At 64.0% G+C, this 57,671-nt stretch carries 52 protein-coding genes (2 of these 52 cut by a window edge); 26 read left to right on the top strand and 26 right to left on the bottom strand.

Annotated elements, in window-relative coordinates; all coding sequences use genetic code 11:
- A protein-coding gene (locus tag M1248_RS17510) for a PP2C family protein-serine/threonine phosphatase (RefSeq protein ID WP_317149198.1) crosses the window boundary here: on the top strand, positions 1–541 show its 3' portion. 620 nt of this gene lie to the left of the window's left edge; the window shows 541 of its 1,161 coding nt (coding positions 621–1,161); the start codon falls outside the window, past its left edge; it ends in the stop codon at positions 539–541.
- A 120-nt stretch (positions 542–661) separates the two neighbouring features.
- Complete coding sequence (locus M1248_RS17505) at positions 662–835, top strand: CsbD family protein (protein ID WP_163724865.1); 174 nt, start codon at positions 662–664, stop codon at positions 833–835.
- Positions 836–896: 61 nt separating this feature from the next.
- Here M1248_RS17505 and M1248_RS17500 read toward each other — a convergent pair whose 3' ends face one another.
- The 3 genes from M1248_RS17500 to M1248_RS17490 form a co-directional block, all read right to left on the bottom strand.
- Positions 897–1,424: a hypothetical protein gene (locus M1248_RS17500; RefSeq protein ID WP_317149197.1), complete on the bottom strand. Its 528-nt coding sequence runs from the start codon at positions 1,422–1,424 to the stop codon at positions 897–899.
- Positions 1,421–2,002: a hypothetical protein gene (locus M1248_RS17495; RefSeq protein WP_163724859.1), complete on the bottom strand. Its 582-nt coding sequence runs from the start codon at positions 2,000–2,002 to the stop codon at positions 1,421–1,423. The genes M1248_RS17500 and M1248_RS17495 overlap by 4 nt, the downstream gene beginning before the upstream one ends.
- Before the next feature lie 82 nt (positions 2,003–2,084).
- Positions 2,085–2,546, bottom strand: a complete 462-nt coding sequence (locus M1248_RS17490; RefSeq protein WP_317149196.1) for an OsmC family protein — start codon at positions 2,544–2,546, stop codon at positions 2,085–2,087.
- 97 nt (positions 2,547–2,643) lie between these two features.
- On the opposite strand from M1248_RS17490, the gene M1248_RS17485 reads away from it, so the two are divergent.
- From M1248_RS17485 to M1248_RS17450, 8 genes are all read left to right on the top strand, one after another.
- The gene (locus M1248_RS17485) at positions 2,644–3,801 is read left to right on the top strand and encodes an LLM class flavin-dependent oxidoreductase (RefSeq protein WP_317149195.1); all 1,158 of its coding nucleotides are present in this window, start codon (positions 2,644–2,646) and stop codon (positions 3,799–3,801) included.
- A gap of 284 nt (positions 3,802–4,085) precedes the next feature.
- A complete protein-coding gene (locus M1248_RS17480) occupies positions 4,086–4,484 on the top strand; it encodes a hypothetical protein (protein WP_317149194.1) in 399 nt (132 codons plus the stop codon).
- Positions 4,481–4,810 (top strand): hypothetical protein, encoded by a 330-nt coding sequence (locus M1248_RS17475; RefSeq protein ID WP_317149193.1) that lies wholly within the window; start codon positions 4,481–4,483, stop codon positions 4,808–4,810. The genes M1248_RS17480 and M1248_RS17475 overlap by 4 nt, the downstream gene beginning before the upstream one ends.
- A gap of 1 nt (position 4,811) precedes the next feature.
- On the top strand, positions 4,812–5,732 hold the full coding sequence (locus M1248_RS17470) for a phosphatidate cytidylyltransferase (RefSeq protein WP_317149192.1): 921 nt from the start codon (positions 4,812–4,814) through the stop codon (positions 5,730–5,732).
- Positions 5,733–5,740: 8 nt separating this feature from the next.
- On the top strand, positions 5,741–8,032 hold the full coding sequence (locus M1248_RS17465) for an ATP-binding cassette domain-containing protein (RefSeq protein WP_317149191.1): 2,292 nt from the start codon (positions 5,741–5,743) through the stop codon (positions 8,030–8,032).
- A 51-nt stretch (positions 8,033–8,083) separates the two neighbouring features.
- A complete protein-coding gene (locus M1248_RS17460; protein WP_163724843.1) occupies positions 8,084–8,389 on the top strand; it encodes a VOC family protein in 306 nt (101 codons plus the stop codon).
- Positions 8,390–8,435: 46 nt separating this feature from the next.
- Positions 8,436–9,353, top strand: coding sequence for an acyl-CoA thioesterase (locus tag M1248_RS17455; RefSeq protein WP_317149190.1), 918 nt, complete (start codon positions 8,436–8,438; stop codon positions 9,351–9,353).
- A gap of 64 nt (positions 9,354–9,417) precedes the next feature.
- Positions 9,418–10,263: a mycofactocin-coupled SDR family oxidoreductase gene (locus M1248_RS17450; RefSeq protein WP_317149189.1), complete on the top strand. Its 846-nt coding sequence runs from the start codon at positions 9,418–9,420 to the stop codon at positions 10,261–10,263.
- Positions 10,264–10,266: 3 nt separating this feature from the next.
- Here the strand turns inward: M1248_RS17450 and M1248_RS17445 are convergent, their stop codons facing one another.
- Positions 10,267–12,027 (bottom strand): N-acyl-D-amino-acid deacylase family protein, encoded by a 1,761-nt coding sequence (locus M1248_RS17445; RefSeq protein ID WP_317149188.1) that lies wholly within the window; start codon positions 12,025–12,027, stop codon positions 10,267–10,269.
- Positions 12,028–12,114: 87 nt separating this feature from the next.
- Between M1248_RS17445 and M1248_RS17440 the strand changes: the two genes are divergently transcribed.
- From M1248_RS17440 to M1248_RS17425, 4 genes are read left to right on the top strand one after another with little or no spacing between them, the layout of a single operon-like run.
- On the top strand, positions 12,115–13,470 hold the full coding sequence (locus M1248_RS17440) for an aromatic ring-hydroxylating dioxygenase subunit alpha (RefSeq protein WP_317149187.1): 1,356 nt from the start codon (positions 12,115–12,117) through the stop codon (positions 13,468–13,470).
- Positions 13,454–14,080: a TetR/AcrR family transcriptional regulator gene (locus M1248_RS17435; protein ID WP_317149186.1), complete on the top strand. Its 627-nt coding sequence runs from the start codon at positions 13,454–13,456 to the stop codon at positions 14,078–14,080. Before M1248_RS17440 ends, M1248_RS17435 begins: the two co-directional genes overlap by 17 nt.
- On the top strand, positions 14,073–15,239 hold the full coding sequence (locus tag M1248_RS17430; protein WP_317149185.1) for a sulfotransferase: 1,167 nt from the start codon (positions 14,073–14,075) through the stop codon (positions 15,237–15,239). The genes M1248_RS17435 and M1248_RS17430 overlap by 8 nt, the downstream gene beginning before the upstream one ends.
- 5 nt (positions 15,240–15,244) lie before the next feature.
- Positions 15,245–15,781, top strand: a complete 537-nt coding sequence (locus M1248_RS17425; protein WP_317149184.1) for a nuclear transport factor 2 family protein — start codon at positions 15,245–15,247, stop codon at positions 15,779–15,781.
- Between the two features lie 92 nt (positions 15,782–15,873).
- Here the strand turns inward: M1248_RS17425 and M1248_RS17420 are convergent, their stop codons facing one another.
- The 3 genes from M1248_RS17420 to M1248_RS17410 all read right to left on the bottom strand — a co-directional run bounded on the left by M1248_RS17420 (position 15,874) and on the right by M1248_RS17410 (position 19,966).
- Complete coding sequence (locus tag M1248_RS17420; protein ID WP_317149183.1) at positions 15,874–18,783, bottom strand: MMPL family transporter; 2,910 nt, start codon at positions 18,781–18,783, stop codon at positions 15,874–15,876.
- Positions 18,780–19,211, bottom strand: a complete 432-nt coding sequence (locus tag M1248_RS17415) for an MmpS family transport accessory protein (RefSeq protein WP_317149182.1) — start codon at positions 19,209–19,211, stop codon at positions 18,780–18,782. The genes M1248_RS17420 and M1248_RS17415 overlap by 4 nt, the downstream gene beginning before the upstream one ends.
- 158 nt (positions 19,212–19,369) lie before the next feature.
- On the bottom strand, positions 19,370–19,966 hold the full coding sequence (locus tag M1248_RS17410; protein WP_317149181.1) for a TetR/AcrR family transcriptional regulator: 597 nt from the start codon (positions 19,964–19,966) through the stop codon (positions 19,370–19,372).
- A gap of 116 nt (positions 19,967–20,082) precedes the next feature.
- Here M1248_RS17410 and M1248_RS17405 point away from each other — a divergent pair, with 116 nt between their 5' ends.
- On the top strand, positions 20,083–21,774 hold the full coding sequence (locus tag M1248_RS17405) for a SulP family inorganic anion transporter (RefSeq protein ID WP_317149216.1): 1,692 nt from the start codon (positions 20,083–20,085) through the stop codon (positions 21,772–21,774).
- Positions 21,775–21,808: 34 nt separating this feature from the next.
- Here M1248_RS17405 and M1248_RS17400 read toward each other — a convergent pair whose 3' ends face one another.
- From M1248_RS17400 to M1248_RS17390, 3 genes are all read right to left on the bottom strand, one after another.
- A complete protein-coding gene (locus tag M1248_RS17400) occupies positions 21,809–23,431 on the bottom strand; it encodes a GAF domain-containing sensor histidine kinase (RefSeq protein WP_317149180.1) in 1,623 nt (540 codons plus the stop codon).
- Positions 23,432–23,603: 172 nt separating this feature from the next.
- Positions 23,604–24,302, bottom strand: a complete 699-nt coding sequence (locus M1248_RS17395; RefSeq protein WP_317149179.1) for a hypothetical protein — start codon at positions 24,300–24,302, stop codon at positions 23,604–23,606.
- Positions 24,303–24,383: 81 nt separating this feature from the next.
- Positions 24,384–25,259: a potassium channel family protein gene (locus M1248_RS17390; protein WP_232076045.1), complete on the bottom strand. Its 876-nt coding sequence runs from the start codon at positions 25,257–25,259 to the stop codon at positions 24,384–24,386.
- A gap of 145 nt (positions 25,260–25,404) precedes the next feature.
- Here M1248_RS17390 and M1248_RS17385 point away from each other — a divergent pair, with 145 nt between their 5' ends.
- The 3 genes from M1248_RS17385 (at position 25,405) to M1248_RS17375 (ending at position 28,440) form a co-directional block, all read left to right on the top strand.
- Positions 25,405–26,511, top strand: a complete 1,107-nt coding sequence (locus M1248_RS17385) for a 3-oxoacyl-ACP synthase III family protein (RefSeq protein WP_163724812.1) — start codon at positions 25,405–25,407, stop codon at positions 26,509–26,511.
- Positions 26,495–27,364, top strand: a complete 870-nt coding sequence (locus tag M1248_RS17380; RefSeq protein ID WP_317149178.1) for a 3-oxoacyl-ACP synthase III family protein — start codon at positions 26,495–26,497, stop codon at positions 27,362–27,364. Before M1248_RS17385 ends, M1248_RS17380 begins: the two co-directional genes overlap by 17 nt.
- 86 nt (positions 27,365–27,450) lie before the next feature.
- Positions 27,451–28,440, top strand: a complete 990-nt coding sequence (locus M1248_RS17375; protein WP_163724806.1) for an Acg family FMN-binding oxidoreductase — start codon at positions 27,451–27,453, stop codon at positions 28,438–28,440.
- 91 nt (positions 28,441–28,531) lie between these two features.
- On the opposite strand, the gene M1248_RS17370 is transcribed toward M1248_RS17375, so the two are convergent.
- Together M1248_RS17370 and M1248_RS17365 are read right to left on the bottom strand one after the other, a co-directional pair.
- Positions 28,532–30,577 (bottom strand): erythromycin esterase family protein, encoded by a 2,046-nt coding sequence (locus tag M1248_RS17370; RefSeq protein WP_317149177.1) that lies wholly within the window; start codon positions 30,575–30,577, stop codon positions 28,532–28,534.
- A gap of 25 nt (positions 30,578–30,602) precedes the next feature.
- Positions 30,603–30,887, bottom strand: coding sequence for a DUF1876 domain-containing protein (locus tag M1248_RS17365; RefSeq protein ID WP_163724798.1), 285 nt, complete (start codon positions 30,885–30,887; stop codon positions 30,603–30,605).
- A gap of 259 nt (positions 30,888–31,146) precedes the next feature.
- On the opposite strand from M1248_RS17365, the gene M1248_RS17360 reads away from it, so the two are divergent.
- A complete protein-coding gene (locus tag M1248_RS17360) occupies positions 31,147–31,833 on the top strand; it encodes an SRPBCC family protein (RefSeq protein WP_317149176.1) in 687 nt (228 codons plus the stop codon).
- A 20-nt stretch (positions 31,834–31,853) separates the two neighbouring features.
- On the opposite strand, the gene M1248_RS17355 is transcribed toward M1248_RS17360, so the two are convergent.
- The 5 genes from M1248_RS17355 to M1248_RS17335 all read right to left on the bottom strand — a co-directional run bounded on the left by M1248_RS17355 (position 31,854) and on the right by M1248_RS17335 (position 36,597).
- A complete protein-coding gene (locus M1248_RS17355) occupies positions 31,854–32,288 on the bottom strand; it encodes a pyridoxamine 5'-phosphate oxidase family protein (RefSeq protein WP_163724794.1) in 435 nt (144 codons plus the stop codon).
- Between the two features lie 181 nt (positions 32,289–32,469).
- On the bottom strand, positions 32,470–33,279 hold the full coding sequence (locus M1248_RS17350) for a lysophospholipid acyltransferase family protein (protein WP_163724792.1): 810 nt from the start codon (positions 33,277–33,279) through the stop codon (positions 32,470–32,472).
- 96 nt (positions 33,280–33,375) lie between these two features.
- Positions 33,376–33,837 carry a hypothetical protein gene (locus M1248_RS17345; protein ID WP_232076044.1) on the bottom strand — a complete coding sequence of 154 codons (462 nt, stop codon included), beginning with the start codon at positions 33,835–33,837 and terminating at the stop codon, positions 33,376–33,378.
- A complete protein-coding gene (locus M1248_RS17340; protein ID WP_317149175.1) occupies positions 33,830–35,203 on the bottom strand; it encodes a wax ester/triacylglycerol synthase domain-containing protein in 1,374 nt (457 codons plus the stop codon). The genes M1248_RS17345 and M1248_RS17340 overlap by 8 nt, the downstream gene beginning before the upstream one ends.
- Positions 35,200–36,597 (bottom strand): wax ester/triacylglycerol synthase family O-acyltransferase, encoded by a 1,398-nt coding sequence (locus tag M1248_RS17335; RefSeq protein WP_317149174.1) that lies wholly within the window; start codon positions 36,595–36,597, stop codon positions 35,200–35,202. Before M1248_RS17335 ends, M1248_RS17340 begins: the two co-directional genes overlap by 4 nt.
- A 342-nt stretch (positions 36,598–36,939) precedes the next feature.
- Here M1248_RS17335 and ppsA point away from each other — a divergent pair, with 342 nt between their 5' ends.
- Positions 36,940–39,336 carry a phosphoenolpyruvate synthase gene (gene ppsA / locus M1248_RS17330; RefSeq protein ID WP_317149173.1) on the top strand — a complete coding sequence of 799 codons (2,397 nt, stop codon included), beginning with the start codon at positions 36,940–36,942 and terminating at the stop codon, positions 39,334–39,336.
- Positions 39,333–43,010, top strand: a complete 3,678-nt coding sequence (otsB, locus tag M1248_RS17325) for a trehalose-phosphatase (protein ID WP_317149172.1) — start codon at positions 39,333–39,335, stop codon at positions 43,008–43,010. The genes ppsA and otsB overlap by 4 nt, the downstream gene beginning before the upstream one ends.
- An 18-nt stretch (positions 43,011–43,028) precedes the next feature.
- On the opposite strand, the gene M1248_RS17320 is transcribed toward otsB, so the two are convergent.
- The 5 genes from M1248_RS17320 to M1248_RS17300 are packed head-to-tail and all read right to left on the bottom strand — an operon-like array spanning position 43,029 to position 48,128.
- Positions 43,029–43,496 (bottom strand): hydrogenase maturation protease, encoded by a 468-nt coding sequence (locus M1248_RS17320; protein ID WP_163724781.1) that lies wholly within the window; start codon positions 43,494–43,496, stop codon positions 43,029–43,031.
- Entirely contained in the window at positions 43,493–44,974 is a 1,482-nt protein-coding gene (locus M1248_RS17315) for a Ni/Fe hydrogenase subunit alpha (protein ID WP_317149171.1), read from the bottom strand. The genes M1248_RS17320 and M1248_RS17315 overlap by 4 nt, the downstream gene beginning before the upstream one ends.
- Positions 44,975–44,989: 15 nt before the next feature.
- Positions 44,990–45,607 (bottom strand): NADP oxidoreductase, encoded by a 618-nt coding sequence (locus M1248_RS17310; RefSeq protein WP_317149170.1) that lies wholly within the window; start codon positions 45,605–45,607, stop codon positions 44,990–44,992.
- Positions 45,604–46,320, bottom strand: coding sequence for a 2Fe-2S iron-sulfur cluster-binding protein (locus tag M1248_RS17305; protein WP_317149169.1), 717 nt, complete (start codon positions 46,318–46,320; stop codon positions 45,604–45,606). Before M1248_RS17305 ends, M1248_RS17310 begins: the two co-directional genes overlap by 4 nt.
- The gene (locus tag M1248_RS17300) at positions 46,317–48,128 is read right to left on the bottom strand and encodes an NAD(P)H-dependent oxidoreductase subunit E (RefSeq protein ID WP_317149168.1); all 1,812 of its coding nucleotides are present in this window, start codon (positions 48,126–48,128) and stop codon (positions 46,317–46,319) included. Before M1248_RS17300 ends, M1248_RS17305 begins: the two co-directional genes overlap by 4 nt.
- Before the next feature lie 504 nt (positions 48,129–48,632).
- Here M1248_RS17300 and arcD point away from each other — a divergent pair.
- The 4 genes from arcD to arcC are packed head-to-tail and all read left to right on the top strand — an operon-like array spanning position 48,633 to position 53,316.
- Positions 48,633–50,111 carry an arginine-ornithine antiporter gene (gene arcD / locus M1248_RS17295; RefSeq protein ID WP_197905512.1) on the top strand — a complete coding sequence of 493 codons (1,479 nt, stop codon included), beginning with the start codon at positions 48,633–48,635 and terminating at the stop codon, positions 50,109–50,111.
- Positions 50,108–51,367, top strand: a complete 1,260-nt coding sequence (locus M1248_RS17290) for an arginine deiminase (protein WP_163724769.1) — start codon at positions 50,108–50,110, stop codon at positions 51,365–51,367. Before arcD ends, M1248_RS17290 begins: the two co-directional genes overlap by 4 nt.
- A gap of 21 nt (positions 51,368–51,388) precedes the next feature.
- Positions 51,389–52,393 (top strand): ornithine carbamoyltransferase, encoded by a 1,005-nt coding sequence (locus M1248_RS17285; RefSeq protein ID WP_317149167.1) that lies wholly within the window; start codon positions 51,389–51,391, stop codon positions 52,391–52,393.
- 17 nt (positions 52,394–52,410) lie between these two features.
- The gene (arcC, locus tag M1248_RS17280; protein ID WP_317149166.1) at positions 52,411–53,316 is read left to right on the top strand and encodes a carbamate kinase; all 906 of its coding nucleotides are present in this window, start codon (positions 52,411–52,413) and stop codon (positions 53,314–53,316) included.
- Between the two features lie 276 nt (positions 53,317–53,592).
- Here arcC and M1248_RS17275 read toward each other — a convergent pair whose 3' ends face one another.
- The gene (locus tag M1248_RS17275) at positions 53,593–54,957 is read right to left on the bottom strand and encodes a wax ester/triacylglycerol synthase domain-containing protein (RefSeq protein ID WP_163724758.1); all 1,365 of its coding nucleotides are present in this window, start codon (positions 54,955–54,957) and stop codon (positions 53,593–53,595) included.
- Positions 54,958–54,959: 2 nt separating this feature from the next.
- Positions 54,960–55,190, bottom strand: a complete 231-nt coding sequence (locus M1248_RS17270; RefSeq protein ID WP_163724754.1) for a hypothetical protein — start codon at positions 55,188–55,190, stop codon at positions 54,960–54,962.
- 187 nt (positions 55,191–55,377) lie between these two features.
- Here M1248_RS17270 and M1248_RS17265 point away from each other — a divergent pair, with 187 nt between their 5' ends.
- The gene (locus tag M1248_RS17265; RefSeq protein ID WP_163724751.1) at positions 55,378–56,259 is read left to right on the top strand and encodes a universal stress protein; all 882 of its coding nucleotides are present in this window, start codon (positions 55,378–55,380) and stop codon (positions 56,257–56,259) included.
- Positions 56,260–56,460: 201 nt separating this feature from the next.
- Here M1248_RS17265 and M1248_RS17260 read toward each other — a convergent pair whose 3' ends face one another.
- Complete coding sequence (locus M1248_RS17260) at positions 56,461–57,414, bottom strand: 1-phosphofructokinase family hexose kinase (RefSeq protein ID WP_163724748.1); 954 nt, start codon at positions 57,412–57,414, stop codon at positions 56,461–56,463.
- Positions 57,415–57,568: 154 nt separating this feature from the next.
- Positions 57,569–57,671 carry the final stretch of a magnesium transporter gene (locus M1248_RS17255; protein WP_163724745.1) on the bottom strand. It continues 881 nt past the right edge of the window, so the window shows 103 of its 984 coding nt (coding positions 882–984); the start codon falls outside the window, past its right edge; the stop codon is at positions 57,569–57,571.

Raw genomic sequence — 57,671 nt, 5'->3', positions numbered from 1 at the left:
GGTGACCAGTCTCACCCGGTATACATTGCGCGCCGCGGCCGTTTACGACGACGACCCGATGGAAGTCCTGCACAACCTCAACACCGTCCTGAGCCAGGAACTCGGTGGCGAACTCAGCCGGTTCTGCACCCTGATCTTCGGGAAACTGACCATGAGCGGCGAGGGCTTCGACGTCCACCTGGGCAGCGGCGGGCACCCGCCACCCCTACTGTTCGGCGCCGACGGCGGCGCCTACTACGTCGACACCATCGGCGGCCACGCCGTCGGCATCACATCCGAGCCGCACTTCGTCGCCAGCCGATTCGTCCTCGTACCCGGCGACACGCTCATGCTCTACACCGATGGGCTTACGGAAGCCCTCACCGGCGTCGGCCGCGAACGATACGACGACGAAGGTGCACTCCTGCGTTTCGCTAAAGCACACTCGCCGACATCCGCATCCCACATCGTCGAATCCGTGTCCGGCCTACTCGAGGGTCTCGGTGCAGGCGTCGAGGACGACACAGCCGTGTTGGCGCTCGGCGTCCCGCCAAGGCGCTGAGCACCCGGACCTGACTCCTCGCGTCGCCCGATCACGACGAAACGTTTCAGATGCCCCTCCCAGCGGTATCCCACCGCCAAGGCTCATCCGGGCCGTTGTAAATAAGCGAAGGAAGACGTCATGGGTGCAGGCGACAAAGCAAGCAACAAGATCGATAACGCGGGCGGCAAGGCCAAGGAGGCCCTGGGGAAGGTGACCGGCGACAGCAGCACCGAGAACGAGGGCAAGATCGATCAGGCCAAGTCGAACCTCAAGGACGCCGGCGAGAAGATCAAAGACGCGTTCAAGAACTAGCCGACTTCAAACCGTGGCTGGCCCGCCGTCCCTGATGGACGGCGGGCCATTCGCACGACGATTACGCCGCAAGCAATCGCTGGAAGAACTCGCGATACCGCTGCAGGGCCAGACGTAGATCTTCGGTGGACGCCTGCTCCCCTTTCGCCCACTGCGCCTCGAGTCGTGAGCGGGCCTCGGAGAATCCCGCCGTCACCTGCTCGACAACCTCGGCCACAAGGGTGTCGGCCTTTTGCACGCACTCCGCAGGGTCGTCGACGAACACCGCCTGAATGTCGTCCCAGCGCGACCGCAATCCGGAAGTGTCTGCGTCAAAAAGCAACTCGTCAGAGGGCGGCTGAACTTCAGCGCTCGGTGACACCGTCTCCGGTTGAGGTGACTCGGCGGGTGTGCTTGACGCCTCTTCATGAGCGACCAATGGCTCGTCGGGTGGGGGCGATGCTTCGGTCGGCGCGTTGGATGCGCCAGTGTCATCCCACGCTTCTGGTGAAACATGTTGTGCTGGAACAGGTTCCCTACCAGGCTCCGAGAATTCAGGCTGAGCGGACCGCATGGGGGCACTTTCGTTCTGCTGGTCGTGAGTGGTCATGCCGTCGCCTCCTTTGGCGTGTCATTCTCGATTGCGCGTTCTGCTCCGAGCAACTCTTCGAAGAGCGCGCGATAGTGAACGAAGGCCTGGCGCTGCGCTTCCGTGCCGATGTCGGCCTTCTCCTGCGCCAGATGCAGGGTGTGCGCGGCGCGATAATGTTCGACCGTGCCGGGGTGATCGACCGAGATATCCGAGGCGCGCTGGTCGAAATCGCTTATTGGATAACCGCGTTCGCGCATGACCTCGGTCACCAGGCGGTCTGCGTAGCCAACTGCGCTCGAGGGGTCGTCAACGAACGAGCGTTGAACCTCTACCCACTGCTCCGAATACCGACGGTGGGCCTCGGGAGTCAACGCGACGATGTCGAGATTCTTCCGTTTTCGTTCACGCGCAACTAGCTCGTTCTCGGCGGCGCGTCGATCTCCGGCATCCTCTACGGCATGCTCATACTCCGGACCGAAATGTTGCTTTAATCGCCTCGTTCTCCTCCGACCGGTCGCGGCCAAGACCACGGCGAGTAGCAAGGTCAGCGCGATGAGAACACCTGCTGCGATGAAGAACCAGCTCCAGACGGGCATCGTTCCACCTCCTGTGGGGCGGATACCCGGCCTTCGCCGACGGAAACGTCAATTTTTCGCGCGGTGGAGCCCTGCCCTGGCCTCAGCGCAATGTCGTGACGATGTGGATCTCCGAGGTCAGGGTCTGATGAATCGGGCAGCGTCCGGCGATCAGGAGCAATCGTTGCCGCTGGGCGTCATCGAGATCGCCGAACAACTCAATGCCGAGATCGATATGGTCGAGCATTCCGATGCGAGTTTCGCAGTCTGCACAGTCTTGCGCGTGAATACGCGAGTGCCGCAACGAGACTCGCACTTGGTCCAGCGGCCAGTCCTTGCGATTGGCATACATCCGCACTGTCATGGAAGTACAGGCGCCGAGCGCGCCGAGTAGCAGATCGTAGGGTGTCGGACCCGCATCCTCGCCGATCGGCCGCGGCTCGTCGGCAACCAGTTGGTGCTCCCCCACGCTGATCCGCTGGGTGAGGGCTTTCGGGTTCATCCCCTCCACGACGACGGTGGTCTCTGTCGACGCCGGATCCTCGGCCGTCTCGGGTGTTGTCATGCCCGACCTTATCGCCCAGCTCAGGGCCAGGCAGGACCATTCGCCGCCTTGTGAGACCGCCTGCAACCCGGTGCGGGGCCAGGTCCAGAATGTCCGAATGCGATTCGGAAACTTCATGGCGCCGTTCCATCCCACTGGACAGAATCCGACGCTCGCTCTCGAGCGTGACCTCAGACTGATCCAAGCGATGGACGAGCTTGGATTCCACGAGGCGTGGATCGGCGAGCACCATTCCGCCGGGTTCGAGATCATCGCTTCACCGGAGGTGTTCATCGCCGTCGCCGCCGAGCGAACCAAGCACATCAAGCTCGGGACCGGCGTCAGCTCGCTGCCGTACCACAACCCCCTGATGCTCGCGGATCGCATGGTGCTGCTCGACCATCTCACCCGAGGCCGGGTCATGCTCGGCTGCGGGCCAGGCCAGCTCACCTCCGACGCGCATATGCTCGGCATTCCTGCCGATGAGCAGCGACCCCGTATGGAGCAGTGCCTCGACGCGATCATGCGATTACTGCGCGGCGAGACCGTCACCATGGACACCGACGGATTCACGCTCCAGGACGCCCGGCTGCAGCTGAAACCCTACAGCGACCCCTGCTTCGATGTCGCTGTCGCAGCGTCCTTCTCCCCCACCGGCCCACGCGGAGCGGGCAAGCACGGGATAGGCATGCTGTCGATAGCGGCGACCGCGAGACAAGGCATGAACATGCTCGCCCACCATTGGTCGACGTGGGAGGAGGTCGCCGCAGACCATGGCCATGTCGCCGACCGCTCCAAATGGCGACTCGTCGGCCCGATGCACCTCGCCGAGACTCGCGAGCAGGCCGAACGCGACGTCGAATACGGAATCGCCGAATTCTCGCGCTATTTCAGCCACATCCTCCCGGCCGGACCTGTACAGGGCGACACTCCGGCGGAGATCATCGCCAACAATCGTGAGTCCGGCTTCGCAGTCATCGGGACACCCGAGGACGCGGTCGCCAAGATCGAGGAACTCGTCGAGGCGAGCGACGGCGGATTCGGCGCATTTCTGTTGTTCGATCACGACTGGGCGCCTCCCGCTGCCAAGCTCAAGAGCTATGACCTCTTCGCGCAATACGTGATCCCACATTTCACGGGCCAACTGAAGGGACCCTCCGCTTCGGCCGACTGGGTAGCCGCAAGCGGCACCGAGTTCGTCGACCGCGCGTCGCATGCGATCGGCAAGGCGATCGAGGACCACGCGGCCGAACGGGCGGCGCGTCCCGCCACCTAAATCAACAGCGTTGGCAGGCCAGGCTCAACGCCTTTGCTGTATCGCAACGGACCACACATTCGCCTGTCGACGGAATCGAACAGGTGTCCGCTTCCGGTGGACGGCGAATTTCCCTCCGCACTCTGACAGAGTGCCCTCATGCGGCTGGTCACAGGGCCTCAAGACGGGTTCGTTTCTTGGGATCGGTAGCCCTTCGGGCCGTCTTTACTCAGTGATGTAGGGGCGCCACGGACGTGGCGCCATGACTCGTAGGTAGAGCGGCACGAAAACGAAAGGAGCCAGCCGTGAACACACACATCACTATTCACACCGTCGCCCAGGCGACGCCGCGGGGAGCACGCGCGACTGGCCTCTACGCGCTGAAGCCATGGTTCACCGGGCGCTTGACATTCGCCGTCAACGCCGCCGTCGCTCGACAGATGTCTCCGGACGTGTTCACCGCCGCCGGCGTCGTCGCGGCCGGTGCGGCTGGAGTCGCGGTCGCGTTCGGCTGCTGGCCGCTCGCGGCGGTGTTCATGGTGCTGCGGCTTGCCGGCGCCAACCTCGACGGTGCGGTCGCCCGCGCCCGCGGCGTCAGCCGGCCCTGGGGCTTCGTCGTCAACGAGATCGGTGACCGCACCGCGGATCTGTGGCGTTCGCCGGCCTCGCGGTATGGGCCGCACAGCAGAGTGGTCCAGATATGAACTGGCAGTCCTGGCCGGTTCTCCTGGTCCTGCTGGCCGCGATCGCCGCGACACTCCCCACGTTCGCATCGCTGGCCGCGGCCGGGGCGGGCGCAACCCGACGCAACGGTGGCCCGCTCGGAAAGACCGAACGCTGCCTCGTCGTGGTGTTGGCGACCGCCTTCCCAGGCCTCATGCCTTTCTTGCTCGGGCAGCTGGTGACTGGTTCGCTCATCACGGCGGTGCTGCGCCTGCGGGCCGCGCACCGCGAACTGAAAGCGCAGCAAGTCGAGCCGATGGCCGACGTAGTACCGTTCGCTCGCTTGACGCGCGCCGAGGCGGCCTGACATGGCGATCGTTGAGTCGCTCATCGACCGGTACTTGTGGTTCGTTCACCTCGATCGGCGGATGCCGCTCAATCTCGACCTCGGCCCGCTGCACATCCATCTCTATTCCCGCGCCGTGTTTTTCATGTGGGTGACGGCCGCGCTCCTGGCGCTGGCCGGGATCGCGGTGCTCATCTCGCGTAAGCCCGAGCTGGTCCAAAAATGGCGCACCTGGGTACTGATCGCCCCCATCGTCGGCTTTCCCATGTGGATCGGCGAGGGCACCACCGCCGCGCTGGCCGCCGTACTGGCCGTCGTCGCCGTAATCGAATATTCGCGACTGACGCAACTGGCGAAAGCAGACACCTGCGTCCTGGTGGCACTGGCCGTGATTTATCCGTTGGCGGCCTGGCTGCGCCCGTCGCTGCTGCACCTTGCGCCTGTCGTTCTGCTGCTGTGCGCGCTGCCGTCGGTGCTCGGTGGCGACGTCGAGAACGGCGCCAAGCGCAGTGCTTTCACCGCGTTCGGTTCGGTTTGGATCTGCTGGTCGCTGTCTCACCTGGTGATGGTCTGGCCGGATTCGTTCCTCGTGTGCTTCGCCGTCGCGGCCACGGATGTCGCCGCGTGGTGCGGCGGAAAGGGCTTGCGCCGTATGGCCTGGGCACGCCGCCCACTGTCCCCGTTGAGCCCCAACAAGACGATCGGCGGTTTGGTCGGCGCCATCATCGGGGCGTTCATCATCCTCACGCTGCTGGGGACCATCTCGATCGGCTTGCTGATCGCTGTCTCTATCGGCGGTGTCTTCGGCGACCTCCTCGAGTCCATGTTGAAGCGGCAGGCGAAGGTCAAGGATGCCGGCGACTGGCTGCCGGGCTTCGGCGGTCTGCTCGATCGGATCGATTCGCTGTTGCTCGTCCTCCCGTTGGCGTACTTCCTAGGATGAGCGTTCTCATGATGTGTCCTCCAGCGCCCGCGATCACCATCCGCTCCGGCGGCTGGCAACGCACGTTCGCCGCGGGTCACGACGTCGTCGTCGGGCGGGATATCCATGCCGACGTTCGCATCCCGCACCCGGCAATCTCCCGCTCGCATGTGATCCTGCGCTACCTCGACGGTGGCTGGGTCGCGGTCGACGACAACAGCTTCAACGGAATGTTCGTCGCGGACCAACGCGTGCAGTCCGTCGAGATCGACGATCAGCGGACCATCCATCTCGGGGCGCCCGACGGGCCGCCCCTGACGTTCGAGCTCGGCACCGCGCCACCAGCGGACGACAGCCCCACTCAGTCAAGGGATTCCATCACAATCGGCCGCTCCGTCGACAACGACATCGTCGTGCCGGATGTGCTGGCGTCACTTCACCACGCCCAGTTGGTCACCACGGGCGTTGCCGTGCAGTTGCAGAACACCGATGGCAGAGGCACATTCGTCAACGGCGAGAAGGTCGCCGACGCCACACTGGATGAGGACGACGTCGTGACGATCGGCAACGTCGACTTCGTCTACACGGGTGGTTCCCTGGTGCGTCGCACCCAGCCGGCCACGACAACAGGCGGACTCGAGGTCCGCGATGTGAGCTTCGCGGTCGGACGCGATGCCCTTCTGCTGGAACGGATTTCGCTGGATGCCCGCCCCGGCACGTTGACAGCGGTGATCGGTCCCTCGGGCTCGGGAAAGTCCACGCTCTCCCGGGTGATCGTCGGTGCCGCCCGCCCGAGCGGCGGCTCGGTGTCATTCGACAGTCGCGACCTGCACGACGGATACGCGTCACTGCGCAGTCGGATCGGCATGGTGCCCCAGGACGACGTCGTGCACGGGCGGCTCACCGTCGCGCAGGCGCTGGGATTCGCCGCGGAACTGCGGATGCCCGCTGACACGACCGAGGCCGATCGGCGGCGCGTGATCGCCCAGATTCTCGAGGAACTCGAGTTGAGCGCCCACGCCGCTTCCCGCATCGACAAACTGTCCGGCGGGCAACGCAAGCGGGTGTCGGTCGCCTTGGAGCTGCTCACCGGCCCGTCGCTCCTGGTGCTCGACGAGCCCACCACGGGCCTGGATCCGGCACTGGACCGGGCCGTGATGACGATGCTGCGCCGCCTCGCCGATGCGGGACGCGTGGTCGTAGTGGTCACGCATTCGTTGACGTTCCTCGAGGATTGTGACCAGGTGCTGCTGTTGGCGCCCGGCGGTAAGACCGCCTTCTGCGGTCCCCCCGCCGAGCTCGCATCGGCGATGGGAACCACCGATTGGGCTGACATCTTCACGATGGTGAGCGCGGATCCCGACGACGCTCAGCGACGGTTCATCGAACGCTCCGAGCCGACGGTCGAACATCCGGAGGAGGCACCGCCGGGTACGAACGACACCGCTTCACAACTGGAGGCAGGCGCCGCGGTGCAGGCACCGCAACCGGCACCTACCAGCAGGTGGCGCCAATTCGCCACGATCGCCCGCCGCCAACTGCGGCTCCTGATCGCCGACCGCGGCTACCTGGCGTTCCTCGTGGTGTTGCCGTTCATCGTCGGCCTGCTGCCGCTGACCGTCACCGGCCATGCGGGCTTCGGACATCCGCCGTCAGATGGCTCCGCGCCGTTCGAGCCCAAACACGTCATCGCATTGATCAGCTTCGCCGCAATATTGATGGGAGCGACCCTCACCGTTCGCGACCTGGTCGGCGAGCGCGCCATCTTCCGCCGCGAGCAGTCGGCCGGGTTGTCGGCCTCGGCGTACCTGCTCGCCAAGATCGCCGTGTTCGGTGCGGTCGCCGTCATTCAGTCAGCCATCTTGGTTCTCGTCGTCACGGCACCCGGAATCGGCAAGCCCGGACCGTCGGATGCGGCCGCACTGGGCATCCCCATGCTGGAGCTGTTCGTCGGAGTCGCGGCGACGTGCGTGGTTGCGGCGGTACTAGGGCTGGCGCTATCGGCCCTGGCGCGAACCAACGATCAGGTCATCATGCTGCTGGCGGCGGCGCTCGTGACGCAACTGGTGTTCGCGGGCGGCTTCATCCCGGTGACGGGGCGGCCGGCACTGGAGACCATCGCGTCAATCATGCCCGGACGGTGGGGATTTGCTGCCACGGCGTCGACGGCGGATCTGACCAATCTCGTCGCCGGAATCGCACAGGACTCGCATTGGCAGCACTCGGCAACGACGTGGCTTTTCGACATGGTCATGCTGGGTGTGTTGACAGCCCTGTGCGCCGGCGTCGCACGGTGGAGGCTGCGCCTCCCGACCGGATGACGACTGATATACAGAACGGCGTAACCCAACGCCTAGGAGCGCCGCCGCAGCATGACCGCCGATGCAGGGACGTCACCGGCTCACCAATTGTTCGAACAGCCTCGGCCCGACGGCGACTTCCGGTTCTTTCAACTCGGACATGTTGTCGACGACGTACTCGCTGGAGCGTCCAGATGGGCAAGCGCGTTCGGCATCGGCCCCTTCCACGTCCTGCCGGTGCTGGAGCAGCAAGCCACCTACGGAGACGAAATGCGCTCGCTCCAAATCCAAGTCGCCGTCGCACAAGCCGGACCCGTACAAATCGAACTGATCCAGCAGCACTGCGCTGGAACGGCGTCGACCCGGTCCGGATCATGACGCGTGACGGCTACCGCGTACCCGACAAGCCTGAGGTCCGGTGACGATGGTCGACACTGACTTGACAGGACCGCTGCGCGGCACGGGCACCCCGATGGAGAAATCAGTCCTCGGCGCTCTCGACAATCTCGAACACGCGCTGCACCTGGAACCTCAGGGCGGCAACCGGTTTCGCGTCGGCAACGAGCCCGGTCGGTTCGGTCGGGTCTTCGGCGGCCAGCTCCTGGCACAGGCCGTGCTGGGCGCCGCCGAGACCGTCACCGACCACGTACCGCAGTCGCTGCACGCGTACTTCGTCCGATCCGGCGTGTCGGATGCCCCACTGGACGTTGCGGTCGACCGGGTGCGCGACGGACGGTCCATGGCGACCCGGCGGGTCGACGTGCTGCAGGGCGGGCGCAACGTCCTCACCGCGATCGCCTCGTTCCACACCAATACTGTCGAACCCGAACTCCCCCAGCTGCCTCTCGACTCACCGCCGCCCGAAGCTCTACCCCTACTGCAACACTGGGTTCAATACACGCCGACGGAGATGCGCGAGAACGCATCGACGTGGATCGATGTGCCACCGCCACTGGAGATGCGGATCGCGGAGCCACCGACCTTTCTGGGTGGTGCCCAGACAGCCGGCCCGCGATCGCATTGGATGCGGCTCCCGCGCGACATCGGCGACCGCCCCGCCGTTCACCACGCGATGCTGGCCTACGCGAGCGATTACCTCCTCGTCGACATGGCATTTCGTAACCATCCGCAGCGCCTGGGCTACGGATCTCTTGCGGCCCTGAGCCTGGACCATGCCATCTGGTTTCACCGTCCCGTGCGTTTCGACGAATGGCACCTCCACACGCAGGAAACGGTGTCGCTGAGCGGGCATCGGGCGATGGTCCGCGGAAGCATCCGCGATGCGTCCGGACGTATGGTCGCCAGCACGGCGCAGGAAGTGCTCGTCCGACCCCACGGGTGAAGCCGTCGTTGACTTCGGTCGTATCGCAGCGGAATGTGTAGAGGCCAATTAACGAAAGGTGATGATGACTAAAGCAGTGGGCCGGGTGGCCGGCAAGGTCGCGTTCATCACGGGCGCGGCGCGCGGTCAGGGCCGCGAGCACGCGATCCGACTGGCCGAGGAAGGCGCCGACATCATTGCCGTCGACGCCTGTACCGACATCGACGGCGCCCCTTACCCCTTGGCCACCGAAGCTGACCTGGACGAAACAGCCGCGCTGGTCGAGAAGTTGGACCGCCGCATCGTCACCGCGAAGGCCGACGTCAGGAACGTCGAGGCGCTGGGAGTCGCGCTGCAGCAAGGGATCGACGAGCTTGGCCGGCCGGACATCGTCATCGCCAACGCGGGGATCAGCGGCAGCCCCGCGCCCGCCGCGATGATCGAGGAAGCCGCCTGGCAGACGATGCTCGACATCAACATCACCGGGGTCTGGCACACGGTCAAGGTGGCGGTCCCGCACATGTCCGACGGCCGGGGCGGATCGATCATCCTGGTGAGTTCGATGTTGGGACTTCGCGGTGGCGGCTACATGGCTCACTACGCGTCGGCCAAGCACGCAGTCGTCGGCTTGATGAATTCGCTCGCCAACGAACTTGCCCCGCAATGGATTCGGGTGAACTCAATCCATCCTGGAAACGTCCGGACACCGATGATCGACAACGAGCAGTTCCATCGCACACTGCGGCCTGACCTCGCCGAGCCGACCATGGCCGACGCGGGCGAGATCATCGGAACTTTCCACATGCTGCCGGTGCCGTACTTCGAGGCACGTGCGGTCAGCAACGCGGTGCTGTTCCTGGCCTCGGATGAGGCCAAGTACATCACCGGCGCGGCGCTCCCGATCGACGCGGGAGCGACCGCGAAGTTCTGAGGCTCAGCGCGCCCCGCGCACCAGCCGACCCGGGCGTGCGCCGGTGTCCACGCTGTCGCGGCGGGTGACGACGCCATTGACCACGGTGGCGCTGTATCCGCTGGCGCCCTGAACCAGTCGCTGGCCACCGGCAGGCAGGTCGTACACCATTTTCGCCGGATGCAACGTCAGCGCGTTCATGTCGATGACGTTGATGTCGGCCTTCTTGCCCTTCTGGATGACGCCGCGATCGGTCAGTCCGAACAGCTGGGCGGTGTCGTGAGATTGCTTGCGCACCACGTACTCCAGTGACAGTTTGTCGCCCCGATGCCGGTCTCGCGCCCAATGCGTCAGCAGGAACGTGGGATACGACGCGTCGCAGATCATGCCGCAATGCGCGCCACCATCGGACAGGCCCATCACCCCCGCAGGGTGGGTCATCATTTCGCGAATCGCATCGCAGTTGCCGTGGGAGTAGTTGAACATCGGCAGCATCAGCATCGACGTCGCGTCGGACTCGAGCATCAGGTCGTACAGCGTGGCGAGCGGATCCTCGCCCCTTCCGGCCGCGATCTTCTCCACTGTGCGATCGTCGGTCGGCTCGTAGTCGGGCGGGTCGCCGATGTGATAGATGCGACCGAGCGAGTGTTGCACGAGGGCGAACATGCCGTCGAACAGCTTCGTCGGGTCAGGGGCCAAGTCGTCTTCGGCCAGGATGGCGGCCTTCACCGCGGGATCAGCGAGCCGTTGAGCCATCTCCGCGCGGCTGCATTCGGCTTTGAGCTGACGGAACGTCGGACGATGGGTAAATGCGTGATGCCCGGGGAAGCCGAACAGCATGCCGAATGGCCGAGCGGCGACCTGCGGAAACAGTCGACTGCCCGATTCGTAAGCCTCCGCGGAGATGTCCATCAGCTCACGCCATAGGTCAGGAGCGGCGTCGACCTGGATCATGGCGAACGACACCGGCCGGTCGATCTCGGCGCTGAGCCGTTTCATCCATTCGAGTTCTTTCTTGGGCGCGACGATGTCCTCGCCCGCGGCACCTTGGGGCGCGAGCTCGAAGACTGCCTGGCCGCCCGCGGCCATCGCACGGCCGAGACCGAACAGTTCGTCTTCCGCGGCGAAGGTCCCCGGGACCGGCTCACCGTCCATCGCGCGGTGACCCAGCGTCCTCGACGTCGAAAGGCCAAGTGCGCCGGCCTCGATCGCTTCTTGCACCAGCCGGGCCATCGCGTCGATGTCCTCGGGGGTAGCGGGCTCGTTCTTGGCGCCGCGCTCGCCCATCGCGTAGGCGCGTATCGCGCCATGGGCGACCTGACTTCCGACGTCGATCGCGAGTTCGTGTCTGCCGATCGTGTCGAGGTATTCGGGGTAGCTCTCCCAGCCCCAGGTCAGCCCCTCGGTGAGCGCGGTACCCGGAATGTCCTCGACGCCCTCCATCAGCTCGATCAGCCAGTCTTCGGAGCCTGGCCGGACGGGGGCGAACCCGACCCCGCAGTTCCCCATGACGACGGTCGTCACGCCGTGCCCGCTCGAGGGCTCGAGCGAGCTATCCCAACTCACCTGGCCGTCGTAATGCGTGTGGATGTCGACGAATCCCGGAGCGACGACTTTGCCCGTCGCGTCGATCGTCTCGGTCGCGTTGCCGTCCAGTGGCGCATCACCGGGACCACGGCGGTGAATCTCGATGATCCGACCGTCCTTGATGCCGACATCGGCCTGGAATCGGTCTCCGCCCGTGCCGTCTACCACGGTTCCGCCAGTGATCTTCAGGTCGAACACGATTTACTCCCTCAACGTCCGGGCTGCCGTTATGGTGGCCAATGTAACACCGTTACAGACGGCGGCAGTCAGAATCGGAGGGGAATCGTGACGCGAACCGCGCCGGCCGGCCGCACCGTCGGCAACCCGACCCAAACACTGCACGAGGATGCCATCGGCACGCCCCCGCAGCGCCCCACCCTCGTCCCTGCCGAGCGCTATTACTCGGCCGAGTTCGCGCGCCTCGAGGTGGAGCGGATGTGGCCCAAGGTGTGGCAGCTCGCCTGCACCGTCGACCACGTCGCCGAACCGGGCGACTATTTCGAGTACCGCTGCGGCCCCAACTCCGTCCTGATCGTGCATGGCGACGACGGCGAACTGCGTGCCTTTCAGAACGTGTGCCGGCATCGAGGCAATTCGTTGTGCGCCGGATCCGGGTCTGACCTCCGTGAATTACGGTGCGGCTATCACGGGTGGACCTGGGATCTGACCGGTGCCCTGCGGCGCGTACCCAACCGCAAGGGCTTCGGCGCACTCCGTCTGTCCGACTTTCCGCTGCTGGGAGTCCGCGTCGACACGTGGGAACGGCTCGTCTTCGTCAGCCTCGACGCCGATGCGATCCCGTTGCGTGACTACCTCGAGGCGATGCCCGACGACATCGCGTGGAACCGGCTCGGCGACTTCCGGTGCTACGCCACCATGACCATCGAGGTCGATGCGAACTGGAAAACGATCGCCGACGGATTCAGCGAGACCTACCACATCCAGACATTGCATCCGGAACTGCACAGGTGCATGGACGACGTGTATGCGCCCCAAGTCATCTGGGGTCACACCGGCAAGTCCGAACAGCTCTACGGTGTGCCGAGCCCGGCCATCAAGGAGTCGGTGACCGACGCCGAGGTGTGGGACGCCTACGTCACCACGCAGGGCGCGCTCATGGGTGTCGAGGACGGCACGCCGTTCCCCCCTGATCAAGGTCAGTCGGCGGCCGACGTAATCGCGGCGCGGACAAAGACTTTCGCCGACAGTCGCGGTGTCGACCTCAGTTGGGCGAGCACCGATCAAGTGATGCGGCTGCACCAGTACAACGTGTTCCCGAACATGTCGCTGCTGACCAACGCCGATCACCTGACGGTGCTGGTCGCACGCCCCGGACCGCATCCCGATCGCGGTGAACTGGTGATGATCGTGTGGATGCGGATGCCTCCGGACGCGCCGCGTATCAAGCCGACCGATGTGCGTATGACGGCAGCCGACGCCCACCCCGGTTTGGTGCTCACACAGGACATCGAGGTGTTGGCGGGCCTGCAACGCGGCCTTCACCAACCAGGGCTCACCCACGTGGTGCTGTCCAACGAGGAACGTCGCGTGATCAACATGCACCGCAACCTCGAGCGCTATTTGAACCTGCCCGAAGCAGATCGCATCACCGGAGGTGAGACGGATGACGTCGCCACGTAGCAAGGGCGGCGCCTCCGTCACGGCCGATCAGATCCTCCAAACCGCCGCCCGGCTGATCGATGTCGACGGAGTGGAGGCGTTCAGCATGCGCCGGCTGGCCGAGCAGCTCGGTGTCGCGGTCACGTCCATCTACTGGCACATCGGCGGCAGGGACAAGCTCTTCGACAGCTTGGTCGAGGGGCTGCTCACACAGATGACGCATCTGCCGAGCGACGGCGACAACCCCGTCGACCGGATTGCGTCGATCGCGCGATCGCAACGCAAGCTGCTCATCGAGAAGCAACATCTGTTGGCCATCGCCCATGAACGCGACCGGACACCACAGCTGTTCCTGCCGATTCAGCAGCGGCTGGCGGCGGAGCTTTCCGAACTGGGCATCACCGGAACCGAAGCGGCGCTGTTGGTGCGCGTTGTCGAAGTGCACGTGATTTCCTCTGCGATCATGCAGTTTTCGGCGGTGCGCGGGGCCAAGCACGACGAAGAGGATCCGTCGCTGTGGGCGGACGCGTGGCCCGACCGGGCACTCGTCGAAGCGCTGCAATCCCCCACCGATTACGACGCAGTGTTCGAGTACGGACTCAACGCGTTGTTGGCGCCGCTCCGTGGGTGACCTGTCGGCCTCCACGGTCATCGCGACCGCAGAGGAGACCACTGATCTGCGCGACTTCGGGGGCGACGAGTGGCGCGAGGCGCTCGAGGTGCTCACTGACTCGCTGAACACCGAGGCCGGACTCACGGAGTTCGGAGAGGTGGTCGCGCACGCCGATCTCGTCGGATCCCTCGCCCGGAGGCTGCAGATCGTCGACTACCGGCGGACCCACCCCGAGGTCGCCGAGGGGCGAATCGAGCGGCCCATTTTCATCGTCGGTCAGGTGCGCACGGGAACGACGATCCTCTTCGAGCTGCTCGCGCAGGACCCCGACGCCAGGGCTCCATTGACGTGGGAAGTCGACGCCCCTTGCCCGCCACCGGAAGCGGCGACACACGACGACGATCCGCGCATCGAGGACAGCCGTCAGATCCAGGAGATGATGACGTCGATCATCCCGGACCTCAAGGCCATGCATCCGATCGGCCCCCTGCTGGCGCAGGAGTGCGTCCGCATCACCGCGATGGATCTGCGAAGCTTCATCTTCCCGACGATCTACCACGTCCCGACCTATGCCCGGTGGCTGCTCGAAACGGATATGGCGTCGGCCTACCAATGGCATCGCGGGTTCCTGCAGCACCTGCAGTCGACGATCCCGGTGAACCGCTGGGTACTCAAGTCGCCCGGGCACATCTGGGCCCTGGACGCGATGATGAAGCACTACCCGGACGCGCGGGTGATCCAGACGCACCGCGATCCCCTGCGGACCATCGCATCGGTGTCCTCGTTGGCATGCACACTGCGGACGTTCGCCGCCGAGCAGACTCCCATCGAGGAGGTCGCCCGCGAGTGGGCCGAATACGTCATCGACGGCATCGACCGCTCGATCGACGCGCGGGAGTCCGGAATCGTCCCGGCGTCGCAGGTGGTCGATGTGCAGTACCAGGCGTTCGCGGCTGACCCGATCGCCACCGTCGCCGCGGCCTATGATCAACTCGGCCTTGCCTTTACAGCCGAAGCCGAATCCAGGATGCGTAGGTTCCTCGACAGCCAACCCGCGCACGAACACGGCGGACACCACTACACGTTCGCTCAAACAGGTTTGGACGAGGGGGAACTGCGCGAGCGGACGTCTCGGTACCAAGATTTCTTCGGTGTCCCCAACGAGCCTCTAGGGTGAGCGCGATGGAACCAGCACTACAGGAAATGCTCGATGAGCATGCGCTAACCAAGCTCGTGCACGCCTATTGCCGCGCCGTGGACCGAGGTGATATCGATGCGCTTCGGGACCTCTATCATCACGACGCCGTCGACGCTCACGGTGGGTTCTCGACGGGTTCGGTCGAGGGGTTTTTCGAGCAGCTAACCGCCTCGCGTCCCTATCTACGGGCGATGCAGCACCACATCACGACGGTCAACTTCGCAGTCGAGGGAAACTCAGCCGAAGGCGAGATCTACAACATCGCGGTCCACACGCTCGCCGGCAAGGAACGAGACGTCGATCTGGTGATCGGCGGGCGCTATCTGGACAAGTACGAGAAGCGTGATGGCACTTGGAAACTACTCGAGCGGACGATCGTCACGGACTGGGCGCGCGTGAGCGATCCGTCCGCGATGGACATGAGCCACCCGATCACCAAGGACACGCTCAAGGGCGCCCTCGACGAGGCGGACCCCTCCTATCAGTTCTTCTCGTTGCTGGTAGGCCCCCAATCAGGATAGGACGGCAGCTAGTGTGCACACAAATCGCAAATCGAGCCGATGTCAGGCTATTTCGCGATCTGACCGCACACTAGACGGCCACGCCCGCGCCATCAGCTGCGTTTCGCTGACGCGACAGGGTCGTCGTCCTCCCACAGCAGCAGCTGACGAACCGCCGGGCGAGATCCGTACGGTTGCAGCATGGTGCTGGCCGGTCGCGGACGCACTCGCAGCGGCCACCAGAACCACCGTCCGAGAAGCACGGCGATGGACGGCGTCATGAACGACCGCACGATCAAGGTGTCGAACAACAGACCGAGGGCGATGGTTGTGCCCAGCTGCCCCAGCACAAGTAAATCGCTGTACACAAAGGACGCCATCGTGAAGGCGAACACCAGCCCGGCCGCGGTGACCACACCACCGGTACCCGCCATGGCCCGGATGATGCCGGTGTTCAATCCGGCGCCGATCTCTTCCTTGAAGCGAGATATCAACAGCAAGTTGTAGTCCGAACCCACGGCCAGCAACAGGATGACCGCGAGCGGAATGATGACCCAATACAACTGCAGGCCAAGGATGTGCTGCCACACCAATATCGACAGGCCCAGTGAGGCTCCGAGTGATAGCGCCACGGTGCCGACGATGACGATCGCGGCCACCAGGCTTCGGGTGATGAACATCATGATGAGCAGAATGAGGCACAGCGAGGAAATGATGACGATCATCAGGTCGTACTTGGCGCCTTCCTGGATGTCCTTGTATGTCGCTGCCGTGCCGCCGATATAGATGTGGGAGCCCGCCAACGGCGTGCCCTTGACGGCCTCCTCTGCCGAGTGCCTGATCGCATCGATATGCGAAATGCCCTGCGGTGTCGCTGGATCGGTGTCGTGGGTGATGATCATCCGTGCGGCTTTGCCGTCGGGCGAGAGGAAAAGTTTCAGACCGCGCTGGAACTCGGCATTCTGGAATACCTCCGGCGGAACGTAAAACGAGTCGTCGGTTTTCGATGCGTCGAACGCTGCTCCCATAGCCGTCGAGTTCTCGAGGGCCGCCGCATTCTGGTCGTAGATTCCCGACAGCGTGGCGTAGTTGGTCATGACCAGATCACGATTGATCTGTTGACTGGCCAGCTGGGGCGGTATCAGCTCAAGCAACTTTGGCTGAATCGAATCCAGCTTGTCCAGGCTCGCGGTGACATTGGCCAGCTGGTCGGTGAGCGCGTTGATGCCGTCGAGCGCATCGAAGAGCGATCGCAACGCAGCGCACATCGGGATGTCGAAACAGTGTGGCTCCCAATAGAAGTAGTTGCGCAGGGGCCGGAACTGGTCATCGAAGTTGGCGATCTTGTCCCGCAGGTCCTTCGCCACCTCGACGGTTTCGTGGAACGCCGCGACCTGTTCGTGCGTCGCATCGTTGGCCTGCTGCTGAAGCGTGGCCTGCTGTCGCAGGATGCCGATGGTCTTGTCGATTTCGTCCACCTGTTTGAGCAGGTCGTTGGCCCGGGCCTGCTGATAGCCGAGGTTCTGTATCTGACCGGCGCTCTGCGCGCTGATCTGGAATGGAATCGACGTGTGGTCCAGCGGAGTGCCCAGCGGGCGCGTAATCGATTGCACCTGAGCGATACCCGTCGTGTGGAACACGGCCTTGGCCACGCGCTCCAAAAGAATCATGTCGGTGGGATTGCGCAGGTCATGATCGGCCTCGATCATCAAGAGTTCGGGGTTGAGCCTGGCCTTCGAGAAATGACGCTCAGCAGCGGCATACCCGACATTGGAGGGTGCGCGGTCGGGCAAGTAGACGCCGGTGTCGTAGCTGGTCTTGTAACCGGGCAGCGCCAGCAGGCCCACGGCGGCCACCGCCATCGTCGCGACCAAGATCGGTCCGGGCCATCGAACGATCGCTGTGCCGATCCGACGCCATCCTCTGGTACGCGCTTTCCGTTTCGGGTCCAGCAGTCCGAAGCGGGCGCCGATGACCATTACCGCGGGCGCCAGCGTGAGCGCCGCCGCCAAGGCCACGAAGACGCCGATCGCGGCGGGTACGCCGAGACTCTCGAAATACGGCAGTCGGGTGAAGCTCAGGCATAGGACTGCGCCTGCGACGGTCAGACCCGACCCCAAAATCACATGGGCCGTGCCCCGATACATGTTGTAGTACGAAGTTTCCCGGTCAATTCCGTTGCTGCGATCTTCGTGGTAGCGGCCCAACAGGAAGATCGCGTAATCCGTGCCAGCCGCGATGACCAGCAGGGTGAGGAGATTGGTCGAGTACGTCGACAGTCCGATGATTCCGGAGTTGCCGAGGAAGGCCACGATGCCACGGGCTGCAGACATTTCGATAAGGACGGTGATCAGCACCAACAGCATGGTGACGATCGAGCGATAGACCAACAGCAGCATCACCGCGATCACCACCACCGTCAGCACGGTGACCTTCGTGGTGCCTTCGTTGCCCACTTCGAACTGATCGGTGACTTGAGGCGCCGGGCCCGCGACATAGGCCTTGATGCCGGGCGGCGCGGGCGTGTTGTTCACGATGTCGCGGATCGCGTCAACGGACTCGATGGACTCAGGTTCGCCCAGGTTGCCGGTGAGGAACACCTGAACATAAGCAGCCTTGCCGTCGGAGCTCTGAGATCCCGCCGCCGTCAACGGGTCTCCCCAGAAGTCCTGGACGTGCTGGACGTGCTTGTGATCCTGCTCGAAACGGTCGATCAGGGTGTCGTAGTACCGATGTGCGTCAGCCCCGAGCGGCTCATCGCCCTCCAGCACAACCATGGCCGCACCGTCGGAATCGAATTCTTGAAAAACGGCGCCAATCTTCTTGAACGCCTGTTGCGATGGTGAATCGGGTGAGCTCATTGCCACGTTGTGCGCTTCGCCGACGACCTCCAGCTGAGGGATGAGGGCATTGGTGAGCCCGGCGACAACCAGCCAGAACAGCACGATCGGAACCGAAAGCACGCGAATCGACTTCGCGATGCGGTCCGTCAGCGGCGTGCGCGATTCTTGATGGGTGGTCATCCCGACTTATCCAGGCAGAAGGTGTAGGCATTCATGGTGTCGACCTGTCTCTCGTCCTTGACCACGTCGTCGATGACGATGCGGCAGCCGAGGGAGTCGCTGTTGCCCTGCGCCATGACGTTGACAAGCACTGCTGTCTGTGTCGTCGTGATGTCGTACCTCCACGGCAAGGTCACATCTTCGGCGCGCTGGGGTTGCGCGTTGACGTCCAGATAATTGATCGTCGCCACGGTGCCCGGCGGCCCGAAAACCTCGAGGACCACGTGCTTGGGATTGAACGGGATGATTTCATCTGAAAGGGCTTCGGCCGTCCCGGTGTCGTGGCCTGAGCCGAAGATGCCATGAAGACGGAATACGGCGTAGCCGGCCACAGCCACCACCACGATGGCGACGATGAACATCCAGCCGCGACCAAGAAGGCGACTCATCGAAAACCCCTGCACCCGCCAGCCTTTCGATCCCGCGACACGAGGCGTCGACTGACCCTATCCCAGTCCAGCGACATATCAACCTCGTTGACAGTACGGTACGGTACCGGACATCTCAAGCCGTACAGCTGCCCCGACTCCGTGGTTCGCGGCGGGTCTTACCGGTTCAGGCGCGTGAGACTCGGAATCATCACCTCATCGACGAGGGATTGCACCGTACGGCGACTCGGCGGCCGCAACGAAAATATGGATCGGAAGATGAGGTAGCCGGGCAACACGTCCCAGAGGTCCTCGGTGATGGCGGCCCGATCGATTTCGCCGCGATCGGCGGCCTGCCCCAATATCTTCTTGAACAGGGCCTTCCGTTGGTCGAGGAACTGGTGCTGCAGGACGTCGTTGAGCGCGGGATTACGCGATACCTCGACCAGCACCGCGCGCATCGTGCTGGCATGCGTCCGGGCCTGATCGCAGATCACCTCGCCCAACTGCACCAGGTCGCCGCGCAAGCTGCCGGTCTCGGGTGCGACGGCGACCTGCCGTACGCCCTCGATGAACGCAGCCAGCACCAACTCCGCCTTGGTGGGCCACCTCCGGTAAACGGTCGCCTTGCTGGCGCGCGCAGTGGCGGCGACGGCGTCCACGGTCAACCCGTCATAACCCTCTTCTTGCAGGAGCTGCAACGTCACGGCAAGGAGTTCGGCCTCCCGAGGCGACCACGGCGAGGACTCTGCAACGTGAGCAGCACTCCGGGTCATGGCCCCACCATAGATCGGTCGGACTCTGTCGACTATTGGCGCACTGTCCAACGCCAGGCATTCGGACCGCCTCGGTATGACGCGTTCCGGCCGCCACGGAGGTCGCGCCATGCAGAATTCTTGCCACGATGACATTGGTCAAATGGTTACCCGGCGTCGCGCAATTTCGGGGATATCAGCGGGGCTGGCTGCGCGGGGACGTCCTGGCGGGCCTGACTGTGGCGGCCTATTTGGTCCCTCAGGTGATGGCCTACGCGACTGTCGCCGGTCTTCCACCGGTGGCCGGGCTGTGGGCGGCGCTCGCGCCTCTTGCCCTCTATGCGCTTCTGGGCTCGTCGCGGCAACTCTCGGTCGGACCTGAATCCACGACCGCATTGATGACTGCCGTCGTTCTCGCTCCCATCGTCATCGGCGATCCAGCGCGCTACGCGGCTCTCGCCGCAGTCCTGGCGTTGCTGGTCGGCGCGATCTGTCTCTTGGGCGGCATCGCACGGCTGGGCTTTCTCGCCAACCTGCTGTCACGCCCCGTACTCATCGGATACATGACGGGTATCGCCATCGTCATGATTGCCAGCCAACTGGGCAAGATCACGGGCGTCGCAGTGCAGGGAGACGAGTTCACGGATCAGATGGCGTCTTTCGCGGCCGGAATCGGACAGGTGCACTGGCCGACGCTGGTGCTGGCCGCTTTGGTGCTGCTGCTCCTGCTGTCTCTGGCGCACTGGCTGCCACGCGCGCCAGGACCGGTGATCGCTGTCCTCGTGGCCACGGCATCTGTCGGCGCCATGTCCTTGGATACGCGCGGGATCGCCGTCGTGGGCGATGTTCCATCTGGCCTACCGACGCCGGGGCTACCACCAGTCTCGTTGAGCGACTTGGCAACACTGGTCGTTCCGGCAGTCGGCATCGCGATCGTCGCTTTCTCCGACAACGTGTTGTCCGCGCGCGCGTTCGCCACCCGTAGAAGCGAAGTGATCGACGCGAACGCGGAACTGCGCGCCGTCGGGATGTGCAACCTCGCCGCCGGGGTGACACACGGTTTTCCGGTCAGCTCGAGCGGCAGCCGCACCGCCATCGGCAACATCGTCGGCAGCCGCACGCAGCTCTATTCACTGACCACGCTCGGATGTGTCATCGTCGTGCTCGTCTTCGCAGGCGGGGTGCTGGCGATGTTTCCGACCGCGGCGCTTGGGGCGTTGGTGGTATTTGCCGCACTGCACTTGATCGACATCGCGGAGTTTCGTCGCCTGGCGCGATTTCGCCGCAGCGAACTGGTCCTCGCATTGGCCACTACGGCCGCCGTGTTGGCCTTCGGCGTGCTCTACGGCGTTGTCGTCGCCGTTGTTCTGTCGATTCTGGAATTGCTGCGACGACTGGCACACGCACATGACAGCGTCCTCGGCTTCGTCCCGGGCATCGCCGGGATGCACGATATCGATGATTACCCAGGCGCTACCCGCGTGCCCGGCCTGGTGGTGTACCGATACGACGCACCGCTGTGCTTCGCCAACGCGGAGGATTTCCGGATACGCGCACTGGCTGCCGTTTTCGACAATCCAGAACCCGTCGAATGGTTTGTGCTCAACGCCGAATCCAATGTGGAGGTCGACTTGACGGCGCTCGACGCCCTGGAGCAGCTACGCGTCGAATTGGCGCGCCGCGGAATCGTTTTCGCAATGGCTAGGGTCAAGCAGGACTTACGCGAGTCGTTGGACGCGGCGGGAATTCTGGACGAAATCGGCGAAGATCGCATCTTCATGACGTTGCCCACCGCTGTGGATGAGTTCAAGCGCCGCAACAGGTCCTGAGCCGTCTGCGACTAGTGCACGGGACAATCGCTTTTCACGGTAAGGGCGCGCACCATCTCAATTTGGTGCCCCCTGTCGGCACCGACTCGATGGTGAACGACCCGCCGGCCTCGTCGGCGCGCTTACGTAGATTCGTCAGCCCGCTGCCGGTGATCTCGCCCTCGATTCCGCGCCCGTTATCGACGACCTCGATGGTCAAGTCGTCCTCGACCACGACGCTGACCGCAAGCGAGGCCGCTTGCGCGTGGCGCACGGCGTTGCTCACCGCTTCTCGGACAACAGCCTCGGCGTGATCGGCGAGCGTCGCATCGACGACCGAAAGCGGTCCCACGTATTGCACGCTGGTGCGCAGATTCGCATTGGCGAACTGAGCGACGGCCTCGTCGAGTCGTTGGCGTAGCCGAGTCACACCGGACGACGATCCATGGAGATCGAAGATCGCCGTCCTGATTTCCTGAATCACCTGTTGGAGGTCGTCGACGCACTCCGTCAGGCGTTGCTGCACTTCCGGTGCCCGTGCCCTCGGGATAGTTCCCTGAAGGGCGAGGCCGACGGCGAACAGCCGCTGGATGACGTGATCGTGCAGGTCTCGGGCGATACGGTCGCGGTCGGTGAGAATGCTGAACTCGCGCATCCGCCGCTGGGTACTTGCCAGCTGCCACGCCAACCCAGCCTGGTCGGCGAAGGCGGTCATCATGTCGAACTGCTCGGAACTGAACGGCGACGCCCCCACCGATCGCAACGCGACCAGAACGCCGGCGACTTCGTCGCTGGCGCGTAGCGGCAGCACCAGCGCGGGACCGGTTGCCGTTCCCTGCAGTTCGATATGGTCGAACCTTCCGGGTGTGCGCTGGACGAAAGCCTCTCCGATCGGCGTTCCCTCGACCGGGATGCTCTGCAGCGACGCAGCGGGACCGTCACCGACGGTCGCCGCGACCATGAGTTCGGTGGTCTCTCCGATCGGTAAGTCCGCGTCGGCCGGCACGGCCACCAGCGTCAGCTCGGCACCGCTGAGATGCCGAGACTCGTCGGCTACGAGCCGGAACACCGTGGCGGGATCCGTCCCCGCCAGCAGTTCGGTTCCGATATCGCGGGTCGCCTCGATCCAGGACTGCCGGGTCCTGGATTGCTCGTACAGCCGGGCGTTGTCGATCGCGATACCTGCGGCCGCCGCCAGTGCCTGGACGAGGACCTCGTCGTCCTCGCTGAATGGCTGCCCTCCCGCCTTCTCCGTCAGATACAGATTGCCGAAAACCTCGTCGCGTATTCGCACCGGTACGCCGAGGAAGGTTTGCATCGGAGGATGGTTCGGTGGGAATCCAACGGACGACGCGTGGTGGGAGATGTTGTCCAGGCGAATCGGCTTCGGGTCGTCGATGAGCACACCGAGGACGCCCCGCCCCTCGGGAAGATGCCCGATCCGCTCGCGCATCTCCTCGTCGATGCCCTCGTAGATGAACTCGACCAGTTCGTGATCGTGGCCGCGCACGCCGAGCGCTCCGTACCCGGCGTCGACCAGTTCGATGGCCGTGTGCACGATCGTCTTCAGGGTCTGATCGAGCTCGAGACCCGAGGTGACCACCAGCATGGCCTCGACCAGCCCGTCGAGGCGGTCGCGGCCCTCGACAATCTGCTCGACCCGGTCCTGCACTTCCATGAGCAGTTCCCGCAGACGAAGCCCTGAGAGGGTGTCACGCAGTTGCGGTGCGCCTGGACCAGCTTTTGATCTCGACCCGTCGGTCACAAGGTCATGGTCCCACCGAACGTGCCGAATTAGCGACGATTCTGGACTCAATTGACGAGGCGGACGGTTCCTGTCAGGCCGACGGTCAGCTGACGGTCGCGATTCCGCCTCGGTCGCATCGTTTTTGCGTCATATCGTCCTCAACGTCGCCTCGGCGTTCGCGCTCCGCGCGCTCCCGTAGGCCGCGCATCATCTTCTGCTCCATGAGGAAATGCACGACATCGAAGGCCGGATGTCCGACGGCTCCCCCACTGCCTCGAACCAGCAGACGGGTCCATGCTTTTTGTGGCCGAAGACAGAACGACCACGCGCCCGTGGCCTTTTCGCCGCGTTGCACGCGTTCGAAGTCTGCCGGTGACACCAGCACCAGGTGTGACTCAGCCTCAACGGCGGCCACGACTTGGCGGGCGGCATCGCCGTACCGGCGGGCGAGCCAAACGGTGTCGCCGACATGCAGGTCTTGCCACTCGGGGTGGATGGTGCTCGCGTTGCGAATGTGTGCGCCGACCATCTGTTCTACCAGCGAGTAGCTGTAGAAGCCGCCGCGGTTCTCGCCAATCTGCACGAGCCATGGCCATACACAGCGAACCGGGGCAGCGATGGTCAGTGCGCGGGTCGTCCGCGCCGCTCCGGCGGCCACGAATTCGTCTCCCGGCAGTGTGGTCGTGATTTCACCGTCGTCGGCACCCCAGGTGTACATCCAGGGCCGCAGTTCGCGTCGGTACATCGCGATGACGGCGACCGCGGCCATCAGTACGGCTAGACATGGTCGTTGTTTGCCCATGCGCCCAACGCTAAAAACTGCGCCACTGCGTGCTAAGGGCCGAAGGTCCTGAGCATCGATGCCGAAAGCGCGCTCTGCTGGTCAGCTGTTGTGTCGGTGGTCTTCCGCGTAGGCCTTGATGACGGCGTCGGTGTCCCCGCCGAGTTGCAGAAATTCCTCGTCGAGAAGCCCGGCAAGGCTGGCAACCGCGGCGGAGATGAGGCTCCCCACCAGCCTTGTCTGCGGCTGTTCGCTGGCGGCAGCCTCGGTAGCGAGTTGGGTGGCGTATTCGAGTGAGACCGCCAGCGAAGCGTCCGCTTCCAGGTCGCGGAAGTAATACGTCGCACCGTATTGCGTGAAGTCGTTTCGCGCCTCGACGACCGCGCCTGCGATTCCGGCGAGAACGTCGGTAGGAATGTCGTCGACGCTCACGTCGGGGTTTGCTCGGCGTGCGTCCCGCAGGGTCGAGAGTTGAAGCGCCAGAACGCGTCTGCGGTGAAGAGCAGGATAAATCTGGAGAACCCAGGACACGGCGGCTGTGAGCAACATGAATCCGAACAGCGCTTCGAGTGGGACGATCAGGCGAAGAAATGGAGACGTGGGCACAATGTCGCCGAATCCGAGGGTGCCGATCGTCACCAGCGAAAGATAGAGCGAATCGAACACTTCGTTGCGGGCAGCGGGATTCAGCTCGGAACTGTAGGCGAAGCTCGCTGGCATTTGGGCGAAGTACAGCATCGCCCATCCGAGGATCGCGATCGCTCCCCAGGTCAAGACGACCAATGCGATCCCCAGAGGCCCGGTCAATGATGCGATCCGACGATCGGACGGGAACAGCCGCAGCAGCCACCACACGAATTTCATCACTTGCGGGGCAATGCTGCCGTGCCCGATCGGATGGAACAGTGTGTGGAACACGTCGCGAACCACCACCGCCACGAGTAGCGCCCCGACTATCGCGATTACCCAGTCCGTCACGCGTCTCCTCGCTGGCAGCCCGGCAGGCCTCCAAAGCTCAGCTCATGAAATCGAAACACCAGCTTATGACTTAGGGCCGAAGGTCCTCGGCCTCGATGCCCAAAACGCCCTACTCTCTCGTCACCTGGCGCCACATGATCGATTGATGGAACACACGGACTGGCTGGTCATGGAGCCTTCAGCGGGGGCTCCTGACGCGCCGTTCCGGGCACGGTTGGCCGGTGCGGGCCGGCACCTGCCGACGACGCACCTGGGCACCGATGAGCTGATGGCCACGACACGGCATCGCACACACATCGACCTGGAACGGCTGACCGGAATCAGAGAACGTCGCGTTTCGGTGGGGGATGAGGATTCCTACAGCCTCGCTACCGCGGCGGCGTTGGACTGCCTCGACAAGGCGCAGGTCGACGCCTCATCAATCGACGTGGTGATCAGCTGCAGCATCACGAAGTTCCAGGATGGCCTGACGCAGTGGCTCGAGCCGACAATGAGCGCGGGCGTCGCACACGCGATCGGGGCACCCGATGCGATGACTTTCGATCTGTCGAACGCATGCGCTGGAATGCTGACCGGAGTCACGGTAGCCAACAACTGGATTCGACAGGGCTCGATCCAACGCGCGTTGGTGGTCAGCGGAGAGTACATCTCGCAGCTGGGGCAGAATGCGGCGCGACATATTCGCACCATCATGAGCAAAGAGCTGGCCTCCCTGACACTCGGTGACGCGGGCGCCGCGCTGCTACTCGAGAGGGCCGCCCCTGGATCCGCGGGTATCGAGCTTGCGGGCTTCACCACCGTGGCCCAATACAGCCGACTCTGCCTGGCATACCCCAAGGGCAGTGAACCTGCTGCGCGAATGTTCACAGACGCACGCGGAATCCACCAGGCCGCGATGTCCAACACTCCAGTCCTATTACACGAAGTGCTTGATGCGGTGGGCATCTCGATACACGACATCGATCACGTAATCACCCACCAGACGTCCGCACGCGCTATCCGCAAGGGTATGGCGCGGGTTTCTGCGGAATTCGGCGACAGCCCTCGACACGATGCGGTGATCACTGTCGACCGGTATGGCAATACCGCATCGACCACCCACACGGTCGCCCTAGTCGAAGAACTGCAGGCGGGAAACATCCGGCCCGGTGAAACGGTCGCATTGATCGCACTCGCGTCCGGTCTGGAGATCGGAATTGTCCTCTTGACGCTGGACGAGAAAATGGTGGATCGCTATGGGCACTGTGATTGACGCCGTCGGCTGCACCCATGGACGCTGGCGCACACGTCACAGCGCCCTTCATCTTGCGGTTGAGTCGGCCGAGGATTGTCTGCGTCATGCCGGACGTACTGCGCGGGAGATCGACCTGTTGATCAATGCCGGGATCTATCGTGACCGCAATTTGGCCGAGCCGGCGCTGGCCGCACTGATCCAGCAGGATGTCGGCGCCAACCCCGAAGAACCACATGAAAACGGCCACGGCACATTTTCGTTCGACGTCGCAAACGGATCTTGCGGTCTCCTCACGGCCTTACAAATCGCGGACGGCTTCCTGAAGTCACACGTGATCAGATGCGCGTTGGTGGTGGCAAGCGATGCGGATCCCGGGCACGGAATGAGCGAACAGTTTCCGTTCGCGGCGGCCGGCGCATCACTATTGTGCACGTGGTCGGACGACGACCGCGGGTTCGGACCAACCTACTGGCAGAATCTCCTCGACCAAGGAGAATCCCTGTCCGCCACAGTCGGGCTAGTTGATCACCGAAATGTTCTTCGCGTTCACGAATCACCCTCACTTGAGCAGAAATTCGCTGACGCTGCATCACGAGCCGTTGACCGGTGCCTTCGCGATGCGTCGCTGACCATCGACGACGTCGACGCAATTGTGGCAACTCCGCCCAGGCCGCAGTATCGCGCCGCGCTCGCGGTCCGACTGGGTGTTTCACCGGAAAGAATCACGATGGCTCACGACGAAAGAATGCACACAGCCGCATTGGCGTCTGCATTCAGCCAGGCGGCGACCGCCGTTGGGGCGACTGGTTCGATTCTCATCGTCGCCGCCGGTGCCGGAGTGACCGTCGGCGCGACGCTGTACCGGTTGTGAATATGGTGAGACCAAAGTCCCTCAACGCGAGGCGGTTTGAATCAAACCCGTCATTGTCGGGCATCTAGATCGTAGGAGTAGTGTCGATGACACAAGCAAAGCCGAGTTTCGCGGTGATACAAGACGCCGTCCGGTTGGCCTGCCGCGCTCCATCGCTGCACAACAGTCAGCCATGGCGGTGGGTTGCCGAAACTTCGACACTCCATCTTTTCGCCGACTTCACACGGGTGATGAACGCCGCTGACCCTGAAGGTCGCGAGATCTACCTCAGCTGTGGCGCCGCACTCGATCATCTGACCGTCGCGATGGCCGCCTTCGGATGGGAAGCTGCCGTGCAGCGCTTCCCCGATCCTGATGATCCTCTTCACGTGGCGGCGATCACCTTCGATTCGGCGCCGCCCGGAATGGCCGCAGACAGTCGAGCCGATGCGCTGGCCATCGGCCGGCGCTTCACGGATCGGCGACCCTACGAGGCTCCTGCTGATTGGGCGAGATTCGAAGTGCTGCTTCGCCAGACCGTCCTCCGCCACCACGTGATGTTCGACACCGTGCTCGACAATGCGCGACCGACCTTAGCGACGGTTTCTCGACTCACGGCGGCGCTCCGGGCAAACGACCCCTCCTATGAAGCAGAACTCAATTGGTGGACCTCACCTTTCGCATCGGGAGATGGGGTGCCGCAATCGGCGCTGCTGTCAGCTGAGGCAGCCGGACTCATCGATGCCGGCCGTCATTTTCCCACCCCTTACGCCTCCCCCCGCACCGAGCACGCCGAAGTCGACCGGTCCAAAATCGTGGTTTTGTCCACTCATCACGAAGATGCCCGGTTGGACGTGTTGCGGTGTGGAGAGGCACTATCGGCGGTTTTGCTCCGGTGCACGGCGAGTGGGCTGGCGACGTGCACCCTCACCCATATGACCGAACTAGCTCAAAGCCGCGAGATCGTCCGTGAATTAACTGGTCAACGGGGTACGCCCCAGCTGCTGATCAGGATCGGATACTCCCGGCCTGCCGATGCGGCATTGGCCGCTACACCGCGCAGGCCGCTGGCCGATGTGCTTGAACGACGTGAATGAACCCGGAGGTACCGAGCACGGGTTCGCACATGGGCGAAAGTTCCCATAGAGGAGTATGTCTCGCGAAGTAGCGCGCACGCGACACAAGTCACTACAACCCGGTGGGATATGTCTCCGGCGTTTCGCCCGCCGTCCACAGACTTGTGACCTCAAGCGGCTCAAGTGCTCTCGTTCTGTCGATGTGGATGATCGCGTCGAACTGCTCGCCTGGGCGGACATGGTAGTAATGGCTCTGTCGTTCAGTCGCCGGGAGATAGATGACGCCGATAGCCCGTCCCAGCCGGACGACGTCCAGAGGATCGGCCGCGGCGCGGCTGATAGACGACGAAACCAAGAATTCGGAACGCTCCGTCTCATGGAACAGTTCCTCGACGCTGCCGTTGAGGGCAGGCCGGACATACTTGCGTTCGGCGATGCCACCCCACTCACTGGCGGCAGTGACCGTGCCCGAATACGTTGTGAACCCGATCAACCGGGAACCCTGTCCATACCGCTCACGCACGAGCTGGCCGAGTGTGAGCTGCCCGTCGCTGCCCGCTTCGGTGGCTCTGGCATCGCCGACATGCGAATTGTGGGCCCACACGACGATTCGGGTGGACTGCTGGTCGTGACGGCGGTCCAGGTGGGCCACCAGAGCGTTCAGAGTATGGGCCATATGCCGATCCCGAAGATTCCAGGACGTGACTCTGCCGCTGAACATGGCTCGGTAGTAGACCTCTGCGTCCCTCACAGTCTGCGCGTTCTGCTGGGCGTAGAACGCCTCATCCTCGGCTAGCAGTCCGTCACGCTGCGCGTATTCCAACGCGGCGCGCTTCATCTCAACCAATTGCTCGACCGCTTCGCGCTCACACGACAGACCGGCGCCGAACGCCGCCGCGAATCCGTACGCCTGACCGTCATCCGCCGATGCGTGGTCGAAGCAGGCGTATCTGGCCCTCGCACGCGCCGCTGCCTGCGGGTCGACAGTGTCGAGATAGGCGATCACTTCTTGCATTGACCGATGCAGGCTGTAGAGGTCAAGGCCGTAGAAACCCGCCTGGTGTCCGCCGACCGTCCGATTGCGCTCGTTATGGTCGTACAGCCAGTCGACAAAATCACGCACCACCACGTTGCGCCACATCCACGCGGGAAACCTCTCGAAGCCTCGCAATGCCTCGTCTGCGGACTGATCTGTGCCTAAACCGTGTACGTATCGGTTGACCCGATATGCGTCGGGCCAGTCGGCTTCGGCGGCAGCGCCGCTGAAGCCTTTTTCTTCGATCAGCCATCTGGTGATCTCGGCACGCGCCCGGTAGAACTCGTCTGTGCCGTGCGAGCTTTCGCCGATCAGTACGATCCGGGCGTCTCCGATGACTTCGTCGAGCACTTCAAACGGCGGAACGCCGCCGGGCGCGTCAATCGCAACGCGACCGATCACTTCCGCGGCGGTCTCCTCGATGCGTATACCAACGGTAGCGAAACCGATTGTCGGAGTGGCGAGTAAGTCACGCACCTCTTGGTCGCTCACCTGCCGGAAATCCCAGAACGACTCTCCGACCGCAAGAAATGGCGTCGGCATCGTTGCACAGACGACGTCGTCGACGATCGCTGAAAACTCGCGGCAAGTCGATTCAGGGGCAGCCGGAACCGCGATCACGATTTCGGCAGGTTCCATCTCCCGCAGGGCCTGCACTGCAGCGAACATGCTGGCGCCGGTCGCAAGACCATCGTCGACGAGGATCACGGTCTTGTTCGTGAGATCCAACGGCGGCCGACCGCCGCGGTAGGCGGTCTCACGCCGGATGAGCTCTCGGCCCTCGCGTTCGGCGACATCCCGCAGCTGTTGCGGCGTGACTCGTAGCGCCCGCAGTACGTCGTCATTGACGACGACGCGCCCGCCGCTGGCCAAGGCGCCGACGGCGAACTCCTCATGACCCGGCGCACCGAGCTTCCGCACCACGAAGGCGTCAAGGGGCGCAGCCAAGGCCGCCGCGACTTCCCATGCGACGGGAATGCCGCCGCGAGGCAAGCCGAGCACAATGACACCTTCGCGTCCACGGTATGCGCCGAGCATGCCGGCCAGCACACGACCAGCTTCGCGACGATCGCGAAAGACGCGTCTGGGTTTGCTATTCAAAACCTCTGAGGCACGCGTCATTTCGGCCCTCCGTCGTCAATAATTGTCAGTACAGCAAATTCGCCGGTTGATGGGTAACGGACTCGATGTCGTGTGCAGCCACCGCCATCAACCGCCTCCCCAGATCCGACAAGGCACGTCCGACGGCGAGTTCGTCACCGATCTCGGCGATATCCCGGTCATCGGGATTGAGCCTCGCGGTACCGATACCGACTTCTTCTTTTTCGCGCCAGCGCAGCCGCGCCTTGGCTCTGGTGAGTCCCATGTGCTCGTCGATCGACACGTCGACAGTCCAGTTCTTCTCCACGACATCCGATCGTTCGCCAGTCATCGCAGTCATCTCCTTCACAACGTCACTCCCAACATGCATCCGACCACCCGACGACGGGTCCCGGTAGGGCCTGAAGACCCCGCCCAGCGGGCCGTTCGGAGGCCACACGCACATCCATCGGTCGACGGAGTGACCCTGCGTGTCTCGACGGCCGGCGTCGTCGTCGCCGACGTGCGAAGAAGTGCTGCGGCGAAACGTCGATCGGATCAGGGACTAGCGACCCTAGCCGGGTTGTACCCGGCCAGCGCACCCTTAGGTCATGATCAAAAACGGACTGCGGCTCGCCGGAACACTGGCGTTCCTGTACGCAGCGCGGCGGTACTACCGCAACTGGGGCACCACGAAGGAAGAGTGCCAGATGTTCCTCGACGGCGATGACCTCATCGCCGGACCCGGTGTGCGGAGCACCGAAGCGGTGTGGATTGACGGTCCGCCCGATGCGATCTGGCCGTGGCTGGTTCAGATGGGCCAAGATCGCGGCGGGCTCTACACCTTCGAGAAGTTGGAGAACTTCGCCGGGTTGCGGTACGTCAACGCAGACCGCATTCATCCCGAATGGCAACACCTCGCGCCGGGTGACACGATCAGGCTTGTTCCCAAGGGCTGGATGGGGTTACGCGAAGGGTTCGTGCTCGAGGTGGTGGAGGTCGCCGATCAGCAATCCATCGTGTTGCGAGCTTCTGCGGGCCGAGGAACTGACCGCGAATGGAACGTGGTGTGGTCGTTCCATGTCATTCCGCATTGGGATGATCGCTGCCGGCTTCTCATTCGCATCCGATCACCGTTGCGTCGTCCCGGCCAGGCGTTGGTCACCGAGCTCGCTGGGCCGGTAACGGCTTTTGTGACGCGGGGGATCTTGCTCGGCATCAAACGCAGGGTGCAACAACAGGTCCAGGCTGAAACCGCGGCTGCCGAAGCGAGCGACGACCTACACCGGATCGTCTAGGTGGGCGTGGGCGCGGCGACTCAAGCGATGGTGAACTCGCGGTCCGGCTCAGAGCCGAAGGTGAAGCGCCGGCCGCTGATGCTCAGCGGGCGGATGCGCACGTAGTGCTGCTTGACCGTGGCGGTCCACGGGAGCAGCTGTGCCCGTTCGGCCTCGTCGATCTCGGCATCGGTACGCATTGACCGTGCTATCCCCTTGACGATGACGCTCCAGCCCTCGACGGCGTTGTGGTCGTCGACTTCGAACAGCACGTTGTTGTTGATGGCCGAGCTGACCAATTTGGTGCCCTCAGCTGTGCGAAACAACACCGTCTTGTGCTGGACGGCGAAGTTGACGGGAAAGATGTCCGGCTGACCGTCGACGCTCGTGACAAGCCGTCCCAGGGAGACACTAGACATGAGGCTCCAGCATTCCGTCTCCGACAGGATGGAGATCGGTTGAGTCGGTGTGGTCATGGCCGCAACGTTACCGAACGTCTGTGCCCGAGAATGCGGCCAAAAGTCCCACAAATTCAGGACTCAAAGGACGTGGACATCTGGCAGCGCCGGAATGACACCCTTACAGCCCGCCTAACCACGACTTCGTATCGAACGCTCCTCGAGCGGATGGCAGTTGCGGCAGCTCGCAGGTCACGAGTCACCCGATGATGGGCAGCCGACGCTTGCGCGCCAATGCGACCAGGGCGTGCTGCATCACCGCGCGCACGTGGGCGTCGACCCTGTGCACATCGGGTTGGTCCCCGAACTCCGCGGCGACGTCGATCGCCGGCAACACTTGCGTGACGATCTTTGTCGGCAGCGGCATGTTGATCGGCAACACCACGCTGACGCCGAACGGGAATCCGATGGTTATCGGAAGGATGTTGGTCCGAAAGAGATTGCGCTCGAACGTCGTCAGCCGCAGCGCACGTGCCAACCACCGTCCTCTGGTCAGGTAGAACTGGTTCTCCTGGCCGCCGATCGATACCGCGGGAACGATGGGGACGCCGGCCTCGATCGCCGTCGTCACGTACCCGGTACGCCCGCCGAAATCGATGACGTTCTCCCGCCGGGTGGGCCGGTAGACGTCGTAGTCCCCACCAGGGAAGACGAGCACCAGGCCACCGGTCGCCAGCGCCTCGGCGGCGTGCTCGGGGGTGGCTCGGATGACACCGGTGCGCTCGAGAAACCCGGCCACCGGTCCGCGAAACATGTTGTCGTGGGCCAGCGCGTAGAGCGGCCGCTCGTATCCGAAGGTCTTGTAGTAGTCGACGGCCAGTACCGACAGGTCGACTGTGATGAGCCCACCCGAGTGATTCGCCACCATCAGCGCCGGCCCACGCGGAATGTTTTCCAATCCGAGTACCTGAGAACGGAAGTAGCTCTTCACGATCGGGCGGTGCAGGTCAACGACGCGTCGGGTGAGACCCCGGTCCCACTTCGCCACTACCGAAGGTTCGTCGGCCATTCGTCCCACTCCGTCAGTCGGCGCCGGAGCGGGCGCGGCGCGTTGAGCCGATCGAGCGGCTTACGCGTCGACGTCGCTGACAGCCCGTTTCGTTCGTCATCCCGGTACATCGTGACGTCGGTTCACGCGCGCCGACGCCCCTGGCTGCTGTACCGCGTCAGACGGCTCGCCCGGCGCCGACCGCCCTGGAACAACGCGCAATGCCAGCGCACCTAGTGCGAGCACCGACACCGCAGGAGTGAGGAACAGCAGTATCGCCCAGGCGAGCCCGACGCCCACCCCGCTCAGCGCCTTCACCAACGTGAAGACCGCGACGAGCCAGCTGACGCCGCCTGCGACGACCGCGACCACGGCCGCGACGGCCACCGCGGTTCCAAGCCCATAGTGCCGGAATCCCGTAGCGGCCAACAACGTCGCCGTGGGAGCGAGAATCACCAGGGCACCCAACCACGGCACGTCCGTGCCGAGGCGCAACCCCGGCACGAGCACGAGCATCGCGAGGCCGGCGGCGCCGACGATGCCGGCGACCGCGATGCCTCGACCGTTCCTCCTAGACATGGCCCAAGCCAAGCGCCAACACCTCGTCGAAACCGGCGACGAGGCTATCCATGAATACGTCGTGGTCGGGAATCGCGCCGGTGTCCACGTCGATGCCGAGAGTGCACACGTCCACGTATGTCAACAACGTGACATTGACCGCCGAGCCGATCGTCGGGCCGAATGCGTACTGCGTCAACACCTTGGCGCCACCAAGGAACACGGGCACCGGTATCCCCGGCACGTCGCTGCACAGGAAGTCGACATTGCGCAGGATCGAGCCGATGTACCAGCGCGGCATCATGTTCAGAGCGCCGGCGATCCACTGCGTGTACGGCAGCGACTTCTCGTGACGCACCTTTCCGGTTCTGTCGTGGATCTGGCGGATTCGCTCCTCGGGATCGGCGGTGCCGACCGGCACGTCGAACCGCATGATGGTGATTCGGTTGCCGCCCATGTCGTCGCCCTCTTCGCGCAGACTCATGGGCATCGTCAGGTGAAGGTCGCCGACCGTGACGCCGTGCTCTTCGTGGTAGAGGCGCAGTCCCCCGGCGACGCCGGCGACGAACGCGTCGTTCAACGCACCGCCGCCCTGGTGCGCGGCGGCCCTGAGCTGTCCGAACGGGACTTCGAGCACGCCGAGCCTGCGGACAAGGCTGCGGTTGTTCATCAGCGACGAGCCGGTCCGGCTGACCGGGCGCATGGTGCGGTAGACCGAGGCGGCCAACTCGGCTGCCGACGAAACGGTTTCCACCGGGTTCAGAATGCCGTTGGCAATCAGCTTCGGAGCCGTCCTCAGAGCGCCCGTCACCGCCTCCGTCACCAAGCCGGCGCCGTATCGCGCGGTGTCACGGTAGCTGCGTAGCCACGGCGGCGGCGGCTCCTCGGGCAGTGCCGCGACCGAACCGTGTTTATCGGGAACCTCGGACAGATCGAAGAGGATCATTCCGATCTGGATGCCTCCGACTCCGTCGGTCAGCGCATGGTGGAACTTGAGCAGCATTGCCGCGCCGCCGTTTTCGAGTCCATCGATCAACGTGGCCTCCCACAGGGGGCGGGCCCGGTCGAAGTCCTCCATGGCCGCGACCCGCGCCATCTCCAGCACCGTGTCGATGGTGCCGGGCGAGGGTGCCGTCACTCGGCGCATGTGGAAGTCGAGGTCGAAGTCTGGGGCGTGCTCCCACCTCGGCGGTGCGGGCGGCGGCGATGGAACGACACGCTGGCGCACCATCGGCACCATGCGCGAAATGACGTCGAAGCGATCGCGCACTTCGTCCCAATCCGGCGATCGGTCGAGCATGATCACCGTGACCACCGTGGATCGCAACCGAGGATCGCTTTCCATCGCCCAGGTGAAAGCATCACTGCTTCGCATGAATTCGGTCATTTGTGGTCACCGACAGCTCGTGTCTGTCCTCGCGAGCCACCGAGCGTCGCCAAGTGTCCTACGGCGTCCTCGATCCCCCGGGCGAGCGCGTCGACGTCGGGTGCGTTGTCAAAATCTGCGGTGATGCCGAAGAAGAAGCGGTCGGCGTAGCTGAGCATCGCGATACCGGTGCGCAGGTGAAGGGCGATCGGCGGCACCGGCAGGATCTCCAACACGTCCCGACCCATCAACCGCTGCCGGGTGCGGGGTCCCGGCACGTTCGTCGCCAACGCGGATACCGACTTCTGCGGCAGGCGGGTCAGCAGTCGAATCGCCCACGCCGAGAATGCAAATGGAATGCTTCCCGTCACGGCGAGAACGGCACTGCCGCCCTCCCGTTGACCGCTTCCCTTGGCCTCGACCAGTCGCTGGTGGACGATCTCCAACTGCTTGACGGGATCGGGTTCATCGACGGGCAAGAGGGGCAGCATCGCCGACACCCGGTTGTCAGTCACATCGAAGTCGTCCACCGAACGCATCGAGACGGGGACCAGCGTGCGCAGTGCATGGGGTCCCGGCGTTTCGCCGCGGTCGAGCAAGATCGTCCGGTAACCGCTGGTGATTGCCGCCAGCGCCACGTCGTTGAGCGTGACGTCGAAATCCCGGCACACCTGCTTCATCACGGCCAGGTCGACGCGCGCGGCGCTGTAGCGACGCATCTTCGTGATGGGTCCGTTCAGTGAAGAATCCTGCGCGGTGGTGAGCACACGAGCCGTTAGTTCGGCCGCCCCGACCACGGCGTGTTCGGCGGCGCTGGTCGCTGCGAGCGTCGCCTGCCAAATGCCGCCCATCCAGTTCAGCGGGTTCAGCCTCGGCCGCAGCAGATCGAGGATGGATTCGCCGGACTCCCGCGCTGCGCGGATACTGGTCGCGAAGGTCTCCTGAGCGCCACCGTCGCTGAGCTTTGCCAGCATCTGCGTGGTGGCGATGCCGTCGGCTATGCAGTGGTGGATCTTCATCAACAGCGCCCACCTATCGTCGGTGAGTCCCTCGATGATCCAGCACTCCCACAGCGGGCGGTCGCGGTCCAGCCGTTGTTCCATGATGCCGGCGATCGCCCCGAACAGCGCGGAGTCATCCCCCGGATGAGGCAACGCGATTCGGTGGAGGTGATGCGCAACATCGAAGTGGGGGTCGTGCACCCATTCCGGTGCGCCGAGGTCGAACGGGTGCGTGCGCAGCACTTGGGTGCAGCGCGGGATGGCCTGCGCTCGAGCGGCGAACGCCGACACCAGATCGCCGTAGTCGGGCGGCGGTCCTTCCACGATCGACACGCCGCCGACCGCCAGGCTCACGTGGGAATCGGAATCCTCGGCCTGCAGGAAGCTCGCATCCAGCGTCGTGAGGTGCTCCATGCGTCGACCTTGCGCGGTGCGGCGGTTGCCGCGGCAGGGTCGCAAGTCCTCAACCCGTGGGGACAATGTCGTTACCACTCGCGGTGCGTCGCCGTCCGTCGTAGTCGCGGTGACTGATGCCCATCACGACCGTACCGGTTTGTGGATGACGCGATACCGGTCGCAACGCGCTCTGTGACAGTCGAACTCGACCCAGACCGGTGATCCGCGGTCGGACTTTGGGGGTCGCGTCAGGTCGGCTCGTCACCCATTCGAGTGACCTTCGGCCCTGTGTCCCCACCTACCGAAGTGGGAGGTTGGGCACGTGGGCGGCTGTGGTGCCGTGCGACGAGAGGACACGTCATGGGTACATCTGAATACGTTCGCTTTTTCGAAGACATGGGAATCAATGATGTGCCGCTCGTCGGCGGCAAGAACGCCTCACTCGGCGAGATGTTCCAGAAGCTCTCCGCTCAGGGCGTGCGCGTTCCGCACGGATTCGCCATCACCGCTACCGCCTATCGCCACATGCTGGACGAGGCCGGGGCGTGGGGCCGCCTGCATGCCGAACTCGACGACATCGACCCTGCCGACGTCGCCGCGCTGGCGCGTAAAGCCAAGCGCGCCCGAGAGATCGTCTACGGCGCCGGACTACCCGACGATCTGACCGCCGCGATTCTTGACGGATACCGCGCTCTGCAGCGGGAATACGGCGACGAGGTCAGCCTTGCGGTACGCAGTTCGGCGACTGCCGAGGACCTACCAACCGCCAGCTTCGCTGGACAGCAGGATTCGTATCTCAACATCAAGGGCGAAGAGAGTCTCCTCGACACCTGTCGACGGTGTTTCGCCAGCCTGTTCACCGACCGGGCGATTCACTACCGAATCGACCAGGGCTTCGACCATTTCAAGGTCTCGCTGTCGATCGGCGTGATGAAGATGGTGCGCTCCGATATCGCGTCATCCGGTGTGATGTTCTCACTGGACACCGAATCGGGATTCCGCGACACCGTCTTCATCACCGGTGCCTACGGCCTCGGCGAGAACGTCGTTCAGGGCGCCGTCGACCCAGACGAGTTCTACGTCCACAAGCCGACGTATCTCGCCGGCCACCGCACCGTGCTCCGGCGCCTGCTCGGCGACAAGGCCGTGAAGATGATCCTCGTCGATGGCGAGACCAAGAACACCACGAGGAACATCCCGACCCCCAAGGCCGACCGCACCCGGTTCTGCCTCACCGATGCCGACGTGTTGGAGCTGGCCGGCTATGCCTGCTCCATCGAGGCGCACTACGGCAGGCCGATGGACATCGAGTGGGCCAAGGACGGTCTCGACGGAAGGCTCTACATCGTCCAGGCCCGACCTGAGACGGTGGCCTCGCAGCACAGCGTGACCGCACTGGAAACCTACGTGCTCGAGGGCAAGGGCGAGATCATCACCGAGGGCCGATCGGTGGGTGAAAGGATCGCCTCGGGGGCGGCAAGAAGGGTCGAGAACCTAACGCAGCTAACGGCATTCAAGCCCGGCGAGGTGCTGATTGCCGACACCACCACGCCCGATTGGGAGCCGGTCATGAAGACGGCCGCGGCGATCGTCACCAACCGCGGCGGCCGCACCTGCCACGCATCGATCATCGCCCGCGAACTCGGCATCCCCGCTGTGGTGGGCACCGGTGACGCGACCACCTCCGTACCCGACGGCCAGGTGGTGACGGTGTCCTGCGCCGAGGGCGATACCGGCCGGGTATACGAGGGCGCTGTGGGTTTCCACGTGGACCGCACGGAAGTCGGCGACCTGGCGCGGCCCCGGACGCAGATCATGCTCAACCTCGGCAACCCCGACCTCGCGTTCAAAACGTCGTTCCTACCGAACGATGGCGTGGGACTGGCCCGCATGGAGTTCATCATCAGCGAGTACATCCGGGTTCACCCGCTCGCTCTACTGCACCCGGAGAAGGTGGACGACCTGGACGCACGCCAGACCATCGATCAACTCACTCAGGGTTACACCGATGGCAGTGCGTTCTTCGTCGAACGGCTCTCCGAGGGAATCGGCACCATCGCCGCCGCATTCTGGCCCAAGCCCGTCGTGGTGCGGATGTCGGACTTCAAGTCCAACGAGTACGCCAGCCTGATCGGCGGGCAGAGCTTCGAGCCGTCCGAAAGCAACCCGATGATCGGCTTCCGTGGCGCCTCCCGCTATGCGCATCCGGCCTACGCCGAGGGATTTGCGCTCGAATGCCATGCAATGCAACGGGTTCGCGATGACATGGGCTTGACCAATGTCATCCTCATGCTCCCGTTTGTGCGCCGCATCGCCGAGGCCGACCTGGTCCTGCAGACGATGGCGGAACTGGGCCTGCGGCGAGGCGAGAACGGGCTCAAGGTGTACGCGATGTGCGAGATCCCGAACAACGTGATCCTGATCGACGAATTCGCCAAGCGCTTCGATGGCTTCTCCATCGGCTCCAACGACCTGACCCAGTTGACGCTCGGCGTCGACCGGGACAGCGAGATGGTCGCCTTCGACTACGACGAACGCGACGAGGGCGTCAAGGAGATGATCCGGTTGGCCGTCGATGGTTGCCGCCGCAACGGAATTCACTCCGGGCTGTGCGGACAGGCCCCCTCGGATTATCCGGACATGGCCGACTTCCTGGTCCGGATCGGTATCGACTCGATGAGCCTGAATCCCGACACCGTGGTGAAGACCACCCGCCGGGTCCTGGAGTTGGAACGACAGCTGGTCCCCGCGCCATGAAGCTGCCGATCACCATCGACCCGCGTCGTCACGACGCGGTCCTCTTCGACCTCGACGGTGCGCTGACCACCGACGCGCCGCTCTTCGGGGCAACGGTGGACCTGGCGCGCAAATTGCAGGACATCGGCATGGCCACGGCGGCCTATTCGTCGAGCCCGCAATGCCAACGGGCGCTGAAGGCCGCCGGGGTCGACGATCTGTTCGAGGTCTGCATCGACGGCGTCGCAGGCGAACGCGGGACGGCGGAGAACCCCGATCCCACGGTTCTTTTGGAGTCTGCGCGTCGACTCGGTGTGCGACCTCAACGGTGTGTCGTCGTCGAGAGTTCCGCCGAAGGCGTGGCCGCAGGACGCGATGGGGGCTTCGCGCTCGTCATCGGTATCGACGGCACCGGACGCGCCGATGAATTGGCCCACCGCGGCGCCGACGTCGTGCTCGCTGACCTGGACGACGTCGCCGTACGAGCCGGTGACAAGCGGATCTCCGAACTCCCGAATGCGCTGACGTCCTACGGTCAGTTGATCGGCATCACGAGCGCACGCGAATCGATGCTGTTCCTGGACTACGACGGCACGCTGTCCCCCATCGTCTCGAATCCCGCTGCGGCCAGGCTCGTCGACGGCGCCGCCGAGGCGTTGGAGCTCGTCGCCAAGGTATGTCCCGTGGCCATACTGAGCGGTCGCGACCTCGCGGACGTCCGCAGCCGAGTGGGCGTTCCCGGCGTCTGGTACGCAGGCAGCCACGGCTTCGAGTTGACGTCGCCCGATGGCGCCTACCACTGCAACGACGCGGCTGCCGAGTTCGTCCCTCTCCTTGAACACGCTGCCGCGGAACTCAGCCAGAACCTGGAAAAGATTCCGGGAGTACGCGTCGAGCACAAGCGTTTTGCCGTCGCGGTCCACTACCGAGAGGTGGAGCCGGATCGAGTCGGTGAGATCGTCTCTGCAGCCCATCAAGTCGGGGCGAGGGCGGGCCTGCGGGTGACCGGTGGGCGGATGCTCGTGGAGTTGCGGCCCGACCTCGACTGGGACAAGGGCACCACATTGGCGTGGATCCGCGACCATATCGACGCCTCCGGCTCGCTGCTGCCGATCTACATCGGCGATGACCTCACCGACGAGGACGCGTTCGACGCGGTCAAGTTCGACGGCATCGGGATCGTCGTCGGACACGATGAGGACGGCGACCGCAAGACGGCTGCCCACTTCACCCTGCAGAGTCCCGATCAGGTGCGCGAGTTCATGCAGCGTGGGTCCCAGTGGCTGGCCTACAAGCACCAGGTCTCAGGTGAGGCGTGGGATTACGTCTTCGACGGCTACGACCCGACGAACGAAAAGCTCCGTGAGGCTCTGTGCACCTTGGGGAACGGCTACTTCGCCACCCGGGGAGCAGCACCCGAGTCGAAGGCCGGGCAGGTGCACTACCCGGGCACCTACGCGGCCGGGGTGTTCAACCGGCTCGTTGACGACGTGTCGGGAACCGAGATCGACAACGAGAGCCTGGTCAATCTGCCCAACTGGCTGTCGTTGACCTTCCGCATCGACGGCGGCAGTTGGTTCGACATCGATGCGGTCACCGTGTTGTCGTACCGGCAGACGCTCGATCTTCGCGAGGCGGTACTGCATCGGGAGGTGCGCTTCCGCGACGACGCAGGCCGGACGAGCTCCCTGAGGCAACGACGGTTCGTGGCGATGCACCTGCCCCACGTCGGCGCTCTCGAGACGAAGATCCTCGCCGAGGACTGGTCCGGGACAATCGAATTCCGCTCGACGGTGGACGGCAACGTGACGAACTCCCTCGTCGAGCGATATCGGGACCTGGCCAGCGAGCATCTCGGGTCGCCGGTCACCCGCGAAATCTCGAACAACTCAGTCCTGCTGACGGTCCAGACCAACCAGTCCCACATCCCCGTCGCGATGGCCGCGCGAAACACCGCGCTGCGCGACGGTGAACCGGTCCCCGCGACAATTCGGCTGTTCAACCTGGACGCCGAGATCGGTCATGACATCGCTGTTCGACTGTCGGCCGGAGAGTCGGTGACGATCGAGAAGGTCGTGACCGTCTACACGGGCCGGGACGTGGCTACCTCGGAACCCGGCGTCGACGCGCAGCGTTGGGTAGGCAGGCTCGGCGGGTTCGCCGAACTGCTCGACGGGCATCGAACCGCCTGGACGCATCTGTGGGAGCGGTTGTCCATCGAATTCGACGACTTCACCGACGAAGTGCGGATTCTGCGGTTGCACCTGCTGCACCTGCTACAGACGGTGTCACCGAACACCGCCGACCTCGACGTCGGAGTGCCGGCCCGCGGCCTGCATGGTGAGGCGTATCGCGGCCACATCTTCTGGGACGAATTGTTCATCTTCCCGGTGCTCAACCTGCGGATTCCGACGATCACCCGGTCCCTGCTCGGCTACCGCTACCGGCGCTTGCCGGAAGCCAGGCACGCCGCCCGCGCGGCAGGCCATACCGGCGCGATGTTTCCCTGGCAGTCCGGCAGCGACGGTCGCGAGGAAAGTCAACGGCTGCACCTGAATCCGCGCAGCGGCCACTGGAACCCCGACGCCAGCGCCCGCGCGCACCACATCGGTATCGCGGTCGGCTACAACGCGTGGAAGTTCTATCAGGTCACCGGCGACCTCGCCTACCTGATCGACTACGGCGCGGAACTGCTCGCCGAGATCGCGCGGTTCTTCGTCAGCTTGGCCACCTACGACGACGAGCGCGCACGCTTCAGCATCAAGGGCGTCATCGGCCCCGACGAGTTCCATTCCGGCTATCCCGACGCTCCCTACGACGGCATCGACAACAACGCGTATACCAACGTCATGGCGGTCTGGGTCATCATGCGCGCCATCGACGCACTGAACCTGCTGCCGCTGCCGAACCGTCTGGACCTGATGGAGACGCTGGGCCTCAGCAGTGCCGAGCTCGCGCACTGGAACGACGTCAGCCGGCGGATGTTCGTCCCGTTCCACGACGGTGTGATCAGCCAGTTCGAGGGCTATGGCGACTTGGCGGATCTGGATTGGGACCGGCTCCGCAGCCAGTACGGCAACATCCAACGGCTGGACCGCATCCTGGAGGCCGAGCACGACGACGTGAACCGCTACAAGGCGTCCAAGCAAGCCGACGCGCTGATGCTGCTTTACCTGCTGTCGGCAGACGAGCTGCGTGAGCTGCTCACCCGGCTCGGTTATCGCTTCGCCCCGGAACAGGTACCGAAGATGGTGGACTACTACCTGGCCCGCACCTCGCACGGATCGACGCTCAGTGGTGTCGTGCACACCTGGGTGCTGGCCAGAGCCAACCGCGACCGGGCCATGGAGTTCTTCACCCAGGCGCTGAAGGCCGACGTCTCCGACATCCAGGGCGGCACCACATCCGAAGGCATTCATCTGGCGGCCATGGCTGGAACCGTCGACCTGATGCAGCGGTGTTTCACCGGGCTGGAAACACGGTCCAACCGCATCATCCTCTCGCCACATTGGCCGGAAAGCCTTGGCGTGCTGGCGATACCGATCCTCTACCGCGGCCTGCACCTGCATCTGCGGGTCAGCGGGAAGGGCGTGATCATCAGCGTTGATCCGCGAAACGCCGCCGGGATCGAAGTGGAGTGCCACGGCAAGGTTGTCGAGCTGATGCCCGGCACCACCGTCCGATTCCCCGGCTGATGGCTAATTTCAGAGACATCACGCCTGCCGACGATGCTCCCCGAGAAGATGGGCTGTTGCACCATCCAGGTTGCGCTGCGCCGCCGGCGTCAACCCCATTGCGAGTTCGAACTCGAATCCCCTGATCGCGAGGACGTGCACCTCCGGCAGGCGCTGAAAGCACTGCTGGCAGGTCGCCATGATGGCGGGGATCGAGATGGCGTGCGATGTGAAGGTGAAGTCCATTCGAGGCGTCGCGCGACCCAAGGTGAATGATTCCACCGAAGCCTCTTTGGTGGCATCGACGAACAACACCCGTTCCATGTTGCTGATCAGTTCAGCGTCCTCGAGCAGAAGTTGATAACCGCGCTGCATCTCCGCTCTCGGGCAAAGACCTTCCGCTTGAAGCCAATCCACGAATGCCCAGCCCAAGCCGTCGTCTTGGCGACCCACGTTGCCGATGCCATAGATCAGGCAAGAATCGTCGTCGAGGTCGCTGAGTCTCATGAACCGGATGCCGAACGGACGCGTTCGTTGATCACTGTTCCCGCCGGATCGCGGACCGTCACGATCAGCGGCATCTGGCCGAAGGCATGCGTCGCACAACTCAGGCAGGGATCGAAGGCACGGATTCCGACCTCGATCGCGTTCATCATCCCTTCGGTGATCTCGCCGCGACCCACCAGGTAGTCCCCGGCCACCGAGCGCACTGTGCGGTTCAGAACTTGATTGTTGTGTGTCGTGGCCACAATGAGATTGGCGAAGGTGATGTCCCCGTCCGGACCGGCGCGGTAGTGATGAAGCAACGTGCCGCGAGGCGCTTCGACGACACCGACGCCCTCGCCGACCCATGCGCCCGCTGCGGGTGTGACGACGAGGTCCTCGTCCTGCAGATCGGGGTCGCGCAGCAACTCTTCGATCAGTTCCGCGGCGTGGAGCACCTCGATGGTCCTCGCCCAGTTGGTGTGCAGCGTCATGTTGTTGGGTGCGCCGCCGGTGTAGGCGTGGAACCGCTCCAGCGCCTCCTGAGCGCGCGGGGTCGACAGCGTCTTGGTCACGTTCATCCGCGCGAGCGGTCCCACCCGGACCGAGCCCTTCTCCCTGCCGAGCTCCTTGAGGAAGGGGAACTTCATGTAGCTCCACTCTTCGACGGCTTCCGAAAAGTGAGCGAGGTAGTCGTGATAATCGAATTCTCTGACGGTGCGCTTGTTCTCGTCGACGATGCGCAGGGCGCCGTGGTAGTAGTCCACGTTGCCGTCGGCGTCGACCAGGGACATGTTGAGCGCGGGAACGTTGGCGAACCCGTCCACCGCGCTTCGGTTCTTTTCATGGAAGTCGTAGAAGAGTCGAAGTCCGTCCTGCGCGTAGTCGATGATCTCGTCGACCGACGGGAGTCCCTCCTCAGCGTTGAGCAGACGGTCACATTCGGCGCGACTCAAGTTCTTGTCGACGCCTCCGGGCACCGAGTTGATGCCGTGCATCCTCCTGCCGAAGACGGTCTTGATGACCTCCTGGCCCCACTTGCGCAGCATGATCACTCTTCGCATCAACGCCGGGTCAGCCTCAATGAGGCCGAGAAGATTACGTTGCTCTGGCGCGGCATCCATCCCGAACATCATCTCGGGGACCACCAAGTAGAAGTATGCCGTCGCATGAGACTGCAGCATCTGCGCGTAATGGCCGAGCCGACGGATCTTCTCCGCTGTCCGCGTTATTTTGAAGTCTGAGTTCACGCCAGCGCCGATCATGTCATCGAGCACTTTGGCGCCAGCCAGGTGGTGACTGACAAAGCAGATTCCGCAGATGCGCTGCATCAGCATCGGCGCCTCCCAGAACGGGTGGCCCTGAACGAATTTCTCGAAACCGCGGAACTCGACGACATGCAGTCTGGCGTCGACGACGTTGCCGTCGTCGTCGAGGTTCACGGTCACCTTGCCGTGGCCCTCGATGCGGGTAACGGGGTCGATGACGAGCTTTCTGCTCACGCGAAGTCTCCGAGATCAGTCGTAGTGATTGAGCGAGCGGGGCAGCGTAACTGGACGATCATGTATCAGATCCTCGAGCACGGTCAGGATGGCATCCGCATCCGGTGGACAGCCAGGGATGAAGTAGTCCATCTTCACCACTTCGTGGCAGGGGTGGACCTTGGTGGTGATTCGGGGGATGTCCGGGTGGCAGGGGATGACGGGTTCGGCACCGGGAACGGCGGTCGGTGAGTTGACATACGCCTCAGCCAAGCAATCCTTGAGCTCGAAGACATTGCGCATCGCAGGCACCCCGCCCCAGACGGCACAGGCTCCGACGGAGATCAGGATGTCGCAGTTGTTTCGGAAATGTCGCAGCGTTTCGATGTTCTCCTCATTCGCGACACCACCTTCGATGAAGCCGATTGCGCAGCGCTCGGTGATTCTCTTGATATCGGTGAGCGAGGACCGGTGGATGGTGACCTTCGTCAAGAGCGGAACGATCCGCTCATCCATGTCCAGAAACGACAACGTGCACCCCCAGCAGCCACACAAGCCGATCATTGCCACGTTGATCTTGCCCTCGCGCCCCGCCGATAACGCCGGATCTGCTGGCGTTGAGGGGAGTTCGTCCGATCTGGTCTCGTCAGTCACGGCGCGTCCGGTCCGTCTGCCTGGTCGAGTGCCCGGTCGCGGACGGATTTCACTTCATACTTGCGTCGGCCGATCGGGACGTCGAATCCCACCCGCTTCTCGAGGATGGCACCGACGGGACAGATCTCGACGGCATAGCGGACCTGCTCGACCGGCATCGCGTTGGCACGTTCGGCATCGACTTCGATCCGGGATTCGGCGCCGCGGTGGCTGATGCTGAAGATCTTCTGTCCGGTTGCTTCGTCGCGGACGAATTCGACGCAGCGTTGGCAGAAGATGCAACGATCCCGCTCGAGCCAGATCCGTTCGGACGCATGTTCACGCTCTCGAACCGGGAACCGGTACGGGAAGCGAGACACCAGCATGCCCACCTCATAACCGACCGCCTGCAGCGTGCAGCGCCCGCTCTTCTCACAACTCGGACAGTTGTGGTTGCCTTCGGTGAACAGCAGTTCTACCAGCGCCTTTCGCATATCGGCGGTTTCCGGTTCATCGACCTCGACCGTCATCCCGTCCGAGACGGCGACCGTACACGCCGCGACCACGGCGCCGTTCACTTTGACCGAGCACACCCGGCATGTCCCCAGGCACGGCTTGTCTCTGAGATAGCACAGTGTCGGGATGTACACACCGGCGTCCGCGGCGACATCGACCAGCGTTGCGCCCTCCTCGGTCGACACCGATATTCCATCGATCTCGATTCGGATGGTCATGTCGTTTCACCCGTCTGCAGTTCGGTCCGTGCCTTCTCATACCCGGCCAGCGCGGCGTCAAGGTCGAACGATGCCAACAGGGTGTGTTCCTGGGTGCGTAACCTTTGCCGATAGATCTCGGGGAACTTCTCGAGTGTGGTCAGGATGGGATTGGCCGCAGTCGCACCGAGACCGCACCGACTGGTCGCGTGCACCACGGCACCCCACCGGGCGACCTCGTCGAGATCCTTTGGTACCGCGTTGCCTGCGATGACGAGTCTTACTTTGTCGTGCAGATCGGCGGTGCCCGCCCGACAAGGGACACAGATGCCGCATGATTCGTCGGCGAAGAACTTGGTGTAATCCCTGACGCAGGCCAGTAGATCGCGGGTGCTGTTGAAGATGGTGACAGCCCCGTTGCACGGGATGTCCTCGTACGCGATACGGCGTCGGCCGTCCGCCGCTACCGACACGCACTCCCCCGATGGCCCACTGATCTGGACCGCGCGGGCGTCGGCCGCACCGACCATTCTCAGCACCTCATCGAGGGTGATGCCCCACTCGACCTCATAAACTCCCGGACGATTGCAGTCCCCGGCGACGCTCAACAGGCGGGCGCCCGCCGAGTCGGGGGTACCCATGCGGCGGAACCATTCGGCGCCTTCTTCCATGACGCGGATTGCGGCAGCCAAAGTCTCGACGTTGTTGACGCTGGTCGGTTTGCCGAGGTAGCCCTCTCGAACGGGGAAGGGCGGTTTCAGCCGGGGTGTGCCCCGTTTGCCTTCGCAAGACTCGATCAGCGCGGACTCTTCACCACAGACGTAGGAACCGGCACCCATCTGGATGCGGATGTCGAAGTCGAATCCCGATCGTCCGCCGACACTGGGTCCGAGCAACCCGTCGTCCCGGAGTTGCTGAAGCTGGCCTTCCAAATAGCGCTTGAGATACACGTATTCAGCACGGAGATAGACGATCCCGTGGGAGCTGCCGATCGCGTAGGCCGCGATGACCATCCCCATGAAAACGTCCTTCGGCGATCGGGTCAGGAGTGCGCGGTCTTTGAACGTGCCCGGTTCGCCCTCATCGGCGTTGCAGATGACGTACTTCTCGTCGCCGGGTGCGTCCCTGCACAACTGCCACTTCAACCCGGTTCGAAACCCTGCACCGCCGTATCCCCGCAGCCCGGATTCAGTGACGACGCCGATCGTCTGCTCGGGCGTATGGGCGAGGCAGTTCTTGAGCAACGTTTGGTAATCCGGCTCGCCGCGGAAGAACACGGGCCCCCGCGTGTGGACATTGGACTCCACGAGGGCCTCGACGTACGCGATGTCATCATCGGGCAGCCCCGCCGGGTTCGCGATGTCGGCGGCGACCTTCCCCGCCTTCAACTGCGTGATGATGTTCGCGACGGTATCCGGCGTCAGTCGCGTGAACACCACGTCGTCGATCATCATCGCGGGCTCCTGGTCGCTGAGCCCGATGCACGGTGTCTCGAACAGACCGAAGATCCCATCCGCGTCGGTTTCCCCGAAGCGCGCCCCGGTCTGTCGCTCGAGCGCCTCGTACACCTCTTGATACCCGTTCATCTTGGCAATCACGGTGTTACTCAAGTAAATCCGGTGGCGTCCGGTTGGCGTGCCGTGGAAGAAGTGATAAAAGGAGGCTGTTTCCACGATGTCCAGAGGAGTCCGATTCAGCGCGGCCGCCATCTGCGGCAGATGCTCCGCGGGGATGTAGCCGTACCAGCGCTGGATATCCCACAGGATGTCGATCAGCCGCGTTCCGTCGTAGCGGTAACGCCGCAGGACCGTCTCGACGTCTGTATTCATCCCGCATCGGTCCGAGGCTGCACATCCGGTGCAGCAAACGTCATCGGTGAACCCGTCGAACCGGTCCATCGACCCCGCTGATCACACCGCCCACAATGCCGAATCACTACACCTCTCACTCTAAACTCGCTGCTCGCCCACAGTGCATTGGACAGCAGGATCGGTCGTCGTCGCGGCGAACGGCACCGAGCGGGAGGCCGCGACCCCGAACAGTCCGCGCCGGACCACGTACGGCCCGACACCAGGACGCACTTTCAGATGGTCTGCACGTCGGGACATTTCGCGTTCCTCGCGGTCGGGGCGGGTTCGAATCTATCCACTACAGGAGCCGGCTCGATGAGGCCGTTGGGCCCTATACGCCATCCAAAGGTCCCATCCCGGCTGTAGTGGGACTTAAGGCTCATGATCAAGGACCAAAGCCTCCTCAGCACCGTGAGTCTCGTCCATAGCCTCGGTGAGTAGAGGCGATTTCACGCCCCCGGTAAACGGCGCTTGGAGCGAAAAATGTCAGAAGACCTCATGCACAAGCCCCCCACGGCCGATCCGGGTGGTGTCAAACCCGGGCTGAGCATGGCTGCACTGACGGCCATCGTGGTCGGATCGATGATCGGGAGCGGTATCTTTGCGCTGCCATCGCAGATGGCGGGCAGCGCCGCACCCGGTCCGCTCCTCATCGGGTGGGTGATCACGGGCGTCGGGATGCTGATGCTCGCATTCGTCTTCCAGACCCTGGCCGCCCGCAAGCCGGACGTCGACGGCGGCGTCTACGGCTACGCCCGTGCGGGTTTCGGCAACTACATCGGCTTCACGTCGGCGTTCGGATACTGGGTCTCGGCGTGGGTCGGCAACGTCGCTTACCTCGTGCTGCTGTTCTCGACGCTGGGCTACTTCTTCCCGGCGTTCGAAGGTGGCGCGACGCTGCCCGCGATCATCGGCGCGTCGATCCTGCTCTGGATCGTCCACGGCATGACGCTACGCGGCATCCAGACCGCAGCGTTCGTCAACGTCGTGGTGACGATCGCGAAGGTGGTCCCGATTCTGACATTCATCGCCATCGCGGCTGTCGGGTTCAAGGCTGGACTTTTCACAGCGGACTTCTGGGGTCGCACCACAGACATCGACGGTGTGCCGCTGGGCGACACGATGTCTCAGGTCAAGAACATGATGTTGGTGACCGTCTGGGTGTTCATCGGAATCGAAGGCGCCGCCGTCTATTCGCAGCGGGCCGCCAAGCGCCGCGACGTCGGCCGCGCCACAGTGCTCGGATTCGCTGGCGTGCTGGCGCTGCTGCTTCTGGTCAACCTGCTCTCGTATGGCCTGATGACCCAGGCGGAGCTCGCCGGTGTGCCCGACCCGTCGATGGCGGGTCTGCTCGAACAACAGGTCGGCAGTTGGGGTGCGGCGTTCATCTCCATCGGACTGATCGTTTCGCTCCTTGGCGCGCTGATTGCGTGGGTGATGCTGTGCGTCGAGATCCTGCGCCTGCCCGCGATCGAAAACGTGATGCCCAAAGCCCTGGCCAAAGAGAACGCGCATGGTGCTCCCGCCAACGCGTTGTGGCTGACCAACCTGTGCGTCCAGGCGATGCTGCTGTGGACACTGGCGAACGAGAGCACCTACCTGAACCTGATCCTGCTCGCGACGTCGCTGATCCTGCTCCCCTACCTGTGGTCTGCCGCATATCAGCTTCTGTTGGCCGTGCGCGGTGAGACCTACGAGTCGGGACATGGGCGGACCCGCGACCTGGTCGTCGGGCTGATCGGGTTGGTGTACGCCGTCTGGTTGGTCTACGCGGGCGGCCTCGAGTACCTGCTGATCGCGGCATTGTTCTACCTCGTTGGCACCGCGATGTTCGTCTGGGCCCGCAGGGAGGACCACCTCCAGGTCTTCACGAAGCCTGAGCGGATCATCGTCGCAGTGGTGGCAGTGACGTCCGTTGCGGCCGTCGTGATGATGGCCACCGGCCACCTCGCGGTCCTGTGAGCGCCGACGCGTCCCGGCTCGGCGTGTGGTCGGAAGCGGGCCGGTTGCGGCGAGTGATGGTGTGTGCACCCGGCCTGGCTCATCAGCGTCTTACCCCCGACAACTGCCACGAGCTGCTATTCGACGACGTGATCTGGCTGCAGCAGGCTCGCCGCGATCACTTCGACTTCGTCGCCAAGATGGTCGATCGTGGCGTCGAGGTCTTGGAACTGCAGGACCTGCTCGCCGACGTGGTCGCGAAACCCGATGCCCGCGACTGGGTGTTGGATCGAAAGCTCACCGATGACCTGGTGGGACCGGGACTCACTCACGACATCCGGGACTGGCTGACGGCACTGGCCCCGGATCGCCTGGCCGAGTTGCTGATTGGCGGAGTCGCGTACCAGGACGTCGTCGACGAGCTGGACTGCGGATTCCTCTCGTTGTTCAACGAGCTGGACCCCGCGGGCTTCGTCATCCGGCCACTGCCCAACACACAGTTCATGCGTGACAACTCGGCGTGGATCTTCGGCGGCGTGACACTGAACCCGATGTACTGGCCGGCGCGACGTCAGGAAACGCTGTTGACCACAGCCGTCTACAAGTTCCATCCGGCGTTCGCGGGCGAGGAGTACGACGTGTGGCTGGGCGATCCCGACGGATCACCCACCGACCACGGCATGGCAAGCCTCGAGGGCGGGGATGTGATGCCGATCGGAAAGGGACTCGTCGTGATCGGTATGGGCGAGCGGTCATCGCATCAGGCGATCACCCAAGTAGCACGCAACCTGTTCGCGGCCGAGGCGGCCGACCGAGTCATCATCGCCAGCCTGCCGAAGACCCGCTCTGCGATGCACCTGGACACGGTGTTCACGTTCTGCGACCGAGACCTGGTGACGGCCTACGCCCCGGTCGTCGACGGGATCGTACCGATCAGCCTGCGACCCGACGAGAAGTCACCATCGGGCCTGGATGTCCGTCGCGAACCGAAAAACTTGATCGCAACGATCGGCGACGCGGTCGGCGTGGACTTCCGGGTCGTCACAACGGCCGGCGACGTCTACGGCATCCAGCGTGAGCAGTGGGACGACGGCAACAACGTGGTCGCGCTCGAACCGGGTGTCGTCATCGGATATGACCGCAACACGCTGACCAACACAGCGCTGCGGAAGGCGGGCGTGGAGGTCGTCACCATCGACGCCAGCGAGTTGGGCCGCGGCCGCGGTGGTGGCCGTTGCATGACCTGCCCGATCCTGCGCGACCCCTTGTATACGTGACCACACCCGAAGGAACTCACCATGGCTTTCAACATCCGCAACCGCAGTCTGCTGAGCCTCGTCCACCACACCGATCGCGATCTGCTCTACTTGCTGGACCTGTCGCGAGACCTCAAACGCGCCAAGTACTCCGGCGCCCGTCGGACCAGCCTGGAGGGCAAGAACATCGCCTTGATCTTCGAGAAGAGTTCGACGCGCACCCGCTGCGCGTTCGAGGTGGCGGCATACGACGAGGGCGCCCACGTGACGTACATCGATCCCGCATCGTCGCAGATCGGGCACAAGGAGTCGATGAAGGACACTGCCCGCGTCCTGGGACGGATGTACGACGCGATCGAGTACCGAGGCGCGGGACAGCAGATCGTCGAGGAGCTGGCGGAGTACGCAGGGGTGCCGGTGTTCAACGGGCTCACCGACGAGTTCCATCCCACCCAGATGCTCGCCGACATCCTCACGATGACCGAGCACTGTCCAAAACCGTTGACCGACATCGCTTTCACGTTCGTCGGGGACGGTCGCAACAACGTCGCCAATTCGCTCCTGCTCGTGGCCGCCAAGCTCGGTATGGACGTGCGCATCGGTGCGCCACAGGACCTGTGGCCGAGCGATGACCTGGTGACGCAGTGTCGGGAGTTCGGCGCCGCATCCGGAGCTCGGATCACGGTCACCGACGATCCGCTCAAGGCGGTGAGCGGTGTCGACTTCATCTACACAGATGTGTGGGTGTCCATGGGCGAGCCGATGGAGACGTGGGGAGATCGGATAGACCTGCTGCTGCCCTTTCAGGTCAACGCCAAGTTGATGGCGGCGGCGGCCAATCCGCGGGTGAAGTTCATGCACTGCCTGCCGGCCTTCCACAACTCCGAGACCGGCGTGGGCGCGCAAATCGCCTCGCAGTACACCCAGTTGGCCGATGGCATCGAGGTCACCGAGGACGTCTTCGAGTCTGCCGCGAACATCGCGTTCGAGCAGGCCGAAAACCGCATGCATACGATCAAGGCGGTCCTCGTGTCCGCGCTGGCCTGAGCGCAAAGGGAGCTGCAGTGCGAATTGTGATCGCCCTGGGCGGCAACGCGCTGCTGCGACGAGGGCAGCCGATGACCGCGGAGAATCAGCGGGCGAACATCCGTGCCGCGGCTGAGTCCATAGCTCAAGTGGTGCCGGGGAACGAGATCGTCGTAGCGCATGGCAACGGCCCGCAGGTGGGGTTGTTGGCGCTGCAGGCGGCGGCCTATCACGAGGTCGCGCCGTATCCCCTAGATGTGCTCGGGGCGCAGACCGAGGCGATGATCGGCTACGTCATCGAACAGGAACTGGGCAACCTACTGCCCTCCGATCAATCGCTCGCCACGCTGTTGACGATGATCGAGGTCGACCGTAACGATCCGGCGTTCGCCAGCCCCACCAAACCAATCGGGCCGATCTACGACCAGGAGACAGCGGAGCGCCTCAAAGCCGCCAGAGGCTGGGCCATCGCACCGGATGGCGACAACTTCCGGAGAGTCGTCGCGAGCCCAAAACCAAAGAGGATATTCGAGATTCGGGCGATTCGTAGCCTGGTGGAACGGGGCACTATCGTGATCTGTGCGGGCGGCGGCGGAATACCGACGGTGTATGACGAGGCCGGCCTGCTACACGGCGTGGAGGCGGTCATCGACAAGGACCTCGCCTCGGCCCTGCTGGCCGAACAACTCGACGCCCAGCTCTTGGTCATCGCCACCGACGTCGACGGTGTCTACACCGACTGGGGCACGCCGCGACAGGCGCAGCTCGGGCGAGTCGCGCCGGCTGAGCTTCTCGGCCTGGACCTGCCCGCCGGGTCGATGGGGCCGAAAGTTCAGGCCGCGTGCGACTTCGCGCAAAGCACCGGCAACGAAGCTGTCATAGGTTCGCTCACTGACATCGCCACAATAGTCGCCGGGGACGCCGGCACCCGGGTGAGAACGTGACCATTACCGCTTGTCCTGAAGACGCGACCGCTGCGTGCGGCAACGGCCGGTACCCAGCTGACGAGTCCTCGACGTCGACGAGTTCAATTCACCGCCAACACTGATATGACTTTCGACCGTCGACAGGGGCCCTTCGGCCCTCCGGTCGGATACGCCGACGGTGCGATAGTTGGTGGTGCCGGGCAACCGGCGATCTGCCCGAAGGCCGGAAGCCATTGCTGAGTGGGGGACTCAGGACCTGGCATCCGCCTTCGGGCAGTTTTTGTGATAAGCAAACTAATTCGCGACGGCGAGCACGTCGTCGAAGCCGGCGACGAGACAGTCGTAGAGAACCTCGGGGTCCGGGATGGCACTGGTATCCATGTTGATCCCGATCGCGCAGGTGTCGACGTACGACAACAACGTGACGTTCAACGCCGCTCCTATGGTGGGCGCGAACGCATACTGCATCCGCACCGCGGCACCGGCGAGAAAGACCGGTATCGGAATGCCGGGGACGTCGCTGGCGACGAAGTCGACGTTCCTCAACGCCGACCCGATGTACCAGCGCGGCATTAGATTGAGGACTCCGGCGATGGCTTGGGTGTAAGAGAGCGACTTCTCGTTGCGCATCTTGACAGTGAGTTCGTGGATGGCCCGGATGCGCTCGCCAGGATCGGCGACGGCCGAAGGCAGATCGAACCGCAACAGAGTCACGCGGTTTCCGCCGACAGGGTCGTCGTCGGTGCGCAGGCTGATCGGCATCGACACCGACAGGTCTCCGACCGCCGTGCCGTGCTTCTCGTGATAGCGCCGCAGCCCACCGGTGATGGCGGCGATGAAGGCATCGTTCAACGATCCACCGGCAACGGTGCCTGCCCGATGAAGGGCGTCGGTCGATACGTTGAGCGCCGCGAGCCGACGAATCTTGCCACGATCGCGCATGATCGGCGATCCGGGCTGGCTGATCGGGCGAACCGTTCGATAGATGGACGCCATGGCCGAGCCGACCGCCGACAGCGTCTGCGCTGGCCGTCGAATACCGTTGACCAGCAGCGCGGGCGCGGCCTTCAACGAAGCGGTCAGGATCGTCGTGGCCAATTCGGTGTCGTAGGACACCATGTCCCGAACGCCACTCAGCAGTCCGGCAGCAGTTGGTATCGGCACGCTCGGCATGGGGCGACGGTCATCGCGCTCCTGGGTGCGGTCGAAAAGGGTCATCGCGACCTGAATCGCGCCGATACCGTCGGTCAGCGCATGGTGCAGCTTGCACAGCAACGCGGCACCCCCATCGGCCAGCCCGTCGATCAAGGTGACCTCCCATAGGGGGCGGGCGCGGTCGAAATCTGCCATTGCGGCCACCCGCGCCATGTCCAGAAGGGTGTCCATCGTGCCCGGTTGCGGTGCGGTAACGCGGCGGACATGGAATGCGAGATCGAAGTCGGGATCAAGCGTCCATCGAGGCGGCGCAGGCGCCGGCGACGCCGTGACCCGTTTCCGGAAGATGGGCATGCTCCTACTGAGAAGATCGAACCGCTCGACGAGCTGCTCCCAATTCGGGGTCCGGTCCAGGAGGACAAGCGAGACGATGGTCGACCGCAGTCGAGGGTCACTCTCCATCGACCAGGTGAAAGTGTCGGTGTTGCTGAGGAATTCGGCCATGGCTACGCGGTGACGGTCACGTCGACCGACAGGATTTCAGCGATGGCGTGGGCAGCAGTCCAATCGCCTGTGCGCAGCATGCAGGCAAGGTCGTCGACCAACGGACTGCTGGTGTCCAACTCGGCCAACCATGCCGATACCGTGGGCACGATGTCATCAGCGGATACGCGGGCAATCCGACCTGCGTGCAGACGGTCGGTGAGCTGATAGGTTTTCACCCTCTGTGGGTTCATGGGTGGCCTCCTCGTTGGCTGCGACTCTGTGATCAGACCACCCGGCGACTTTGCCGGCGAAGGGGCAAAGGCACAGTCCCCGCGGTGCTTTGGGCCTGGGCTCCGGGCGTCGGGCGGGGCCCTTTGGCCGAACGGGTGGGGACTAAAGACTCACGCCTGGATCGGCGCTGCTGCCTTAACGTGCCGTATGTCTTCGATTGCTCCTCCGGAAATCGTGGTAGGCGTCGACGGGTCACCCGCGGCCAACGTTGCCGTCGATTGGGCGGCACGCGACGCCGCGCAACGCGGCGCAACGCTCACCCTGGTCCATGTCGTCAGCAGTGTCCTCGGCTCGTTGTCCCACACGCCCCTGCCGACCGGCATCGGTAAATGGCAACAGCAGAAGGCCCACGAAGCCATCGACGAGGCAATGGGTGTCGTCGCATCGGTACAGCGAGACGTCGGACCGCTGGAAGTCCGGACTGACATCTACTACTCGTCCGCCGTTCCCACGCTGGTCGACATGTCGAAGGGGGCAGGGATGGTCGTGGTTGGCAGTCGCGGCCACGGAGCAATCGGCAATCTGCTTGGTTCGGTCAGCGCCGGCGTCGTACAGCACGCACACTGCCCGGTGGCGGTCATTCACGACGAAGATCCGTTGATGCCTCATCCGGCGCAAGCACCGGTCCTGGTCGGGATCGACGGCTCCCCCGCGTCCGAGCTGGCCACCGCGATCGCGTTCGATGAGGCGTCCCGCAGAGGCGTTGACCTCATCGCCCTGCACGCATGGACCGAATTCGGGGTGGGCGATTTTCTCGGCATGAACTGGCTGGAAATGAAGTCGTCGGAGGATGCAGCGCTCGCTGAGCGACTGGCTGGATGGCAGGAAAACTACCCGGACGTGACGGTCCGGCGGATCGTGGTCTGCGATCACCCCGCTCGTACGCTCGTCGAGCACTCGGAACAGGCCCAGCTGGTTGTCGTCGGAAGCCACGGCCGTGGCGGCTTCGCCGGCATGCTCCTCGGCTCGGTCAGCGCCGCGGTGGTTCAGTCGGCGCGCATGCCGGTGATCATCGCGCGACAACCGTAGCCTCGCGCCCTTTTCCGCTGACCCGTACATACATGTGGTGCCCGCGGCAGCGGATCGAAAAGGCCGAGTGCACCAAGCGATTCGCCCAATTTGGCGACAACGCCATGCGATCGCCGACATCAGGCGTGTCAATGACGCGGTTTCGGTGATCAATCCGTCGAGGTCGAAACAATCACGCCGCGCAATCGAGGATCGTCAGGTTCATCCGCAAACGACAGCGACTTCTACTGGCTCTTCAGCGATTTCGAAGAGCCGCTCGGTGTCGGCGCGCGTGCACGGGGCGGTACCGGGGGTCATCAGCATTGCCGCGCCGGCGGCCATGCCGAAACGAACCGCCGTGCTCAACGGCCATCCGCGAGTCAGACCCACGGTGATGCCGGCGACCATCGCGTCCCCGGCCCCAACGCCGCTTACCGCACGCATCGGAATGGCGGTGAATCGGCAGCTTTCGGTCCGGGTAGCCAGCAATGCGCCCTGAGCTCCTCGCGACACCACAACGGCCTCGGCGCGGCCGGATTCGACAAGTTCGTGCGCGGCGTCCAGCTGTTCGGATTCACTCGTCAGGTCACGTCCCACGCATTCGCGGAGTTCGCGCTCGCTTGCCTTGAGCACAAACACACCACGATTGACGTGTTGTAGACCGGCGCCCGAGGCGTCCAAGACAAATCTGACCCCTGCCTCACCGCACACGTCCGCGATTCGCTGGTAGAAGTCCGCAGGCACACCCGGAGGCAAACTCCCGCTGGCGACAACGAATTGTGCCGAGCTCGCCTCAACAAGCAGCTGAGTCACGCACCGGGCCTGTTCGGACGGAGTCAGCCGAGGACCCGGCAGCACGAAGCGGTACTGCAGACCAGTGGCGGTCTCATCGACGGTGAGGCTCTCCCGCGTGGGCTCGGCAATGTCGATCCGTCGAAATGGCACACCCGCCTCGACTACGAGCCGGCTGACGAGATCGCCGCTGGCACCTCCAGCAGGGAAAACGGCCGATACCGGCGCGCCCAGGACGTGGGCGATCTTTGCCACGTTGATCCCTCCGCCGCCGGCGTCGTATCGAGCGCGTGAGCAGCGGATCTTGCTGGTAGGACGCACGGCCTCCGCCGCAACGGTGATGTCGAGCGCCGGGTTCATCGTCAGGGTGACGATTGAATCCATGGCACAGCCTCCTCGCTTCAGACGCCGACTCTGATCCGACTACATCGCGGATCGTGACGGTAGGGACCGAAGTCCCGCGGCGGGGAGGCGTTGGCCTCTGACGCGAGCACCGCCTCCATCGTCGCGCGCGCTTCAGCCTTCCCGGCGGGCGCTGTCAACCGAGCAACAGGGACACCGCTGCGAGGTAGATCGCGATCGACAACAGATCTTGGATCACGGTGGCCAACGGACCGGAACCGAACGCGGGGTCCTTGTCC

It is taken from the genome of Mycobacterium sp. 29Ha, from assembly GCF_032883055.1.
GTDB lineage: Bacteria > Actinomycetota > Actinomycetes > Mycobacteriales > Mycobacteriaceae > Mycobacterium > Mycobacterium gallinarum.
The sequence above is the reverse complement of the archived record's forward strand: the minus strand, read 5'-3'. Positions and strand labels throughout refer to the sequence as shown.

What these genes read in the sequence shown, in the direction of transcription:
- M1248_RS17270 (WP_163724754.1), bottom strand. Translation starts at nt 55,190, where the DNA reads ATGAACCCACAGAGGGTGAAAACCTATCAGCTCACCGACCGTCTGCAC.
- M1248_RS17340 (WP_317149175.1), bottom strand. Translation starts at nt 35,203, where the DNA reads ATGACCGAATTCATGCGAAGCAGTGATGCTTTCACCTGGGCGATGGAA.
- M1248_RS17500 (WP_317149197.1), bottom strand. Translation starts at nt 1,424, where the DNA reads ATGACCACTCACGACCAGCAGAACGAAAGTGCCCCCATGCGGTCCGCT.
- ppsA (WP_317149173.1), top strand. Translation starts at nt 36,940, where the DNA reads ATGGGTACATCTGAATACGTTCGCTTTTTCGAAGACATGGGAATCAAT.
- M1248_RS17495 (WP_163724859.1), bottom strand. Translation starts at nt 2,002, where the DNA reads ATGCCCGTCTGGAGCTGGTTCTTCATCGCAGCAGGTGTTCTCATCGCG.
- M1248_RS17370 (WP_317149177.1), bottom strand. Translation starts at nt 30,577, where the DNA reads ATGACGCGTGCCTCAGAGGTTTTGAATAGCAAACCCAGACGCGTCTTT.
- arcD (WP_197905512.1), top strand. Translation starts at nt 48,633, where the DNA reads ATGTCAGAAGACCTCATGCACAAGCCCCCCACGGCCGATCCGGGTGGT.
- M1248_RS17470 (WP_317149192.1), top strand. Translation starts at nt 4,812, where the DNA reads ATGGCGATCGTTGAGTCGCTCATCGACCGGTACTTGTGGTTCGTTCAC.
- M1248_RS17490 (WP_317149196.1), bottom strand. Translation starts at nt 2,546, where the DNA reads ATGACAACACCCGAGACGGCCGAGGATCCGGCGTCGACAGAGACCACC.
- M1248_RS17375 (WP_163724806.1), top strand. Translation starts at nt 27,451, where the DNA reads ATGACACAAGCAAAGCCGAGTTTCGCGGTGATACAAGACGCCGTCCGG.
- M1248_RS17320 (WP_163724781.1), bottom strand. Translation starts at nt 43,496, where the DNA reads ATGAGACTCAGCGACCTCGACGACGATTCTTGCCTGATCTATGGCATC.
- M1248_RS17260 (WP_163724748.1), bottom strand. Translation starts at nt 57,414, where the DNA reads ATGGATTCAATCGTCACCCTGACGATGAACCCGGCGCTCGACATCACC.
- M1248_RS17435 (WP_317149186.1), top strand. Translation starts at nt 13,454, where the DNA reads ATGACGTCGCCACGTAGCAAGGGCGGCGCCTCCGTCACGGCCGATCAG.
- M1248_RS17300 (WP_317149168.1), bottom strand. Translation starts at nt 48,128, where the DNA reads ATGAATACAGACGTCGAGACGGTCCTGCGGCGTTACCGCTACGACGGA.
- M1248_RS17475 (WP_317149193.1), top strand. Translation starts at nt 4,481, where the DNA reads ATGAACTGGCAGTCCTGGCCGGTTCTCCTGGTCCTGCTGGCCGCGATC.
- M1248_RS17305 (WP_317149169.1), bottom strand. Translation starts at nt 46,320, where the DNA reads ATGACCATCCGAATCGAGATCGATGGAATATCGGTGTCGACCGAGGAG.
- M1248_RS17400 (WP_317149180.1), bottom strand. Translation starts at nt 23,431, where the DNA reads ATGGAAGTGCAGGACCGGGTCGAGCAGATTGTCGAGGGCCGCGACCGC.
- M1248_RS17425 (WP_317149184.1), top strand. Translation starts at nt 15,245, where the DNA reads ATGGAACCAGCACTACAGGAAATGCTCGATGAGCATGCGCTAACCAAG.
- otsB (WP_317149172.1), top strand. Translation starts at nt 39,333, where the DNA reads ATGAAGCTGCCGATCACCATCGACCCGCGTCGTCACGACGCGGTCCTC.
- M1248_RS17275 (WP_163724758.1), bottom strand. Translation starts at nt 54,957, where the DNA reads ATGGCCGAATTCCTCAGCAACACCGACACTTTCACCTGGTCGATGGAG.
- M1248_RS17420 (WP_317149183.1), bottom strand. Translation starts at nt 18,783, where the DNA reads ATGACCACCCATCAAGAATCGCGCACGCCGCTGACGGACCGCATCGCG.
- M1248_RS17455 (WP_317149190.1), top strand. Translation starts at nt 8,436, where the DNA reads ATGGTCGACACTGACTTGACAGGACCGCTGCGCGGCACGGGCACCCCG.
- M1248_RS17465 (WP_317149191.1), top strand. Translation starts at nt 5,741, where the DNA reads ATGATGTGTCCTCCAGCGCCCGCGATCACCATCCGCTCCGGCGGCTGG.
- M1248_RS17285 (WP_317149167.1), top strand. Translation starts at nt 51,389, where the DNA reads ATGGCTTTCAACATCCGCAACCGCAGTCTGCTGAGCCTCGTCCACCAC.
- M1248_RS17380 (WP_317149178.1), top strand. Translation starts at nt 26,495, where the DNA reads ATGGGCACTGTGATTGACGCCGTCGGCTGCACCCATGGACGCTGGCGC.
- M1248_RS17485 (WP_317149195.1), top strand. Translation starts at nt 2,644, where the DNA reads ATGCGATTCGGAAACTTCATGGCGCCGTTCCATCCCACTGGACAGAAT.
- M1248_RS17265 (WP_163724751.1), top strand. Translation starts at nt 55,378, where the DNA reads ATGTCTTCGATTGCTCCTCCGGAAATCGTGGTAGGCGTCGACGGGTCA.
- M1248_RS17410 (WP_317149181.1), bottom strand. Translation starts at nt 19,966, where the DNA reads ATGACCCGGAGTGCTGCTCACGTTGCAGAGTCCTCGCCGTGGTCGCCT.
- M1248_RS17395 (WP_317149179.1), bottom strand. Translation starts at nt 24,302, where the DNA reads ATGGGCAAACAACGACCATGTCTAGCCGTACTGATGGCCGCGGTCGCC.
- M1248_RS17355 (WP_163724794.1), bottom strand. Translation starts at nt 32,288, where the DNA reads ATGACCACACCGACTCAACCGATCTCCATCCTGTCGGAGACGGAATGC.
- M1248_RS17385 (WP_163724812.1), top strand. Translation starts at nt 25,405, where the DNA reads ATGGAACACACGGACTGGCTGGTCATGGAGCCTTCAGCGGGGGCTCCT.
- M1248_RS17450 (WP_317149189.1), top strand. Translation starts at nt 9,418, where the DNA reads ATGACTAAAGCAGTGGGCCGGGTGGCCGGCAAGGTCGCGTTCATCACG.
- M1248_RS17360 (WP_317149176.1), top strand. Translation starts at nt 31,147, where the DNA reads ATGATCAAAAACGGACTGCGGCTCGCCGGAACACTGGCGTTCCTGTAC.
- M1248_RS17415 (WP_317149182.1), bottom strand. Translation starts at nt 19,211, where the DNA reads ATGAGTCGCCTTCTTGGTCGCGGCTGGATGTTCATCGTCGCCATCGTG.
- M1248_RS17365 (WP_163724798.1), bottom strand. Translation starts at nt 30,887, where the DNA reads ATGACTGGCGAACGATCGGATGTCGTGGAGAAGAACTGGACTGTCGAC.
- M1248_RS17335 (WP_317149174.1), bottom strand. Translation starts at nt 36,597, where the DNA reads ATGGAGCACCTCACGACGCTGGATGCGAGCTTCCTGCAGGCCGAGGAT.
- M1248_RS17345 (WP_232076044.1), bottom strand. Translation starts at nt 33,837, where the DNA reads ATGTCTAGGAGGAACGGTCGAGGCATCGCGGTCGCCGGCATCGTCGGC.
- M1248_RS17350 (WP_163724792.1), bottom strand. Translation starts at nt 33,279, where the DNA reads ATGGCCGACGAACCTTCGGTAGTGGCGAAGTGGGACCGGGGTCTCACC.
- M1248_RS17505 (WP_163724865.1), top strand. Translation starts at nt 662, where the DNA reads ATGGGTGCAGGCGACAAAGCAAGCAACAAGATCGATAACGCGGGCGGC.
- M1248_RS17460 (WP_163724843.1), top strand. Translation starts at nt 8,084, where the DNA reads ATGACCGCCGATGCAGGGACGTCACCGGCTCACCAATTGTTCGAACAG.